Source organism: Algoriphagus taiwanensis (assembly GCF_036245645.1).
Taxonomy (GTDB): Bacteria; Bacteroidota; Bacteroidia; order Cytophagales; family Cyclobacteriaceae; genus Algoriphagus; species Algoriphagus taiwanensis.
In genome coordinates this window covers 346,029-396,779 of the sequence record NZ_BTPE01000004.1, presented here as the reverse complement: position 1 = coordinate 396,779, position 50,751 = coordinate 346,029, and the positions used below count along the sequence as shown (strand labels likewise).

Annotated in this window: 47 protein-coding genes and 1 tRNA gene (1 of these 48 cut by a window edge); 23 read left to right on the top strand and 25 right to left on the bottom strand. The window is 43.2% G+C overall.

The genetic code is table 11. The annotated features are described in order from the left end of the window. Positions 1-350: 350 nt before the first annotated feature. The 7 genes from AAA938_RS08085 to AAA938_RS08055 form a co-directional block, all read right to left on the bottom strand. Positions 351-1,373, bottom strand: coding sequence for a PorP/SprF family type IX secretion system membrane protein (locus tag AAA938_RS08085; RefSeq protein WP_338228130.1), 1,023 nt, complete (start codon positions 1,371-1,373; stop codon positions 351-353). Further along, a complete protein-coding gene (locus AAA938_RS08080) occupies positions 1,370-3,709 on the bottom strand; it encodes a PKD domain-containing protein (RefSeq protein ID WP_338228129.1) in 2,340 nt (779 codons plus the stop codon). Before AAA938_RS08080 ends, AAA938_RS08085 begins: the two co-directional genes overlap by 4 nt. Positions 3,710-3,807: 98 nt before the next feature. Continuing rightward, positions 3,808-5,079: an adenylosuccinate synthase gene (locus tag AAA938_RS08075; RefSeq protein WP_338228128.1), complete on the bottom strand. Its 1,272-nt coding sequence runs from the start codon at positions 5,077-5,079 to the stop codon at positions 3,808-3,810. A gap of 85 nt (positions 5,080-5,164) precedes the next feature. Further along, positions 5,165-6,295, bottom strand: coding sequence for a DUF4221 family protein (locus AAA938_RS08070; RefSeq protein ID WP_338228127.1), 1,131 nt, complete (start codon positions 6,293-6,295; stop codon positions 5,165-5,167). A 7-nt stretch (positions 6,296-6,302) separates the two neighbouring features. Next, a complete protein-coding gene (locus AAA938_RS08065; protein ID WP_338228126.1) occupies positions 6,303-6,644 on the bottom strand; it encodes an STAS domain-containing protein in 342 nt (113 codons plus the stop codon). Then, the gene (locus AAA938_RS08060) at positions 6,644-7,111 is read right to left on the bottom strand and encodes a Fur family transcriptional regulator (RefSeq protein ID WP_338221956.1); all 468 of its coding nucleotides are present in this window, start codon (positions 7,109-7,111) and stop codon (positions 6,644-6,646) included. Before AAA938_RS08060 ends, AAA938_RS08065 begins: the two co-directional genes overlap by 1 nt. 53 nt (positions 7,112-7,164) lie before the next feature. Continuing rightward, the gene (locus AAA938_RS08055) at positions 7,165-9,381 is read right to left on the bottom strand and encodes a RelA/SpoT family protein (RefSeq protein ID WP_338228125.1); all 2,217 of its coding nucleotides are present in this window, start codon (positions 9,379-9,381) and stop codon (positions 7,165-7,167) included. A 166-nt stretch (positions 9,382-9,547) separates the two neighbouring features. On the opposite strand from AAA938_RS08055, the gene AAA938_RS08050 reads away from it, so the two are divergent. The 4 genes from AAA938_RS08050 to clpX all read left to right on the top strand — a co-directional run bounded on the left by AAA938_RS08050 (position 9,548) and on the right by clpX (position 13,023). Continuing rightward, positions 9,548-9,629, top strand: a tRNA-Leu gene (locus tag AAA938_RS08050). Positions 9,630-9,719: 90 nt separating this feature from the next. Then, on the top strand, positions 9,720-11,048 hold the full coding sequence (gene tig, locus AAA938_RS08045; RefSeq protein WP_338228124.1) for a trigger factor: 1,329 nt from the start codon (positions 9,720-9,722) through the stop codon (positions 11,046-11,048). A 77-nt stretch (positions 11,049-11,125) separates the two neighbouring features. Beyond that, positions 11,126-11,800: a ClpP family protease gene (locus tag AAA938_RS08040; RefSeq protein WP_338221953.1), complete on the top strand. Its 675-nt coding sequence runs from the start codon at positions 11,126-11,128 to the stop codon at positions 11,798-11,800. Continuing rightward, complete coding sequence (gene clpX / locus AAA938_RS08035; protein ID WP_338228123.1) at positions 11,800-13,023, top strand: ATP-dependent Clp protease ATP-binding subunit ClpX; 1,224 nt, start codon at positions 11,800-11,802, stop codon at positions 13,021-13,023. Before AAA938_RS08040 ends, clpX begins: the two co-directional genes overlap by 1 nt. A 137-nt stretch (positions 13,024-13,160) precedes the next feature. Here clpX and lpxB read toward each other — a convergent pair whose 3' ends face one another. The 10 genes from lpxB to AAA938_RS07985 all read right to left on the bottom strand — a co-directional run bounded on the left by lpxB (position 13,161) and on the right by AAA938_RS07985 (position 26,064). After that, positions 13,161-14,267 carry a lipid-A-disaccharide synthase gene (gene lpxB / locus AAA938_RS08030; protein ID WP_338228121.1) on the bottom strand — a complete coding sequence of 369 codons (1,107 nt, stop codon included), beginning with the start codon at positions 14,265-14,267 and terminating at the stop codon, positions 13,161-13,163. Positions 14,268-14,343: 76 nt separating this feature from the next. Then, positions 14,344-14,769 carry a 6-pyruvoyl trahydropterin synthase family protein gene (locus tag AAA938_RS08025; RefSeq protein WP_338221950.1) on the bottom strand — a complete coding sequence of 142 codons (426 nt, stop codon included), beginning with the start codon at positions 14,767-14,769 and terminating at the stop codon, positions 14,344-14,346. A 69-nt stretch (positions 14,770-14,838) separates the two neighbouring features. After that, positions 14,839-15,396 carry a hypothetical protein gene (locus AAA938_RS08020; protein ID WP_338228120.1) on the bottom strand — a complete coding sequence of 186 codons (558 nt, stop codon included), beginning with the start codon at positions 15,394-15,396 and terminating at the stop codon, positions 14,839-14,841. A gap of 158 nt (positions 15,397-15,554) precedes the next feature. Further along, a complete protein-coding gene (locus tag AAA938_RS08015) occupies positions 15,555-16,040 on the bottom strand; it encodes a DUF4843 domain-containing protein (RefSeq protein ID WP_338228119.1) in 486 nt (161 codons plus the stop codon). Between the two features lie 11 nt (positions 16,041-16,051). Then, positions 16,052-17,557, bottom strand: a complete 1,506-nt coding sequence (locus tag AAA938_RS08010) for a RagB/SusD family nutrient uptake outer membrane protein (protein ID WP_338228117.1) — start codon at positions 17,555-17,557, stop codon at positions 16,052-16,054. 21 nt (positions 17,558-17,578) lie between these two features. Next, entirely contained in the window at positions 17,579-20,623 is a 3,045-nt protein-coding gene (locus tag AAA938_RS08005; RefSeq protein ID WP_338228116.1) for a SusC/RagA family TonB-linked outer membrane protein, read from the bottom strand. 472 nt (positions 20,624-21,095) lie between these two features. Next, the gene (locus tag AAA938_RS08000) at positions 21,096-23,024 is read right to left on the bottom strand and encodes an OmpA family protein (RefSeq protein ID WP_338228115.1); all 1,929 of its coding nucleotides are present in this window, start codon (positions 23,022-23,024) and stop codon (positions 21,096-21,098) included. Between the two features lie 4 nt (positions 23,025-23,028). Beyond that, complete coding sequence (locus AAA938_RS07995; protein WP_338228114.1) at positions 23,029-23,679, bottom strand: 7-carboxy-7-deazaguanine synthase QueE; 651 nt, start codon at positions 23,677-23,679, stop codon at positions 23,029-23,031. Positions 23,680-23,872: 193 nt separating this feature from the next. After that, positions 23,873-24,325, bottom strand: a complete 453-nt coding sequence (locus tag AAA938_RS07990; RefSeq protein ID WP_338228113.1) for a GNAT family N-acetyltransferase — start codon at positions 24,323-24,325, stop codon at positions 23,873-23,875. Between the two features lie 155 nt (positions 24,326-24,480). Continuing rightward, on the bottom strand, positions 24,481-26,064 hold the full coding sequence (locus tag AAA938_RS07985; RefSeq protein WP_338228112.1) for an amidohydrolase: 1,584 nt from the start codon (positions 26,062-26,064) through the stop codon (positions 24,481-24,483). 171 nt (positions 26,065-26,235) lie between these two features. On the opposite strand from AAA938_RS07985, the gene leuS reads away from it, so the two are divergent. The 5 genes from leuS (at position 26,236) to AAA938_RS07965 (ending at position 31,190) form a co-directional block, all read left to right on the top strand. Then, a complete protein-coding gene (gene leuS / locus AAA938_RS07980; RefSeq protein WP_338228111.1) occupies positions 26,236-29,010 on the top strand; it encodes a leucine--tRNA ligase in 2,775 nt (924 codons plus the stop codon). A 68-nt stretch (positions 29,011-29,078) separates the two neighbouring features. Then, complete coding sequence (locus AAA938_RS20275; RefSeq protein ID WP_420915731.1) at positions 29,079-29,480, top strand: HEPN domain-containing protein; 402 nt, start codon at positions 29,079-29,081, stop codon at positions 29,478-29,480. Continuing rightward, positions 29,459-29,764: a nucleotidyltransferase domain-containing protein gene (locus tag AAA938_RS07975; RefSeq protein ID WP_338228110.1), complete on the top strand. Its 306-nt coding sequence runs from the start codon at positions 29,459-29,461 to the stop codon at positions 29,762-29,764. Before AAA938_RS20275 ends, AAA938_RS07975 begins: the two co-directional genes overlap by 22 nt. Positions 29,765-29,829: 65 nt before the next feature. Then, the gene (locus AAA938_RS07970; protein WP_338228109.1) at positions 29,830-30,150 is read left to right on the top strand and encodes a nucleotidyltransferase family protein; all 321 of its coding nucleotides are present in this window, start codon (positions 29,830-29,832) and stop codon (positions 30,148-30,150) included. Next, positions 30,147-31,190, top strand: a complete 1,044-nt coding sequence (locus tag AAA938_RS07965; protein ID WP_338228108.1) for a glycosyltransferase family 4 protein — start codon at positions 30,147-30,149, stop codon at positions 31,188-31,190. The genes AAA938_RS07970 and AAA938_RS07965 overlap by 4 nt, the downstream gene beginning before the upstream one ends. Here the strand turns inward: AAA938_RS07965 and AAA938_RS07960 are convergent. Continuing rightward, a complete protein-coding gene (locus tag AAA938_RS07960) occupies positions 31,183-31,821 on the bottom strand; it encodes a Crp/Fnr family transcriptional regulator (RefSeq protein WP_338228106.1) in 639 nt (212 codons plus the stop codon). The two genes, AAA938_RS07965 and AAA938_RS07960, sit on opposite strands and share 8 nt — an antisense overlap. A gap of 99 nt (positions 31,822-31,920) precedes the next feature. On the opposite strand from AAA938_RS07960, the gene AAA938_RS07955 reads away from it, so the two are divergent. The 6 genes from AAA938_RS07955 to AAA938_RS07930 all read left to right on the top strand — a co-directional run bounded on the left by AAA938_RS07955 (position 31,921) and on the right by AAA938_RS07930 (position 36,483). Next, entirely contained in the window at positions 31,921-32,121 is a 201-nt protein-coding gene (locus tag AAA938_RS07955) for a hypothetical protein (protein ID WP_338228105.1), read from the top strand. Then, the gene (locus AAA938_RS07950; RefSeq protein WP_338228104.1) at positions 32,118-33,512 is read left to right on the top strand and encodes a cytochrome ubiquinol oxidase subunit I; all 1,395 of its coding nucleotides are present in this window, start codon (positions 32,118-32,120) and stop codon (positions 33,510-33,512) included. The genes AAA938_RS07955 and AAA938_RS07950 overlap by 4 nt, the downstream gene beginning before the upstream one ends. A 3-nt stretch (positions 33,513-33,515) precedes the next feature. After that, positions 33,516-34,592 (top strand): cytochrome d ubiquinol oxidase subunit II, encoded by a 1,077-nt coding sequence (gene cydB, locus AAA938_RS07945; protein ID WP_338228103.1) that lies wholly within the window; start codon positions 33,516-33,518, stop codon positions 34,590-34,592. A 76-nt stretch (positions 34,593-34,668) separates the two neighbouring features. Beyond that, positions 34,669-35,283, top strand: a complete 615-nt coding sequence (locus tag AAA938_RS07940) for a DUF2202 domain-containing protein (RefSeq protein WP_338228101.1) — start codon at positions 34,669-34,671, stop codon at positions 35,281-35,283. A 6-nt stretch (positions 35,284-35,289) separates the two neighbouring features. Next, positions 35,290-35,754 (top strand): c-type cytochrome, encoded by a 465-nt coding sequence (locus tag AAA938_RS07935; RefSeq protein WP_338228099.1) that lies wholly within the window; start codon positions 35,290-35,292, stop codon positions 35,752-35,754. 75 nt (positions 35,755-35,829) lie between these two features. After that, positions 35,830-36,483 (top strand): peroxiredoxin, encoded by a 654-nt coding sequence (locus AAA938_RS07930; RefSeq protein WP_338228098.1) that lies wholly within the window; start codon positions 35,830-35,832, stop codon positions 36,481-36,483. A gap of 393 nt (positions 36,484-36,876) precedes the next feature. On the opposite strand, the gene AAA938_RS07925 is transcribed toward AAA938_RS07930, so the two are convergent. Continuing rightward, positions 36,877-37,797, bottom strand: a complete 921-nt coding sequence (locus AAA938_RS07925) for a helix-turn-helix domain-containing protein (protein ID WP_338228097.1) — start codon at positions 37,795-37,797, stop codon at positions 36,877-36,879. A gap of 167 nt (positions 37,798-37,964) precedes the next feature. Here AAA938_RS07925 and AAA938_RS07920 point away from each other — a divergent pair, with 167 nt between their 5' ends. The 5 genes from AAA938_RS07920 to AAA938_RS07900 all read left to right on the top strand — a co-directional run bounded on the left by AAA938_RS07920 (position 37,965) and on the right by AAA938_RS07900 (position 42,660). Continuing rightward, on the top strand, positions 37,965-39,491 hold the full coding sequence (locus tag AAA938_RS07920; RefSeq protein ID WP_338228096.1) for an aldehyde dehydrogenase family protein: 1,527 nt from the start codon (positions 37,965-37,967) through the stop codon (positions 39,489-39,491). 63 nt (positions 39,492-39,554) lie between these two features. After that, entirely contained in the window at positions 39,555-39,941 is a 387-nt protein-coding gene (locus AAA938_RS07915) for a DUF779 domain-containing protein (protein WP_338228095.1), read from the top strand. Between the two features lie 64 nt (positions 39,942-40,005). After that, positions 40,006-41,169, top strand: coding sequence for a dipeptidase (locus AAA938_RS07910; protein WP_338228094.1), 1,164 nt, complete (start codon positions 40,006-40,008; stop codon positions 41,167-41,169). Positions 41,170-41,172: 3 nt separating this feature from the next. After that, positions 41,173-41,892: a VIT1/CCC1 transporter family protein gene (locus AAA938_RS07905; RefSeq protein ID WP_338228093.1), complete on the top strand. Its 720-nt coding sequence runs from the start codon at positions 41,173-41,175 to the stop codon at positions 41,890-41,892. Between the two features lie 3 nt (positions 41,893-41,895). Next, positions 41,896-42,660: a DUF5995 family protein gene (locus AAA938_RS07900; protein ID WP_338228091.1), complete on the top strand. Its 765-nt coding sequence runs from the start codon at positions 41,896-41,898 to the stop codon at positions 42,658-42,660. A gap of 20 nt (positions 42,661-42,680) precedes the next feature. On the opposite strand, the gene AAA938_RS07895 is transcribed toward AAA938_RS07900, so the two are convergent. The 3 genes from AAA938_RS07895 to AAA938_RS07885 form a co-directional block, all read right to left on the bottom strand. Continuing rightward, positions 42,681-43,097: a type II toxin-antitoxin system VapC family toxin gene (locus AAA938_RS07895; RefSeq protein WP_338228090.1), complete on the bottom strand. Its 417-nt coding sequence runs from the start codon at positions 43,095-43,097 to the stop codon at positions 42,681-42,683. Next, complete coding sequence (locus tag AAA938_RS07890; protein WP_338228089.1) at positions 43,094-43,351, bottom strand: DUF6364 family protein; 258 nt, start codon at positions 43,349-43,351, stop codon at positions 43,094-43,096. Before AAA938_RS07890 ends, AAA938_RS07895 begins: the two co-directional genes overlap by 4 nt. Positions 43,352-43,432: 81 nt before the next feature. Beyond that, the gene (locus AAA938_RS07885; RefSeq protein ID WP_338228087.1) at positions 43,433-44,533 is read right to left on the bottom strand and encodes a DUF4407 domain-containing protein; all 1,101 of its coding nucleotides are present in this window, start codon (positions 44,531-44,533) and stop codon (positions 43,433-43,435) included. 236 nt (positions 44,534-44,769) lie between these two features. On the opposite strand from AAA938_RS07885, the gene AAA938_RS07880 reads away from it, so the two are divergent. Continuing rightward, entirely contained in the window at positions 44,770-45,426 is a 657-nt protein-coding gene (locus AAA938_RS07880) for a GDSL-type esterase/lipase family protein (protein ID WP_338228086.1), read from the top strand. A gap of 1 nt (position 45,427) precedes the next feature. On the opposite strand, the gene AAA938_RS07875 is transcribed toward AAA938_RS07880, so the two are convergent. Further along, complete coding sequence (locus AAA938_RS07875; RefSeq protein ID WP_338228085.1) at positions 45,428-45,751, bottom strand: hypothetical protein; 324 nt, start codon at positions 45,749-45,751, stop codon at positions 45,428-45,430. Between the two features lie 497 nt (positions 45,752-46,248). Further along, positions 46,249-47,328 carry a bile acid:sodium symporter family protein gene (locus AAA938_RS07870; protein ID WP_338228084.1) on the bottom strand — a complete coding sequence of 360 codons (1,080 nt, stop codon included), beginning with the start codon at positions 47,326-47,328 and terminating at the stop codon, positions 46,249-46,251. A gap of 167 nt (positions 47,329-47,495) precedes the next feature. Between AAA938_RS07870 and typA the strand changes: the two genes are divergently transcribed. Then, positions 47,496-49,301 carry a translational GTPase TypA gene (typA, locus tag AAA938_RS07865; protein ID WP_338228083.1) on the top strand — a complete coding sequence of 602 codons (1,806 nt, stop codon included), beginning with the start codon at positions 47,496-47,498 and terminating at the stop codon, positions 49,299-49,301. A 97-nt stretch (positions 49,302-49,398) separates the two neighbouring features. Here the strand turns inward: typA and AAA938_RS07860 are convergent, their stop codons facing one another. After that, positions 49,399-50,385, bottom strand: coding sequence for an aldo/keto reductase (locus AAA938_RS07860; RefSeq protein ID WP_338228081.1), 987 nt, complete (start codon positions 50,383-50,385; stop codon positions 49,399-49,401). A 133-nt stretch (positions 50,386-50,518) separates the two neighbouring features. Between AAA938_RS07860 and AAA938_RS07855 the strand changes: the two genes are divergently transcribed. Continuing rightward, on the top strand, positions 50,519-50,751 hold the 5' portion of the coding sequence (locus AAA938_RS07855; RefSeq protein WP_338228079.1) for a Dabb family protein. Its footprint extends 160 nt past the window's final position; the window shows 233 of its 393 coding nt (coding positions 1-233); the start codon lies at positions 50,519-50,521; its stop codon lies off the right edge, out of view.

Below are 50,751 nucleotides of genomic sequence, written 5' to 3'. Positions count from 1 at the left end.
ACCCGTTCCTTCCGAACAGGACTGCAAAGGTACGGGATCTTTTTTATTCGGCAAGAAGAAAATTGAATATTTTTTTCTTTCCTCTCCTTTTGAACTCCCCGTCTTTTCAAACTTCCCCCGACTTCCTCCTACATCCCCGGCGCCTTTCGCGTCGTTTGGGAGTGCAAATATCTCCCTTTTTTATTCCATAGCAAGGGCTAAATCAGAAAAAACTTTGCAAATTCTATAATACACTGAAAATGAAGTGTAAAATTTTCTTTCTTATTGCCGATGATTTTCAACCTAAAACACCTACATACGCAAGCATTTATCATCAAAAACCAAATAAAATTTTAAAAATGAAGAAAATATCAGTATCTAAATGATGGTAATGGGGCAAAGTACCTCTTCCTAGGGTCCTTAGACGAAAAAACATAGCGAACTGATATTTCATGAGCCCCACCAGAAGCATTTAATCCCAACTTAGAAATGGGAAAATCATAACTGTATCCAAGTTCCAACCCCGAATCGAAGCTAATTCCAATTAAACTGACCACAGACTCATTATTCGGAAGCTCATATTTGGTAGGTAAGCCTCGATACCAAACACCCAAAACAAGAGGCTCGAAGAAAAACTCAGCCCCAATATCCAATTGAGAGAATTGTCCTTGATGCTTATAATTGAACCCAATTGCCACAGAGCGCTCCTGGTCTACATTATTAAAATAGTCATTGATATCTCCAGGAGCTAAATTGAATCTATAGCCTCCATGCAAACTGTATTTGATTGGCAGCTGATTGGAGTTATCAACCAGATAGCTTATTTCAGGTTGAAGTAAATGGGCGGCTGCTACACCAAACCAGGCCTTTTCCCCATAATACATCAATCCTGCATGTGCGTCTGCAGACCTGATTTGACTGTCTCCTTCGAAAGCTTCTCCAGGTTGACCCAATATCACTCCCCGATCGATATCCAATTGAGTACCCAAAATCACCCGATCAAATAAAGCATCCCGGGAAACAAAACTTGCCTGAATCCCGGCTTGAATAAAATCCTTTTCTGAAAGCTGTAGACGATAGGAGTAGGCCAGCCCGATTTCAAATAGCTGAGTTTGGGTAAAAGACTCACTGGAACCTTGAATGATCAATCCAATTCCTGAATTGATTTGATCAAAATACTGATCATAATAAGCAGTGTAGGCGAGAAAGGTCTGATCCAACGAGGGCCATTGATTTCGGAAGTTTACACCTACCCTACTCATTCCTGTGCTCCCTACGCTCGCAGGATTAAGATAAATGGGATTGGCATAATACTGACTATACTGAATATCCTGCGCCCTTGCCCCGGCAATCAGAAAAAAGGAGACGGATAAAACAAAAGCGAGCCTTTTCATCTGATTAACCTGAATTTCCCACTTTCACTCACTTTTTCTCCATCAGTTGCTACTCCTGAAAACCTATATACATACACGCCTGCATCCAATAGCTTTCCTTCCAGAGTTCCATCCCATCCTTCTGTATTGAGGTCCGAAGTACTGAATATCAATTCTCCCCAAATATTAAATACCATAAGTTCTATTGAGGCCAATCCTTTCCATTTGGGCAAAAAGGTCTGGTTTTGGCCTTCATTTGGAGTGAATCCAGTGGGAATCATCACACGAAAGCTTCGGGTAATCTCCACTGTCTTGGTCACACTTTGCAAACAGCCCCATTGATCAGCAATCGTCAATGTAACCGCAAAAGCGCCTTTTTTGCCAAAAACATGAATTGGATTCTGATCTGACGATGAATCCCCATCTCCAAAATCCCAAGTCCATTCTACAGCTCGTGGATCAGATAAGTCCGTGAAGGCGATTGGATCATCTGGAAAAATCCCACCAGTAGCTTCGTCCTTGATATCCGTTCCTTCAACCACAAAATCAAAGTCCGCGCTCAATTCTTGGTCCTGAATGAACACCTCCAGTGGGACTGGATCAGAATAGCAATCCAAATTCTTGGTTTTGACCTGAAGACCATAAATGCCTGATTGGTTTACCTCACTCATTTCCTCATTCAAAAAGCTCAGATTCTCCGAAGAAAGAAGATAATCATAACGCTCTGAATCAAATCCGGGAATAAACGAAGTCACATCCACTGACTGACCGGGCTCGCAACCTACCAAAGGCTCCGGAAAAGAAAGCTCCGGCAATTCAGGAAATGAAACCACAAGCTTCTTAGAAAAGGCAGGGCAGCCTTTAAGATTAAATCCCATTACTTCATATTCCCCTTCTTCATTGGCTATATAGCTATCGGATACCTGCCCTACCAGCTCCTTCCCATCTTTCAACCATTGATAGCCTACATACTCCTCTTCTCCTTTTCCCTGGAGCAGGATACTCTCCCCCGGACATAATTCCACGCTGTCTTCAGAATCGGCACTTCCATCTACAAAAATTCCAATCGGTTCGGGCGACTCGAAAATATCCAAGGTAATGGAATTCCCATCCGAGGTCTTGCCGAAATTATCCGTAATGGTATAGTAGACCTGTACTTTTTGGCCAATAAACTCCTCATTTGGTGTGAATGTGAATCCCCCAGCATTGTCGCTTGCCCGAAACACTCCCTCAGGAAGCACCAAAAACCGATTTTGCTCCAAGCATCTCGCCTGAGTACAGATGTCACCTTCATTCTTGGTAATATCTTCTTTGGTTCGGAAAAATTGCAAGCAGCGAATGGTACTGTTTTCATTGGGAAGGGTAACGTCCTCATCTTCAATAAAAAACTGGTTTTCCCGACCTGCACAGGAAGTGAAATCAAGAATATCCACCCCATCCGGATTTTCCAATGCATCTTCATTGGACACCTCCACGATCAGATTTCTGATTTCATGAAAATTGGAAAAGCCACCTGTAGAACCGGTAAATCCGATTTTTAAATTCTTGGGTGCGGGAAAATAATAAGGCCTGTCAAATACGGTCACCATTCTAGGTTGATTGACCTGAGTAGTCACCATCATTCTCAAAGTCAAAAAATAGCCTGGTCCTGCATCATTGGGCTGAAGTTCTAAAAACACTTTCCGGTAACCAATCTGATTAGGATCTGTGACTCGACTAGTTCCTGCGCCACCTGAACTAATGGGAAATTGAGCTCCCGGATTGAATCCATCTGTCCCCGTCTCCATGGTCCTCCTTCCTACCACGAAAGGATATCCGGTTGTGCCATTTCCAGGACCTCTGAGCACGATAGCATCAGGTGCTCTAGAGTCTGGAGGAACGGACGAGAAGCCTCCATTTTTGCCCTCATTGGCCACTCCAAAATTCCCAAATTCATCAAATCCGACTCCCAAATAGGCATTTGACAATCCCAATTCTCCATTTCGCTGGGCATAACCTAAAGATCCTCCAAATCCTCCGGGACTAAAATTTGGTGAATCTCCATCGAATAGAAACATAGTCAATCCATCAGCCAAAAACTGACCCACCCCTCCGTAGCTGAAGTATTCAAACTCCACTTTGAGTCCATATGAGGAGGGAAAAGGGACATTGATATATACATACCCTCTTTGATTGAGCTGATTGGAAGTCAGACGAAGGACTCCTTCCGTAAGCCGGGCATCTCCGCCAAAAATAGTTTCACTCAGCGTATTCGGAGTTTGAAAGGTTTCGCAATAAGGAAAACCTATCTGTCCGGAAGCTGAAGACATCAGCATCAGCCAAAAAATCACAAACCCGACCAGATTTTTCCTCTTCACTTTTCTAGAAACTAATTCACCTGAAATAACTTACTTATTGCCTATAAAACAAAAGCTCCTGGAGATAATCCAAGAGCTTTACTGTAACCGGTAAAATTTTACCTGAGGATGGTCTGGGTTCGATCAGGTCCTACAGAGACCAATTTGATCGGAACTTGGAGTTCTTCTTCCAAAAAGGTCACATAATCTTTCAATTCATCAGGAAACTGATCATAGGAACTGACATTTTTTAATGAACAATTCCATCCTTTCATTTTTCTGTAGACTGGCTTGACATCCAATTCGGCAATTTCAAAGCTAAGTCGGTCAATTTTTTCCTCACTTGGCAATTCATAATGTGTGCAGACCAAGATTTCTTCGAAAATATTCAAGACATCAGCCTTCATCATAAAGAGTTGAGTCACCCCATTAATCATGATGGAGTATTTTAGGGCAGGCAAATCCAACCATCCGCATCTTCGAGGTCGTCCGGTAGTACTTCCAAACTCATTTCCTTCTTTTCTCATCGCCTCTCCTGTCTCGTCGAAGAGTTCGGTTGGGAAAGGACCGCTTCCAACCCGGGTGCAATAGGCCTTGAAAATTCCGAAGACCTCACCGATTCGAGAAGGAGCCACACCGAGGCCTGTGCAGGCACCGGCAGTCATGGTATTGGAACTGGTAACAAAGGGATAACTTCCAAAGTCAATATCCAAAAGTGAACCCTGAGCACCTTCTGCAAGGATCTTCTTCTTTTCTGCCAAAGCCTCATTGACTACATATTCACTGTCGATTAGATTGAGGGATTTGATGAATTCTACAGCCTCAAAAAACTGTCTTTCCATCTCCGGGAGTTGATCCAAAGAGAAATCATAAAAGAAAAGCGTAGTCTTATGCTTTGCCAATAGCGTTTCATATTTCTCTTTGAAATCAGGGCTAAGGATATCTCCAATTCTCAAAGCAGACCTTCCGATCTTGTCCTGATAAGTAGGTCCGATTCCTTTGAGCGTAGAACCGATTTTTTTATCTCCTTTAGATTGCTCGTAAGCGGCATCCAGAAGTTTATGAGTAGGAATGATGATGGTAGCCTTTTTGGAGACAACCAGGTTCTTTTTGTAATCAATGGAAAATTTACCCAATCCTTCGATCTCCTTTTTGAGGATAATGGGATCCAAAACCACCCCGTTGCCGATGATGTTGAGGATTTGGGAGCGGAAAATCCCGGAAGGAATCTGATGAAGGACATGCTTGATGCCGTCAAATTCCAAAGTATGGCCCGCATTGGGACCGCCTTGGAATCGAGCAACCACCTCATACTGAGGAGCAAGAACGTCCACAATTTTACCTTTTCCTTCATCTCCCCACTGGAGACCCAGCAATACATCCATCTTCATCTGATGTGCTTTTTAGCCTGTTGATTGATTTTTTAAAAGGCGAAATTTGCGATAAGGGCAAAGAAAACCAAGGGAAAAAGGACAATTATTTGGAACGGAGAATATCAAGGTAGTAGAAATACATCACATCCTCGTCGGGTTGGTCTTTGGCGATCAAGGCGAGTCCGTGTTTGGTGAAAGCATAATTCCTTTTAATATCTTGATTGATCGAGGAAAGGTTCTTCTCAACCAATTTATTAAAGCCTTTGTCAAAAATCTCAATAAAAATATCCGCATCCTGCTGAGAATTTTCTTGTTTTGGGCCCACCACCAGTCTAAAATAGACCTCCTCCTTCTCCAAATATCCAAAAGGGCCAAACGTCACCTGGTTTTGCCAAGCAGAACTCAAATCTATAGCTTCCCTGATTTCCAATTCTTCCGAGGGGAAATCAGAAATTACTCTTTCCAAAGGAAAAAGTCCGGATTCATAGGAAAAATCACGCTGTGACTGATCTTGTAACTCAAAAACAATAAAATCACAAAAACCTGGGAAGGAAAGAATTAACTTTTGGTTGATCAAAGAAAGAGAAGGCGCATCCATCCCTGAAATCGACCCTCTTTTAATTCTAAACTTAGGACTATAATTTTTTAATTTTATAGTGTCCAACTTAATAGGAATCTTCTCGAAGAGATCATTTTGAAAATCAAATTTCCAAATCATTTGGTCCATTTGGATTTCATCAGAAATAAAAAATATTGCCTTGTCATCCTCAGAATCAAATGAAGTAAATCTATTTTCAAAAATTGAGGAAGACCGAATAGACATAAAAACATTGTCTTTAAACTCCGGATAATTTTTGATAAGCTTCTTTTTCACTTGTCCTGTCTCAAGACTTTTGAAAAAAAACTCATTTACTGTGAACAAAACAATTGTGTCCTTCCAGACAAAAAAAGAACCGATTTTACCAACTCCTGAAGGCCCTTCTACCTCCATGGGCTCACCGGTTTTGGAATAAGCGGAATCTTTCTCAAAAAAGATAGAGTCCAAAGAATGGTTCATGTAATTATAAATCAACCCTTTTTCCCAAGTATCATCTAGGTGAAATGGGGCATAGGTGGAATTGTAAAGTCCGTCCCAACCTATCAGAAATTCCTTCCTCTCGGAAAACTCCAAAAAAATATCCTGTTCGGAATCTATTTTTTTATCCGAACAGGACCACAAAAGGATTACTCCCAAAAGGGAATTAATGCTTTGCCTTAAAATCTTCCACCGAATCATAGACGGTGAAAATATTATTTAGTTTTGTGATAATCAACAGCTTTTTTACGTGCTCTGAAGGTGAGGTCAGGTAAACTTCCCCACCGGCATTTCTCATCTTGGTAAGCATGGTGATCAAGAGTCCAATCCCGCTGGAGCTGATGTATCGGACTTCACTCAGATCAATGACAAAGATTTTTGCTCCATCCTCGATGGCGTCTGAGACTACCTCTACCAATTTGGGTCCCACCTCATCTCCAATGAGATCCCCTTGGATGATCAGATAGTTGGCTTTTTCGTCTTTTTGGGTTTGATAGGTCAGTTTCATCAATTACCTGTTTTGTTTTGGCAGTTTTCTTTGGTGCAGCTTCCGTAGAGGATCAGGGAATGGTGCATCACCTGAAAGTTCAGAATCTCTCCTACGGTATTTTGGATGTTTTGGATGCGGGGATCACAAAATTCAAGCACCTGATTGCAATCCACGCAAATCAGGTGGTCATGTTGCTTGTAGCCGTAAGATTTTTCAAACTGCGCGATATTTTTCCCGAATTGATGCTTGGTCACGAGGTCACATTCCACAAGAAGGTCCAGGGTATTGTAGACCGTTGCTCTACTCACCCGGTAGTTTTTGTTTTTCATGCTGATGTAAAGCCCCTCTACATCAAAATGTCCCGATCGGGTGTAGATTTCCTCCAAAATAGCATATCGCTCAGGAGTTTTTCGGAGTTTTTGGTTTTCCAGGTAAGCAGTGAATATTTTTTTTACCTCTTCAAAATGGGTAGTTGTCGTAGGCATTTTGTCCTATTTTTTCCAAATATAACTTATGTCTCTCAGAAAAGATTCAACCGCTAATCAAAGCGTGTCACCTTGATGACTCCATCAACTTCCTGGAGATTTTTAATCAAATGGTCCAAGTGCTCGGTACTATGCACATACAATTTGATCGTCCCTTCAAAAATCCCCGCATCTGAATCCACCGTGATGGAGCGCATATTTACTTTGAGTTCATTGGAAATAACCTTGGTGACGTCATTGATGAGCCCCACACGATCTGTACCGAGAATCCTGAGTCCGGCTAAGAATGCAATTTCCTTTTGGCTGGTCCAACGGGCTTTGATCACCCGATTGCCGTGATTGGAGAGCAGTTCCAAAGCATTGGGACAGGAAGTTCGGTGGATTTTGATCCCTTCGTTTACCGTTACAAAACCAAATACATCATCACCCGGGATCGGGTTACAGCATTTGGCCAAAATGTAATCCACCACATCCATATCCTCTCCGATCAGCAATTGATCGTGATCGGGACCTTTCAGGCTCTTTATTTCTTTAGTAAAAGATGACTCATCTTTGACTTTTCCTGTGACCTTAGTTTTGGATGCTTGAGCCTCTTTAAAATCCTTGAATGATTTAATGGTCGTCGGATCAATAATACCTTTCCCTACTCTGTAATAAAATTCATTGGCTGTCTTCAATTCGTAAAACGCCCGCAGCTGCTCTACAATTTCAGAATTGAACTCCATTTTCATGGCTTTGAGCTTTCGTTGTACGATCTCTTTTCCGTCCAGAATGGAAGACCTTTTTTCTTCGCGAAGGGCATCTTTGATTTTGGCCTTGGCTCGGGAGGTAACCACATTGTTGAGCCAGTCTTCGGTCGGCTTTTGCTTATTGGATGTCAAAATCTCAACCTGATCCCCGTTTTTCAATTTGTGATTGATGGAAACCAGTTTCTGATTGACTTTGGCACCAATGCACTTTGCTCCTACCTCGGTATGAATCTCAAAGGCAAAATCCAAGGCTGTAGCTCCATGGGGAAGCACTTTCAGGTCTCCTTTGGGGGTAAAAACAAAGACCTCATCATGGAAAAGATTCCCGCGGAAATCCTCCATAAACTCGATGGCATTGCCATCATTGGACTCGAGCATACTCCTCACTTGATTGATCCAATCGTCGAGTCCCGACCCAGTTTTGCCTGAGGAATCTTTTTCCTTGTATTTCCAGTGTGCCGCATAGCCCCGCTCGGCAATTTCATCCATCCTTGTGGTCCGGATTTGGACTTCTACCCACTGACCGGTATTGCTCATGACCGTGGTATGAAGCGACTCGTAGCCATTGGATCGAGGCGTACTGATCCAGTCTCTCAAGCGATCAGGATTGGGCCGATAGAAGTCCGTCACAATGGAATACACCTGCCAACAATCCGCCTTTTCGTTTTCCAAGTCACTGTCCAGAATAATTCGGATTGCAAAAAGGTCATAGACTTCCTCGAAAGGAATCCCCTGCTTTTTCATTTTATTGAAAATAGAGTAAACCGATTTGGGTCTTCCTTTGATCGTAAAGTGAAATCCCTGTTTGGTCAGTTCTTCCTCAATGGGCTGAATGAATTGCCTGATAAACTTATTGCGATAGGACCGGGATTCGTTGATCTTTTTGACGATATCCTTGTAAGTGGAAGCGTCAGTGTATTTGAGATAAAGGTCTTCGAGTTCGGATTTGATCGCATAGAGACCCAAGCGATGGGCCAAAGGCGCATAGAGGTACATCGTCTCAGAAGCGATCTTGAGTTGCTTATGCCGAGGCATACTGGCCAGCGTCCGCATATTATTGAGACGGTCTGCCAACTTAATCAGAATAACGCGAACATCGTCTGAGAGCGTTAGGAGCATTTTCCGGAAGTTTTCCGCTTGCTGGGAACTCCCGTATTCAAAGACCCCGGATATTTTGGTTAGACCATCGATGATAGTCATAACCTTATGGCCAAACTCCCGCTCGATATCCTCCAGCTCCATATCTGTATCCTCGACCACGTCATGCAGAAGAGCGGCAATGATCGAAGTAGTCCCCAATCCGATCTCTTCCACACAGACCAAGGCTACCTCCAGAGGATGATAGATATATGGCTCACCGGACTTTCTGCGCATGTCCTTGTGCGCTTCCAGGCTGATATTGAAGGCTTTTTTGATCAGTTTGGTGTCTCCCGGTTTGAGAATGGGCTTCGCCTGACGGAGGATCTTCCTATATCTTTTGAGTATTTCTTTTCTTTCTACTTCGGTATCCGTCTGGATCATGGGTAAGGATTTGATATGAAATTATGGGGTGACTTTGAATTGATCTACTTTTTTTCAAATATTTTTTTGAACTCTTGCCAAAAATCAGATTATGTGCTTACATTTGCATCCACAATTGGAAAACGAGGTCATTTGATCAAATAATCTCAGTCTGATTGAATCCAATGCGGATGTGGCGAAATTGGTAGACGCACTAGACTTAGGATCTAGCGCCGCGAGGCATGGGGGTTCGAGTCCCTCCATCCGCACAGCACAAGCCCTCAATCACTCCACTGTTTTGATCGGACAGGAAAGCGATTGGGGGTTTTTAATTCATCATCTGTTTAATTCAATACACCTTGGAAATTACATTAGACAAGCATTCAGCAAATCAAGCTTCTATTAAAATTACACTGAACGAAGCAGATTATCAACCAAAGGTTGATGCCAAACTAAAGGATTATACCAAAAAAGCTTCTATTAGAGGCTTCAGACCTGGGAAAGCACCTATTTCCATGGTAAAAAACATGTATGGTGTATCGCTGATGGTCGATGAAATCAACAACATCCTAGGTGAATCTCTCAACAATTACCTTAAAGAGCAGTCTTTCAGAATTCTTGGCGAACCTCTACCCGTTGAAAAAGCGGATGATTCTATCGATTGGAAAACCCAGAAGGAATTTGAGTTTGAGTACAAAATTGGCTTTGTAGAAGGGGTTAACCTTTCTTTGGATAAAAAAACAAAAGCTACAAAGTTCGAAATCAAGGTTGACGACAAATTGGTCAATGAAACCATCGATAACCTAAAGTCTCAATACGGAGAAAGCACCAATCCGGAAACCTCCGAGGCTGGAGATTCTATCTATGGAGACCTTAAGTCTGTAGAAGGTGACTTCACCAAGTCTTTATCCCTTCCTACTTCCAAAATTTCCAAAAAGCTTGCCGGTAAATTCATCGGTATTGGAAAAGATGCGGAAGTATCTTTTGATGCCAAAGAGGTCAAGAAAGACGAATGGACTGAAGCTTTTGGCTTGACAGAAGAAGAATTAGAGCAGGCAAAAGGTGGATTTACTTTTACTATAAAGAACATCAACAGAACTCAGACTGCTGAACTCAATCAGGAGTTTTTCGATAAAATCTTCGGTCCAGATCAAGTAAAGTCTGAAGAAGAATTTACCACTAAAGTCAAAGAAACCCTACAGGGCAGCTATGACAAAGAATCCAAAGTATTCACTGAGGAGGAGCTTAAGAAAGTATTGGTTGAGAAAGCCAAGATTGAGCTTCCTGATGCTTTCTTGAAAGAGTGGCTTTTGAAAGCTAATGAAGGCAAGATAACCGAAGCCGACGTAGAGAAAGAGTACCCAATCTATGCCCAGCAATTGACTTGGTCTTTGATTTCCAACCAAATCGCCAAAGACAATGGAATCCAGGCAGAGCATGAGGATGTCATTGAGAAGACCAAAGAAATGATCCGCGAGCAATTTGCTTCTTCTGGATTAGGAAGTCAATTGGAAGCTAGCATGGATATGTTTGTAGACAATTACTTGAAAGGGAATGAAGGTCAAAACTACATGAACATGCTCACTTCAGTCCAAAATGATAAGGTTCTGGCATTTGTGCAGGAGCAAATTGACATGAAAGAAAAGTCAATTTCGATTGACGAATTCAAGGAACTTTTGGAGAAGTAATTCGATTAAGAGAGTTATATTGAAAAGTCCTTTTTTAAAGGACTTTTTTATTTTTGTCTACTACAACAAACTCAAAAATGATTAGCAAAGAAGAATTCAGAAAGTACGCCATTCACAATCAGGGCGTAAGCGGGACGGCATTTGATCAATATACCACCCATATCGAGAACATGACACGGTCAGTCATTGAGGAGAGACCACAGAATTTCAGAGAAATTGATGTGTTTTCCCGACTGATTATGGACCGGATTATTTTCTTGGGAACCGGAGTTGACGACCATATTGCCAATATAATCGTTGCGCAATTGCTTTTCCTCGAATCTGTAGACTCCAAAAAAGACGTGTTATTGTATATCAATAGCCCAGGAGGTTCTGTGACTGCAGGGTTGGGTATTTATGATACTATGCAGTACATCGGGCCGGATGTAGCGACCATCTGTACAGGAATTGCAGCCTCTATGGGAGCTGTATTGTTGGCAGGGGGTGCCAAAGACAAGCGATCTGCACTGCAACATTCCCGGGTGATGATTCATCAGCCTTCTGGAGGTATGCAGGGGCAGTCCAAGGACATGGAAATTTCCCTGAAGCTGATTTTGGCGATGAGGCAGGAATTGTACCAAATTCTGGCTAATCATACTGGAAAAACCTTTGAAGAAATCGAAAGAGACTCAGACCGTGATTATTGGCTCAGAGCCCCTGAGGCAAAAGAATACGGATTGATTGATGAAGTTCTCGTAAAAAAATCTAGATAATGGCTCAAGTTACCTGCTCCTTTTGCGGTAGAAATAAAAAAGACGTAGACCTGATGGTATCGGGAATCTCTGCCCATATCTGTAATTTCTGCATCGATCAGGCACATCTGATCTTGGGAGAAGAAGAAAAAACCAAGAAATCAGGTGCCAAACCCAAGTTTAAGCTGAAAAAACCCAAGGAATTGACAGCTTATCTGGATCAGTACGTGATCGGTCAAGAGGATGCAAAAAAAGTACTCACTGTAGCCGTTTATAATCACTACAAAAGACTTCAGCAGAAGGAAGACCCTGATGAAATCAAGATTGAAAAATCCAACATCATCATGGTCGGAGATACAGGAACTGGAAAAACTTATTTGGCAAAAACTTTGGCCAAAATCCTTGAAGTTCCCTTTTGTATTGCCGATGCGACTGTGCTTACCGAAGCAGGGTATGTAGGCGAAGATGTCGAAAGCATTCTTACCCGCCTGCTTCAAGCGGCCGATTACAATGTAGAAGCAGCTGAGCGTGGTATTGTCTACATCGATGAAATTGATAAAATAGCCCGGAAATCTGACAACCCCTCGATCACCCGAGATGTAAGTGGAGAAGGAGTTCAGCAAGCCATGCTTAAGTTATTGGAAGGCACCGTAGTCAATGTTCCACCACAAGGAGGAAGAAAACACCCAGATCAAAAGATGATTGCTGTCAATACAGAAAACATCCTTTTTATCTGCGGTGGTGCGTTTGACGGGATTGCCAGACATATCGGTAAGCGACTGAATACGCAGCCTATGGGCTTCAGCAAAAGTTCTGGAAATGTGGTGGCAGATCGTGAAAACCTGCTTCAATACGTTACCGCCCAGGATTTGAAAGCATTTGGATTGATTCCGGAATTGATCGGCAGACTTCCGGTTTTGACGCATTTGGACCCACTTCACAAAGATGCACTGAAGCGAATTCTGACAGAACCCAAAAATGCGCTGGTCAAGCAGTATGCTAAGCTAATGGCCATGGAAGGGGTGAATCTTAAGTTTAAAGAGGATGGATTGGATTTCATCGTGGACAAAGCAGTGGAGTACAATCTTGGTGCAAGAGGTCTTCGGTCCATTTGCGAAGCAATCATCACCGATGCCATGTACGAACTGCCTTCTGATGATACAGTCAAGGAACTGATTATCAATGCAGAATACGCAAAATCACAATTTGATAAATCAAAATTCAAGCGACTTCAAGTAGCTTGAATCAAAAACCCCGGCGAGTGTCGGGGTTTATTTTTTTCTATTTACCAAAAAAAATAAGCAAAAGCACCACGAAAAAAGCCAAGCCCACCTTGCTCATCAATCCAGCTGATTTTGCTCAAAGGCATCAATGGCCGATCTCAATTTTTGAATCTAAGGATCAAATCAGCGGCGTTCTCAGAGGCACTGCTCTCTCCTATTTTTTCCCTTATCAAATCATAGCCTTGGAGCATTTCCCCTTTATACACCACATTGGAAAAAATCTGCTGAAGTTCTCCCTTTAGGTTCTCTGTTGAAAAATCATCCTGAATCAATTCCCTTACCACTTCTCTGTTTGCAATTAAGTTAGGCAAAGAGATAAACGGAACCCGAATTAGCCTTTTGGCGATTGCATAGGTGATAGCAGAAGTTCGGTAAACCACAATCTGGGGAACTCTAAATAGGGCTGTTTCCAGAGTAGCGGTACCAGAAGTCACTACGGCTGCAGTGGCATGGGAAAGCAAATCATAAGTCTGATTAAATACAATCTTTATTCCTGCTTTTCTGGCGGGTTCATAAACCTGCTCAGGTAGGCTATCCACTCCCGCAATGACAAATTGAGCATTTGGAAACTCCTTAACTAGAGTGATCATTTTGTCCAACATTGCATGAATCTCCTGCTTTCGGCTACCAGGCAGCAAACCAATGATGGGTTGGTAGTTCAGTTCATTTTTTTGAAAAAAGAAATCGTGCGATTTAAACTTTCTGATTTCATCTAAAAGTGGGTTACCGACATAATGAACTTTCATTCCGAATTCTTGAAAAAATTCAGGCTCGAAAGGCAAAATAGAATAAATCTGATCTGTAATCTCCTTTAACTTCAAGGCTCTTTTTTGATTCCAAGCCCAGACTTTGGGAGGAATATAGTAATGCACCGTTATACCATTTTCCTTGGCAAAGGCGGCAATTTTCATATTAAACCCACCATAATCAACCAAAATCAAAGCATCGGGCTTAAAGGCAATGATATCCTTTTTGACCAAATTGAGGTATTTGAGCACTTTCCGAAAACCCAAAACCACCTCCAAAAAACCCATCAGCGCCACTTCAGAATAATCCACAGCCAAGTCTACACCCGCTTCTTTGGAATAGGATCCGCCCATTCCTCTAAATGACAGGGATGAATCCTTTGCTTTTAGGGCAAAAACGAGATTGGAAGCGTGTAAATCACCCGAACGCTCTCCTGATATCAGGTATATCCTTTTCAAAAGGTTTGATTTAGGTTAGAAAAATAAAAGTAGGTTTTTAGGCCTACTTTTCCACAGCTTTATTTCCTGGAAAGGATCAAATGCCCTCTCCAAAATATTCAACAAAATTCCTTGGAGTCTCATAAAGAGTCAGCTTGTACAATCCACCGTTTGGAGTGATTTCTTTTACAGCGGGCTCCAGAATCTTCCAAAATTCCATAACCAAAATCTCACAGGAAGCCATTTTACCCAGCATAAAATCCACGTCCATATTCAGATTTTTATGGTCCACTTTATCAATAACCAGTTTTCTGATTAGCGTGCTCAACTGCTTCAAGTCCACCACAAAGCCTGTCTCAGGATCAGGAAGCCCTTTGACAGTCACTATCAATTCAAAATTGTGCCCATGCCAGTTGACATTGGCACAGGGCCCGAAAACTTCAAAGTTCTTTTCGTCAGACCAGTTGGGATTCCAAAGTTTATGGGCAGCATTAAAGTGCTCTTTGCGGCAAACGTAAATCATCACATATCCAATAAGTCTGCAAAGCTAAAAAAAAAGTCCCTCAAGGAAAACTGAGGGACCAAACTGTCATCATTGATTTAAAGCCCGTATCAAAAGTCGAACATCATTAGTTTCCTTTAGATTAAGCTTGAGCGATTTTTCAAAAACTGGAATTTTCTCAGCATCCTCTCCGAAGATTTTCTGCAAGTCCTTTGATTTATTCTTAAAAAGGAAAATCTCTCCATCTTTAACTACAAAGAGGTCTTCCAAAGTTTGAAACACCTTCGCAGCTTGGGTTCCATAGGTAGCCCCAGGATCGTCGACCATGATTTTGTAATCATGACTATAAAGAGAATATTTCCCCTTTTCCAAGACACGAATAAATCGTTTTTTTGATTGTGTAGGAATCACAAATTCGGAGGTGTATTCCGCAAGCTCCCCTTTGCTATTCACATAGGAAAATCCAGCCAGCTTATCCGCACTATAAGCAAACAAGGATCCATTCATTTTGTATTCAATGGTGTTTTCAAACCCATTCAATGCAATTTGGAGTCCTTCAATTATTTGACCATTAGGAAGAGTAAGCGTACCAGAACGGAAATCATCAATGTACTGGCTCCCTTTCACTTCATTATAGGGATTTGACATAATAGGACTCCCCGTACCATTATCCCTTAAAACGGACAATTGGGCAAAAGAAACCCCATTAATTCCCAAAAAAAGGAGAAGACAAATTAATTTGATCGTTTTCATAATAGTTGGAAAAAAAAGACCGGGAATTCCGGTCTTTTTGGTTTTAAATTATATCAAGCTCCTTCTTCCGCAGGAGGATTAGGTCTTGTTATTCTCAATTGAACTTGATTGTAGTTTTCGCTGGAGCTAATGTTCGCATTACCATCCAACTGCAACAACAAGTCTACTGAACCACCGATAGCTCCGGTGTTTGGAATAGTTACAGTCAAAGTTCCAGTACTGGAATTTGCAGGGATTACCAATGTACCAGAGGTGGTAAAGTCGGTACCTGACACTGCCGTAGTTCCTTCTGCAACTACACTGTAGTTGATGGTCTCATCAGCAGATCTTTGAGCAGCAACTAAATTAACCTGGAGACTGACAGCTCCCACAGTATTAGCTACAGTTATTCTTGGATACTTTTGACCTGCAACAGGATTTCTGTTTACTGCATCATCAAATTCTACCAAGGCGCCTTCCCAAAGTGGGTAGTTTTGTTCAATACAAGAAGAGAAAACAAGAACTAAGGCTAGAGTTAATAAAGAAAATATCTTTTTCATGATTTCTGATTTTAGTAGCCTCTGTTTTGATTAAGATTTGGATTACCGTCTACTTCTCTTTGAGGGATTGGAGGCAAAATTCTGAAGTCGTCAAAGTCCACTCTCACATTAGGTGTGGTCTTCACAATTGATCTTCCATAACGCTTCAAGTCGAAAAATCTCTGACCCTCGAAGGCAAATTCCTTGAAACGCTCCAACAGAATTTCTTCTAAAAGCGCTTCACCAGCCAAATCAACTTCTTCGATACCTCTAAGGCCTTTGAATGCATTCAATTCGGCAAGAGCAGCTCCCTCATTTCCTAAATGGTAATTTGCCTCAGCACGGTTCAAGTGCATTTCAGACTTTCTTACCACAGGCACATTATCCCCATAGGCAAAACCGCTTTTGGACATAAATTTAGTACACTCAATTTGACGGCCAGCACCTCTTACAGTATTACCGGTAGTGTAAAGACCAGCTCTGATATCATTGTTTCGGGTAACATCCCAGTTGTTGTTATCAGAAGCAGGAGAGCCAATTTGAAGTTGAGAAAGACCAAAGAAGTCTCTTACTGTTGCGTTTGGAATGAAATCACCCCATCCGCCTTGCTGATTTTTGTTATCCAAATTCAACAATGCTGTGTAAGTTGACTGCAAGGATTCATTAACTCCGATGGACTCTTCAGCTAATGCAAATCTAACCTCAAACATAGACTCTGGATTTACAGGAGCTCTCCAACCGCTAACATAAGCTTCACCTGAGAGAACTACCCCAACACTGCTATCAAGAGCCAAAGTAGATTCAGAAACAGCCTTGGCCCAATCGCCTCTGTAAAGAGCTACTCTTGACAAAAGGGCAGATGCTGCAGCACTGGAACCGTATTGAACACCTCTTGAAGTCAATAAACGCTTAGCATCCTCCAAATCAGTATAAATCTGGTCGTAAACTGCATTTACTGAAGATCTAGCTGTCTGTCTGCTAAATGCAGCTTCAGAAGTGATGATGCCTTCAGTTTCCAATGGAATTCCACCCTCATCAATTACACCTGGCTGATATACAGCTGTAGGGATATAAGAGTAAACTTTTACCAAATCGAAGTAATAGAGGGCTCTTAGGAACTTAGCTTCTCCCTCCCATCTTGCCAACTGAGCTTCAGAAGCACCTTGTACATCGCCTAATGCATCAATGATCAAATTTGCTTCATTGATTGCAAAGTAGCTGTTTTGCCAAGTAGCAGCAGGAAAATGAACGTTAGGCTGATTGTTGTTTTCGCCAATCAATCGGCCAGAGTTACTTGTCGTTTGTCCTACGTCAGCTAAAGCATCAGCCATAGCGAACAAATTACGTCCATAATTGCTGGTAGCACGAAGCCGAGCATATACGGAATTTAGAGCCGCATCCACTGCATCAGGAGTATTTAAGGCACCATTCGCATCAATGGACTGTCTTGGATCTACCTGCAGAGCACTTTCACATGCCCCAAGCAGAAATGATCCTGCAAGTGCAATAGAGAGAACTGCTTTATTTATAAATTTCATTTTTTTCATCTTTTTGGGTGATTAGAATCCAATTTGAACCCCGACGGTGTAGTTCTTAGTCAAAGGAATTTGTCCTGTACCTGCACCAGTAAATTCAGGATCATATCCAGGATAATCGGTGTACGTCCACAAGTTCAAGCCTTGTACGTAGATTCTCGCTCTGGAAAGACCGATCTTACTAACCAATGTTGGGTTGAAGGAATATCCTACAGTCAACTGGGAAAGTCTGATGAAATCAGCCTTCAACAAGTTAGCTGAACCTGTATTTCTTGAAGCGTTTCTTGGGAAGTTACCGCCATTGGTAGTCAAGTTTCTTGGAATATCAGTGATTTGACCTGGCTCTCTCCAAGATCTTTCATTTACTTCTCTCAATGCATTAAGAGTAAGACGGGTTCCGTTTTCTCTCAAGAAGCTGTACTGACCATCAAAAATTCTTGCACCATATTCATAAACGAAGAAGGCGGTCAATTCAAATCCCTTGTAGGTGAATGTATTATTCAAACCTCCATAAGTAGTTGACAAACTAGAACCAGAATAAATTCTATCTGCAGCTAAAGGTAAGTAAGTGATGTTTCTATTGATGTCATACCACATTGGACGTCCATTGGCAGGGTTTACACCGGCATATTCCTGAGTAAATACAGCACCCTCTCCAAATCTACCTACAGGCTGGCCTACTGCGATACCTGGGTTAGCAGGAAGGAATTCCAAATCATCATACAAGCTGATTACCTGGTTGTCAAGTACACTGAAGTTGAAGCTGGAATTCCAACGGAAACCACCTTGATCAATATTCACTGTAGAGATTTCCAATTCGATACCTTTGTTCTGAAGCTCACCTACGTTGTTGGCGATATCAGAGAAGCCATTGGTCCAAAGAATTGGCTGATCCAACAAAAGATCTTTAGTTCTTCTATCAAACACGTCCAAGGAACCAGTGATTCTGTTTCCGAAGAAACCATAATCCAAACCTAGGTTGAAGGTATTGTTAGTTTCCCAGCCCAAGTTAAGGTTAGCCAATGAACTTGGTCTGATACCTGCATTTCCAGAATAGTTACCTGCTCCGCCATAAAGACCTCTTGCTGCGAAGTTTCCGATCTGGTCATTACCTGTCAAACCATAAGAAGCTCTAAGTTTCAATTCAGAAACCACAGAAGATGATTTCAAGAAATCTTCTTCAACCAAGCTCCATCCTACTCGGATTGATGGGAACAAACCATATCTGTTGTTTTCACCAAATCGAGAAGATCCGTCATATCGAGCAGTTACAGTTGCCAGATACTTCTTTTTGTAATCGTAGTTAACAGAAGCGAAGAAACCCATTCTTCTGTAACCAGTCCAGAATCCAGAAAGAGACTCTGGAGTAGCAGCAGACTGAATAGTTCTGAATTGGAAAGTAGGGAATCCGATACCTGCTCCGTCTAGACCTTCGCGAGTTTCAGAGTTGAATTCGAAACCTAACAAGGCAGAAAGATTATGAACGCCATTGTAAGATTTGTTCCAGTTCAAGGTTTGAGTGGTAATGAAACGGGTTCTCCAATCTTGCTGCTGAGAGCTTCTACCTCTTACACCAGCACCATCTGGAGTTCTTGGATCTCTGTAGCTATCACCCTGAAGTAAGCGATAATCGACACCAAAGAAAGAACGGAAAGATAGGTTGTCAAGGATTTTGTAGTTACCGGCAATGTTACCAACAACCGTGTTAGTTCTCTGAATACCGGAATTGTACTCATTCACCAATACTACGTTTTGTCCCAAGACACCACCAATATTGGTGTTGAAGGTTCCATCTTCGTTGTAGATAGCATTGTGAGGCAAAATAGCGGAGGCAGAGAATGCCGGGCTACCCAAGAAAGAACCAGATACAGCAAATGGAATATTCTGCTGGAAAGTGGAAAGGTTAATGTTGGTTTCCAAATTCAGCTTGCTGTTTGCCTGGTGAGTCAAACTCAATCTTGCAGTACCTCTTTCGAAGTCAACAGGCTGGAAAGAAGATTCCTGATAGTTGTAAGACCCGGAAAGGAAGAATGTAGTCTTTTCGTCACCGCCAGATACAGAAAGCTCATAGTTCTGAAGTCTACCTGGACCCATCACTTCTCTCTGCCAATCGTAGGTTTCAAAAGCTTGACCGATCGCATCCAGTTCCTCAGCTGTTAATTGCTGCCAGTTGGAAGGAAGACGACCCATGTTGCTAAGTGTTCTAGCTTCTGGAATCGTTTGATTGCTGTTGATGTACGCTTCTTTTCTCATGTTGTACCACTCAGCACCACCAAGTACGTCCAAGTACTTCATTGGCTGAGTTTCACCTGCAAAAGCGTTGAACTCAAACTTGGCTTTTCCTTGCTTACCCTTTTTGGTTGTAATGATTACAACACCGTTAGCAGCCTGGGATCCGTAGATAGCAGCAGAAGCCGCGTCTTTCAAGATCTCCATAGACTCGATGTCGTTAGGGTTCAAGAATGCCAATGGGTTAGACTGGGTGAAGGCAGCATTTGACTGGTTGTTCAACTGTACCCCATCCACAATGAATAGAGGTTCGTTACCAGCGTTGATCGAACCTACACCTCGGATTCGGATGTTTACAGCACCACCTGGAAGACCGTTAGATGATCTTACCTGTACACCTGCTGCACGTCCTTGAAGCGCTCGGTCAAAAGACTGCAAAGGCAAGTTTTGAATGGCTTCACCTTTCACTGAAGATACCGCACCGGTAACTTCCCTTTTTGGCTGAGTACCATACCCCGTTACGATGACTTCACTCAAGGCAGTCAAATCAGACTCCATTACCACATCGATAGTAGTTCGGTTCCCGATTGTCACCTCTTGAGTAGTCAGGCCCACAAAAGTGAACACTAATACGTTGCTTCCGGCAGGGACGCTGATTGAGTACTTGCCATCAATGTCTGTGGCAGTACCAATTGTGGTTCCCTTTACCAGAACTGTTGCACCTGGTACACCCATACCGTCTTCGGTAGAGGTTACTGTACCGGTGATCACGCGGCTTTGAGCAAATGCAACTGCACTTACTAAAAACAGCATGAGTCCTAGAAGTAAAACTTTCCTCATATTGGTTAGATTTTGGTTTAATTTAATTCCAATGATATTTGGAATAATTCACATTACAAAGGGCATTACCACGAACGGCAAGGAAAAGTTTGGCAAAAAAAATAATCGAACCGAGGTAAAAATTACCGAAAAACGGAATTTAATTTTGTTTATTTTCAGATTTATTTATCTATTCCACTTTTTCCAAATAATATCTCAATGTTAACAAAAGTTAATTTTGGAAAAAAAATCACGAAAACTTGGATTTTTTTTCGAATCGGAAACTCAGATTAAAATGATAAAAAGTGATTTTAAAAAAAAATACATTTTTTTATTATGCTTTAAGGTCCCCAAAACAAAGATTTATATAAAGTTTTTTAGAATAAAATTCTGCCCTTATTATATAATACCCTAAGTTATTTTTCTCTTTTATACAAAAGATTAAAAGTAAAAAAGCAAAGTCTACTTTTTCAAAATTAAATTCCGAAAAATCCTAAAGAACCTTGATTGTGATCCTCCGATTCAGGGCCTGATTCTGTGGAGTAGTATTGGGAACCATCGGCTGGGTGTCCCCTTTGCCTTCTACCAAAATCCTACCCGAATGCAAGCCTGCCTTTACCAGGTATTGTTGAACGCTTTTGGCCCGCTCCAGACTAAGAGTCTGATTGTAACCTGCATTACCAATGTTATCGGTATGCCCTGTGATCAAAACATTGACATTGGGATTTTCTGTAAGAAATTTAAAAAGTCGCTTCAAGGAAGAAAGAGATTCAGATTTCAGGTCATATCGATCAAAATCAAAAAATACGTTTTCAAACACAAACTCTTCGCCTGATGCAACTGGGGTAAGCTCCACCTTGAGATCTTTTACATTTTGGAGCTTATCCCGCTCGACATTGTAAATTTTTGGTAAAAATCCCTTTTTCTCTACATACAATCCTGAGACGGCCTTTTCAGGGTATAGCATCATAAAATCCCCCGTCTTGCCATCTGACTTAAACTGATACAATGTACTGTCATTGGTCAGAGAGACCAAAGAAAGTGTGGCATCTACCGGTTCTCCTGTTTTAGCGTTAAAGACCTTTCCCTCCGTTACCGTGAGGTTTTCTCCCAAATAAATCTCCTCCGGAAATTTAAACCGATACAAAAGCGAGCGGTCGTTTTCAGATTCACTTTCTGCCTTACTGAGTTCGGTGTAGTAGGCATAGTCCTTTTGGGCTGTGATGAAAAGCGCCACTTGGTCTAATTGATCATTGATGGGAAGACCGAGATTTTCGGGACTTTGAAATTGCCCATCCTTCACTCTGGAAAGAAAGATATCCATTCCTCCAAATCCTTGATGCCCATCCGAAGAGAAGAAAAGAATCTCATTGTTGAAAAACATGAAAGGAGAAATCTCATCTTTTGGAGTGTTTAGGATATTCCCAAGATTCTTTGCCTCCGCCCAGGTTCCGTCATTTTGCTGGACAGAATACCAGATATCATTCCCTCCATATCCCCCTTTCCTATTCGAAGAGAAAAACAGAAGTCTCCCATCCGCAGATAGGGAAGGCTGGGAATCCCAGGATCTGGAATTCACCTTTGGGCCCATATTACTTGGTCTTTGCCAAGCGCCATTGACCCTATAGGCAATATACAGATCACAACTTCCCTGAGAGTCCGGAGCATCGCAGGAAGTGTAGATCAGGATATTTCCATCAGCTGTAACCGAGCAGGTACCTTCATTGTATGGTGAATTGATCGTTTGAGAAATGCCTTGCGGAGGAGTCCAGCCTCCATCCTCCTTAATAAATGCAGTATAAATATCCTCTTTGTCAAAATTCCCCGTGCCATCTCTTTTGGTAAATAGGATTTGATTCCCATCTGCTGTCAAAACGGGGAAATATTGCAACTGATATTCATTTAATGGAAAGGGAAGGACTTCTTTGGTGATCTCTCCAATATCTCCAAGCTGAGTTCCCAAAAAATCCATCTGGGATTTCATCTGTGAATAATACATGGATTTCCGGAAGGCCTCATCCAAAAGCGGATCAACTTCCTGAAACTGCTGATAAGCTTCCTTGAATTTCCCCTGTTTGAGATAAAGATTGGAAAAGAGCCAACCGAAATCCGCTGCATGTTTAGGTGTGGCATTTTTCCCTGAAAGCCTTGATTTTCCGGCCAAAGCCAGTTTCTCGGCTTCTTCCAAGTCTCCCAAAGTGATTAAAAGTTGGGATGCCTTTACATAGGCTTCTAAAAAGGATCCTTCTCTGGCAATGGCTGCGCGATACTTTCCCAAGGCCTCATCATATCTCCTAGAAAGTGTCAATTCCTCCCCTTCCTGATACATTTTAATCGCCCGGCTGTCAATTATCGAATACTGCTGCGCACTCACCTGAAGCGATAGCAAAAATCCGATAAGGAAAAGATAAACAGGGCGCATGGACTTAGGGGATGTCCATAAATTTATGAGTTTGTAGGGATATTTTCCAATTTGGCCGACTTTTCACATAGTCAATGATCTCCGGAGTCATCTTCTGTGCCTTGCTCCACTCCGGCTGAAGTCGAAGCTCACAAACGGGATTCACCAACCGTGCATGCTCTTCAGCGAAAGCGAAATCACTCTTATTATATATGACTACTTTGAGTTCGTCTGCTTTTTGGTAAATGGATGGATGAGGTTTCTTGAATTTCTTGGGAGAAAAACACACCCAGTCAAAGTCTCCTGAATAGGGATGCGCTCCAGAAGTCTCAATATTGGTGGTGAAACCCTTTTCCTTCAAAAGCTGAGTCAAAGGATCCAAATTATACATTAGAGGTTCTCCCCCAGTGATGACTACTAGACGTCCCGGATTAGCCAACGCCTCCTCGACAATTTTCTCAATGGACAAAACAGGCCATTTGGCAGCTTCCCAACTTTCCTTTACATCGCACCAGACGCAACCCACATCACAGCCTCCCAGCCGGATAAAATAAGCGGGATGTCCGGTAAATCTTCCTTCTCCTTGGATAGTGTAAAACGCCTCCATGACTGGAAGCTGAAGCCCTGCGGCTACGAGTTCTGCGGTAGTCGGTGCTACCAGGTCGAGTGTATGCATGAATTTTTGGTAAAGCGGGTGATTCGACCGCTAGTTTGGATAGCAAAGTTAAGAGTAAATTACGATTTACGAAGTACGATTTACGACATCACTTAGAACCTCAACCCTTTTTTCAAAAGGCAATCTTCTGAAAATCATCATGGTAGTCCAAATTAGTGCCGTAAATCCGAAATCGTAAATCATAAATAACACCTTACAATTGTTTACTCATCACCACCCGATAATCTTCCACTCCACCCTTGGGAATAACCTCCATGATTTTGAAGCCTCGTTTCAATCCAAAGCTAATCATAGCTGGAAAGCGGTTGCGGGTTTTGAAAAAGATAGCCTTGAATCCCTTTTCCCTAGCCCAATTCTCCTGATACTCCGCTAATGCATCCGCAATTCCATGTTTTCGAAATTCGGGCCTTACTCCACCCATCCATGAGTAAAAGGAATCCGGATTATCGCTTTGGTACCCCACTTTAAAACCCAAAAGCTCTCCATCCTTTTCTGCAACCAAGGCCAAATGAAGCCGATGCTTCAATCGCTCAGTATAAAAATCCAAGGAAGCTTTCCCCGGAAACTCCGGAATTCGCTCATGCACCAAGAGGAGTTCGGAGGGAGAAGCTTCTCTGATTGTAAAAGTAAAATTTGTTGATGTCATTTATGATTTACGAAGTACGAATTACGATTTACGACCTTATTTTGAACCTCAATCATAATAACCACAGGGTAACCCTCTGGAAATTAGGACTGAAGTTCAAATTTAAGTCGTAAATCAAAAATCGTAAATCGTAATTAAACCCAGCTGATTTAACACTATTTAATGGTTGGATACTTCACTCCCAACTGCTCCAAATACGTATCGTACTTCGTTTCGTCATAGTAGAATTTCTCCAGCTGCGGGCGGAACTGCTTCATAATGCCTTCATTCAGATAAATCGGCGGCGCATCATCAGCTGTAATCATGGGCTTGTAGGTTTCTTCTTTGGTCTGCACATTTTTGAAGTAATCCCAAGCCTGATCGACCAATTCGGGCTGAAGCAGAAAGTCCAAAATGGTCATCGCTTCGGCTTTGGCACCGGCCGTCACCCCTTTGTGAGCAATCGGTGTTGCCATCGCAATCGCATTGCTCCAATGGTGGCCGGGCAATCCCGGAATGTTAGAAGGAAACCTCAAAGTCACCGTAGGCACCACCCAAGACACGTCTCCAATATCATCCGAACCACCGGAAACAGGTTCTTTTACCGGGAGTCCCAAGGTGTCAAGTTTGGTTGCCAGTCCAGTTGGTTTGGACCCCATCTCTTCCTGTACAGCCTTTGCCAATGCCTGATCGTTTTCATCCCAGGTAGGCAAGCCCACCTTGACAATGTTTTGATACATCTTTTCTGCAATCACCTTATTAAAGTGTCTCGGCCAAGCTGTACCCAAAACTTTGTATTCCATCGTCGTTCCGGTCATCAAGGCTGCTCCTTTGGCAATATCATTGGCCTGAGCATACATATCCATGATGCCGTCGTACTTCACATCACGGAAATAATACCAAATCGAAGCTTTGGAAGGCACCACATTGGGCTGATCTCCACCATCAGTAATCACCGAATGAGACCGCTTAAGTGGATGTAAGTGCTCCCGCTTATAGTTCCAGCCAATATTCATCAGCTCTGTCGCATCAGCAGCACTTTTCCCTCTCCATGGAGCACCTGCGGAATGAGCCGCATCTCCTGAGAAGGTGTATTCAACTGAAATCAAACCTGTCCCGGATGCTTGTCCATAACTTACTGCGAGATTATTAGCCACGTGCGTGAAAATGCACAAGTCGATACCATCAAATTTGCCATCCCTTACAAACCAAGCCTTGGCAGCTACCAATTCCTCGGCAATCCCCGGCCAAAGAATTAAGGTTCCTCCGATATTCTCCCGCTCCATGATCTGCTTCACAGCTAATGCAGCAGTGATATTCAAGGGAATTCCGGCATTGTGTCCTTCCCCGTGTCCAGGAGCCCCTTCTACCATAGGCTTGTGATAGGCTACACCGGGATATTGAGAGGCTTTGGGAATATTGTCCACGTCCGAACCCAAGGCGATAACGGGACCTTCTCCATTACTCCATGTTGCCCACCATGCTGTTGGAATTCCGGAAATACCCGTCTCAATGGTGAAGCCATTTTGTTCCAGCACTCCAGTGAGATACCTGGAAGACTCGATTTCCTGAAAACCCAATTCGGCAAAGCTGAAAATCTTATCCACCATCACTTGGCTTTGCTTGTGATTGGCTTGGACGATCTCAGCAACTTCGGCTTTCAAAGCCTCGATTTGCTTAGCATTGTATTTTTTCTGGGGAAAAGCCGAAAGGCAGATTCCTCCAGCTAAGGCTAGTGTGATTAGAATATTTTTTCTCATAAGGTCGGTTGGTTAGGTTTCTGAAAGTACAAAAAAGAAGGAAGTACTAAATACAAAATTGATTAATGGCGAAAATCCCGATTTGGGAGGAATTGGAAATTTGACTACCAAAGCCGCCTGAATTTTCTATTTTTGCAGGCATTTAGTCAAAAAATCAAGAAAAATTCAATCATGGCGGAGTACAACTTCAGGGAAATCGAACAGAAATGGCAGGGCTACTGGAAAGAAAAAGGAACCTTCAAGGCCGAAGTGGACACCAATCGTCCCAAGTTTTATTCTCTGGACATGTTCCCCTACCCTTCCGGTGCAGGACTTCACGTCGGCCACCCGCTGGGTTACATAGCTTCCGATATCGTCTCCCGATTCAAAATGCTCAAGGGCTTCAATGTCCTCCACCCAATGGGTTATGATTCCTTTGGATTGCCCGCCGAGCAGTATGCGATCCAAACCGGTCAGCATCCCGCTATCACTACTGAGCAAAATATAACCCGCTATACCGAACAGCTGAAAAACATCGGCTTCGCTTTCGATTGGGATCGGGAAGTTCGCACCTCGGACCCATCCTATTATAAATGGACCCAGTGGATTTTCATGCAGCTGTTCAAGAGCTATTACGACTTGGATGCGGACAAGGCACTTTCCATCGAGTCTTTGGTTTCCCGATTTGAAAAAGAAGGAAACGCAAAAGTGAAAGCGGTTTGCGATGACGACACTCCAACTTTTAGCGCAGCAGATTGGAATGCCTTTTCTGAAAAAGAAAAGCAGGAAATACTGCTCAAATACCGATTGACTTTCTTGGCAGAGACCACCGTAAACTGGTGTCCTGCTTTGGGAACTGTGCTTTCCAACGACGAAGTAAAGGACGGTTTCTCCGAAAGAGGTGGTCATCCTGTCGAGCGAAAGAAGATGATGCAGTGGTCAATGCGAATCACTGCCTATGCTGATCGATTATTACAGGGATTGGAAAAAGTGGACTGGTCCGAACCGATCAAAGAAATGCAGCGCAACTGGATCGGAAAATCGATCGGTGCGGAAGTGCTCTTTGATGTGAAGGGGTCGGATAAAAAAATCAAAGTCTTCACTACCCGAGTGGACACGATTTTCGGGGTGACCTATTTGGCTTTGGCCCCGGAGTCTGACTTGGCTGCCGAACTGGTCACTGACGACCAGCGTGAAACTGCTGAACCCTATATCCAAGTGGCCAAAAACCGTTCCGAGCGCGAGCGAATGAGCGATGTGAAGACTATTTCAGGTGCGTTTACAGGCTCCTATGCGATCAATCCATTCAACGGCGAGGAAATCCAAATCTGGGTTGCGGACTATGTACTGGCTGGATATGGAACAGGCGCCGTGATGGCCGTACCCGCTCACGATGAGCGGGACTACAACTTTGCGAAGCACTTCGGATTGGAAATCCGCCAAGTGATCGAAGGCTCCATGGAAAATGGTTCTTTCCCGGGAAAAGGCGGCTTGATCATCAACTCAGGATTTATTTCTGGCCTGTACATGCAGGACGCCATGAATAAATGCATCGAGTTTTTGGAAGAAAAAGGGATTGGAAAAGGCAAAATCCAATTCAGAATGAGGGATGCGATTTTCACCCGTCAACGCTATTGGGGCGAACCGCTTCCTGTTTATTTCAAAGATGGCTTGCCTTATTTAATCGATGAAAAAGACCTGCCTTTGGTATTGCCTGAGGTGGATAAATACTTGCCAACCGAAGACGGAGAACCTCCATTGGGACGAGCCAAAGACTGGACATACAAAACAGCCGAGGGAGAATATCCATTGGAACTTTCCACCATGCCGGGTTGGGCGGGATCGAGCTGGTACTTCTTCCGCTACATGGATCCTAAAAATGATTCAGTTTTCGCAGACAAAGGGAAAACAGACTATTGGGGAGCTGTGGATTTGTATATCGGGGGTTCCGAGCATGCCACTGGCCACTTGTTGTACTCCCGATTCTGGACCAAGTTTTTGTATGACCTGGGTGTGGTCAGCATTAATGAGCCATTCCAAAAGATGATCAATCAAGGAATGATCCAAGGGAGGTCAAATTTTGTGTATCGGATAAAAGGAAGCAACACTTTCGTCTCTTACGGACTGAAAGATCAATACGATACCTCTGCCATGCACGTGGACGTAAACATCGTCCACAACGATCAGCTGAATTTGGAAAAATTTAAGGCTTGGAGACCTGACTTGGCGGATGCTGAATTTATCCTGGAGGACGGCAAGTACCTCTGCGGATCGGAAGTGGAAAAAATGTCCAAGTCCAAGTACAACGTGGTCAATCCCGACGACATCATTGAGCGCTACGGAGCCGACACACTGAGATTGTATGAGATGTTCTTGGGGCCTTTGGAGCAGTTTAAGCCTTGGAATACCAATGGAATCGACGGTGTGTACAAGTTCCTGAGAAAGGTGTGGAACCTTTACCATACCAATACTGGAGAATTCGTTGTTTCCGATGAAAAAGCCAGCAAGGAAGAACTCAAAGCCCTTCATAAAGCCCTCAAAAAAATGGAAGAAGACATGGCCAATTATTCCTTCAATACCTCCGTATCCAGCTTTATGATCTGCGTTAATGAATTGACTGCTTTGAAGTGCAACAAGCGAGAAGTATTGGAGCCATTGGCTATCTTGATTTCTCCATATGCACCTCATATTGCTGAGGAACTCTGGTCCCTATTGGGTCAAGCTGAGTCAATCACCGACGCCACTTTCCCAGAATTCAAGGAGGAATATTTGGTAGAAAGCAATTTCGAGTATCCGGTGATGATCAATGGCAAGATGCGGGCGAAGTTGGATTTGCCGCTTTCTCTGTCTGTTCCGGAAATCGAAAAGTCCGCCTTGGCAGACGCAACCGTACAAAAATGGTTGGAAGGCAAAGCTCCTAAGAAAGTGATTATCGTGCCGGGTAAGATTGTGAATTTGGTGGTGTAACAAGCATAAACACCTAAAATTGAAGGGCCAAGAGAAAATCTTTTGGCCCTTTTCTTTTAAATTGTACTATGGATGAGAATTTAGATGATCTTGAAAAAATCGTGCAATATTGGAGGAATTCATCCGATCAGGATTTTAGAACGATGCAAAATCTTTTTACATCCAAAGATTTCAGTTGGGCACTTTTTATCGGTCATTTGGTTTTAGAAAAACTTTTAAAAGCACATTTTGTCAAAGACAATAAAAAACATGCGCTTTTCACTCATGACCTTTTGAGGCTAGCTGATCGATGCAATTTTCAAATAGATGAAACTCACAAGGATTGGTTGGATCAAGTTTCCACATTCAACCTCAATGCTCGGTATGACAGTTATAAAAGAGAATTTTATAAACTTTGTACAGAGGAATTTTCGTTCCTTTGGAAAGAACGAATCGAAATTCTAAGGCTATGGTTAATTCAGAAATTCTAAAGAACGTCAAGAGTTTCCTGACTTTAATTCCAGAAAACCTGGGGTTGAGAGAAGCCTATCTTTTTGGTTCGTATGCCAAGGGCCTCGAAAAAGAATCGAGCGATGTAGATGTGGCTTTGGTTTTTGACCGGATGGATGACTTTTTCCAAACTCAACAGGAACTTAGAAAGCTAAGAAGAAAAGTTGACCTTAGAATTGAACCTCATCCTTTAAAGTCGGAAGACTTCAATTCTCGGAATCCTTTCGCAAAGGAAATTCAGGAAACTGGGATTTTGATTGGTTAAAAAGGCTCAATTTTTAAGGAATTGAGCCTTTTTTCGTTCTTGGAGATTAAGCCTATATTTGATCTATGAACCTGCTTGAGAAAAATACAAAAGCCATTAAAACCCTTTGTGAAAAACACAAAGTGGCTAAACTCTATGCATTTGGTTCAATACTCACTTCAGCTTTTAATAATGAAAGCGATGTAGATTTTTTGGTTGAATTTCAACGAACTGATATTCCTGATTACGCAAGCAATTTTTTCGAATTACAATTTGGATTAGAAGACCTTCTCGAAAGACAAGTTGATCTAATCGAATATTCAGCAATTCGGAATCCATATTTCAAAGAAGAGGTGGAGGAAACCAAAGAATTGATTTTTAGCTCAAAGGTTATCATGTATCAATGAGGAGAAAAATGATCCTCTACACCTTCCCCGTCCGTACCGCCTTTATCGACCGTGATTTGGAGATGATCCTTCCGGTGGCTGAAATCAAACCCTTGGAGTTTACCCAAAGCCCGGTCAAACTTCCTTTTTTCTTTATTCTTCAGTTTATTCAGTTGCTTTGGTATTTACCCAAAACCAGCCAATATCTCTGCTTTTTTGGAGGGTACCACAGCGTTTTGCCGGTTTGGTTCGGGAAGGTATTTGGGAAAAAATGCACCATCCAAGCCGGAGGCGCGGATTGTATCAACATGCCTGAGATCGGCTATGGGAATTTCAGAAAGAAATGGCTTCGTAAAGCCACGGTATATTCCTTTAAAAACTGCTCGTTGATTTTGCCTGTGGCCGAAGCTTTAGTTAAGCAGGATTATTCATACGATCCACAGATAAATTCCAAACAAGGTCTTTTGAATTTGATTCCAAATCTGAAAATACCCATCCAAGTTATCCCGAATGGCTTTAATACAGATTTTTGGAAAGATCTGAAGAAAATACGCAAGCCGCTCAGCTTTATTTCCGTGGCCACAGGCACTTCCAATCCTTCCCGTGCCATAGTCAAAGGCTATGATTTAATCGAGCAATTGGCCGCACTTCATCCGGATTGGATCTTCACTTTGGTGGGGGATTCTTCCTATTCTTCATCAAATCTGAATGTGACTGTTTTGGGTAAAATGAAGCCCACAGAACTTTTGGACCTTTACAATTCCCATCAATTCTACCTTCAGCTTTCCACTTCCGAGGGCTTTCCAAATGCGCTTGGAGAAGCCATGGCTTCTGGCTGCATTCCGATTGGGTCAGCAGTCGGGGCGATTCCGGAGATTATTGGGGATTCGGGTGTGATTTTGACGAAAAAGAATTTGCATGTGCTTGATTCAGCTATTCAAGAATTTGCCGAGCAGGACTTGAATTCATTTTCACAAAACGCATCTCAACGCATCCATACCCTTTTCAATTTTGAAAAAAGAAAAAAGGCTATTTTGGAGGCTTTGGAATTGATCAGTTGATCAATTGAATTTGATTTCGGTTGACTCTTACCCTTCCTCTTTGTTCCAGTTTTTTCAACAATCGCGTTATCACTTCCCTGCTGGAATTCAGCTCCTGAGCAATCTGCTGATGGGTTTTGTGAATCAGGTTACTTTGGGTAGCCTCGGCATTTTTCTCCAAATATTCCAAAAGCCGCTCATCCATTTGGTGAAAGGCAATTCCATCTACCACTTTAAGTAACTCTTCAAATCGATCCTGATAGGTGTCCATGACAAAGTAATACCATGATTTGTACTTGGGCATCCACTCATCCAGCTTAGAAATCGGTACCGAAATGATGGTAGTTTCTTCCTCCGGAATAGCCTTGATTTTGGAATAGCCTTCCCTCGCAGAGCAGATCATCGTGATCGCACAAGCCTCTCCGGGTCCGAGGTAATACATAAACAGCTCGTGGTCATTCTCATCTTCCCTGAAAACCTTCACCTGTCCCTGTACGATGAGAGGAATAATCTCCACCTTCTGCCCGATGTCCATCATCAGCGTGTCTGCAGGTAAGACGACAAGGGTTCCGTCTTTGAGAATCTCTTCCCGAAGTCCCTTTTCAAAATCAGGAAAATTTAAATCCAAAAACTGCGCGATTTCCTTTTTCATTAGTTGATCTGTGGTTAACTTGAAAAGGTGACATTGATCACCTTTTTATTTTTTGTGATAGATAGTTTTGACCATATTTTCTCCAAAACACCTTGGAAAATGATTAAATCCAAAGCTCAGCAACTTTTCATCCTCGGTCTAGGACTTATGTTACTTTTCCGAATCATTTCCAAAATCCCTCTATTCGAAGGCGAAATTGCAGGTTTTGACGGAGGCAAACTTCTAAAAATCATTGTCGGACTCGTATTCATCGTGACGGCTTTCCTCATTTATAAGAATTCTAAAAATCAAGTATCATGACCTGGGATGTAGAGACGCTTTCACGGATACAGTTTGCCTTCACCATCATGTTTCACTACATCTTCCCTCCTTTCAGTATCGGGTTGGGATTGCTACTGGTGGTAAATGAATCCCTTTTCCTCATCACCAAAAAGAAAATCTATGAAAAAATCACCCGGTTTTGGATCAAGATTTTCGCAGCCAACTTCTCTGTGGGAGTAGCCTCCGGCATCGTCATGGAGTTTGAGTTTGGCACCAACTGGTCCACATACTCCCGATTTGTCGGAGATATTTTTGGTTCGCCACTAGCAGCAGAGGGGATTTTTGCCTTCTTCCTTGAATCGGGCTTCTTGGCGATTCTGCTTTTTGGCTGGAATCGAGTGAAGCCAGGAATGCACCTTTTTGCTACGATCATGGTGGCATTGGGGAGTATGTTATCAGGTTTCTGGATCGTGGTGGCCAATAGCTGGCAACAAACTCCGGTAGCCTATGAGATTGTGGTGGATTATGGGATTCGCCGAGCGGTGATCACCGATTTCTGGGAAATGGTCTTCAATCCTTCGTCGATGGTTCGCTTTACTCACGTGATCTTGGGAGCTTGGATTCAGGGAGCCTTTCTGGTTTTGAGCGTTTCTGCCTATTATTTGATTAAGCAGAAGCATGTAGAGTTTGCCAAAAAATCCTTTGCCATTGCACTTGGTCTTGCGGCAATCGCCTCTTTGGCACAGCCTTTCGTCGGACATGAGCATGCCAAAGTGGTCAGGGAATGGCAGCCTGCAAAACTGGCGGCTTTCGAAGGACTTTACGAAACCCAAACCAATGCCCCACTCTATCTCATCGGATGGACTAATCCAGAAACTCGCGAGACTTCCGGAATTGCCATTCCCGGCATGCTGAGCTTTTTGGTGCACGGAGATTTTGATGGAGAGGTAAAAGGATTGGAAGAGTTTCCCGAAGAAGACTGGCCAGCAGTAAATGGAGTCTTTCAAAGCTATCACCTGATGGTCGCCTTGGGGATGCTGTTTATCGGAGCTACACTTCTGAGTCTGTTTTTGCTTTGGAGGAAAAAGCTATTTACCCCAAGTTGGTCCTGGCTGATCAAACTCTACATCCCGGCCGTGGCCCTTCCTGTGATGGCTAATCAGCTAGGCTGGGTCTCAGCCGAGCGAGGTCGTCAGCCTTGGATCGTTCAGGGACTTCTACGAACAAGCGAAGGAGTCTCCAAGTCCATTTCTGCACCTGAAGTGATGATTTCCTTGATCCTCTTTGTACTGGTCTATATCCTTTTATTCTTCGTGTGGCTTTACGTCCTCGATCGGGAAATCAAACATGGGCCTGATCATCTATCCAGTGGTGTAGAAGCCGGTTTTCACAAAAAGTCCGAACGAATGGACGCCATCAAACCTCATTAAGTCATGGATTATAACGTAGTCTGGTATATTCTGGTAGGAGTTCTGTTGATCGGATATGCGATCTTGGACGGTTTTGATTTGGGTGTGGGGATCCTTCATTTGCGAAGCAAAGGAGACCATAATCGACGCATCCTGATGAATGCGATTGGGCCGGTTTGGGACGGAAATGAAGTTTGGCTCATCACGGCAGGAGGGGCACTTTTTGCGGCCTTCCCCAATGTGTATGCGACGGCATTTTCCAGTTTTTATTTGCCTTTTATGCTCCTCCTGATTGCCTTGATTTTTCGGGCAGTTTCAATCGAATTTAGAAGCAAAGAGGCCAATCCCCGCTGGAGAAGTTTTTGGGACAAGGGGTTTTCCATCGGTTCCATTGTCGCTACCCTTCTCTTTGGAATCGCCATTGGAAATGTGGTGATGGGTTTTCCGATCGGCAGCGATATGGAATATCAAGGCAATTTCTTTGACTTGCTGAATCCTTATTCGTTGATGGCCGGCTTTTTTGCTTTGACGATGTTTGCCCTTCATGGAGGGATTTACCTCAATATGAAAACCGAGGGAGAGCTTCAAAAGCAAATCCAAGGATGGATTAAAGTCAATTACTGGATTTTTGTGGTGTTCTACCTGATTTTCTCCGGATTGACACTTTATCTTAAACCGGAGATGATTGCCAATTTCTCCTTTGGCAAAATTGATCTTCCGGGAAACAAACACGAGTTGGTGGAGAATCATCAGACCCTGATTTCAGTTTTTGCCTGGACCATTGTACTCCTGAATGTTTTGGCGATTGCCAATATCCCGCGCATGCTGTCCAAAGGAAGAGAAGGTTGGGCTTTTATTTCCTCAGCCTGTATGATTGCAGCCATTGTGATGCTGTTTGCCTTGGGAATTTTCCCCAATCTAATGGTTTCCAATCTTGATCCTGGATTCAACTTGGATATCTATAATGCGGCCTCCTCGGCCTATACCCTGAAAACCATGGCCATTCTGGCAGCTTTTGGGCTTCCCTTTGTGGCTTCTTACACCATCATCATTTATTGGACTTACCGGGGAAAGGTCAAACTGGATGAAAGCAGTTATTAAGGGGCTTAAGTGAGAAAAATCACTGCTAATGCATAGGGAATGAGGCAAATTTATCTTGGTATCACTTCCTATCAAGATGAAACGAATCCTTCTACCAATCGCCCTGATGCTGATCACTTTCAGTGGTTGTCAAGATGAAGAATCCACTCTTCCACCATCAAGGCTTTCCGAACAAGAGTTAGAGACTCTGCTTTTCACCCGCGAGGAGGAGAAGCTCGCGTTTGATGTGTACAATTATGCTTTTGAAAAGCATGGTTTACCTGCCTTTCAAAATATTGCTTCCAGTGAGCAACAACACATCAATGCGGTCCTTTCCGTAATGGCATCAAATGGCATAGCTGATCCCCTGAATGGAACCACTGATAGGGGAATATTTTCAAACCCAACCCTCCAAGACCTCTACTCTTTACTTACCGCCAGAGTCAATCAGTCCCTTCAAGAGTCCATCAAGGTTGGATTGCTGATTGAGGATATGGATATCAATGATTTGAAAGCTGGCATTTTGGAAACATCGAATCCCCAACTGATTCAAGTCTATTCAAGTCTAAAATGCGGATCTGAAAATCACTTAAGATCCTTCTTCAATCAGGCTCAAATCCAAGGAGTCGATTATTCCCCTGAATTCACTTCTCAGGAAGAATACACGCAGATCGTCAACTCTCCACGTACTTCCTGTCAGACTACAAACTAAAATCACATGTTCCGGATCATACTTATTGGCTCCCTTTTGAATCTGCTTTTGACTGAAGAAAGCATCCATCCACGACCCGAATATTACATCTCATCTCAGGATGAATTACTTGCCGACGATGGAAGGGTATTGCTGGAGCGGCACTGCTACACCTGCCACAATCCCAAGTCCAAATCTCACGATGAAATCATCGCTCCTCCGCTTTGGGGTATGAAAAAGCACTACTTGGAAGCTTTTCCTGAAAAACCGGCTTTTGAAAAAGCAATGTTGGAATTTATCCAAAATCCAACCGAAGAGAAGGCATTGATGAAGGGGCCAATCAAGCGGTTTGGATTGATGCCCAAACCTCCAGTTTCCAAAGAGGATCTTCAGAAAATCGTCAGCTACATCTACTCCAACGAACTCGAAAATCCGGCATGGCACATAGAAAAAGACAATGAGAAAAAAGCCAAATCAGGCGATCTGAGGTGACCTAGGTCACGATCCGTAGAGATTGTGACTGGTAGATTTGTTCTATCAAAATAAAAAAATCATAAAAACATACACATGGAAACTACAACACCATCGATGCCCCGTATCGGAGATCTTGCCCCGGACTTTGAGTCAATGACCACTACCGGAAAAATGAAGTTTTCCGAATACATCAAAGACAGCTGGACCATTCTGTTCTCACACCCCGCAGACTTTACTCCGGTGTGTACCACTGAGATGAGTGGATTTGCCTTAGACCAAAAATTCTTTGATGAGCATCAGACCAAACTGGTTGGATTGAGCATAGACTCCATTCACGCTCACATTGCTTGGGTAAACAATGTGAAAAAGAACACGGGAGTTCTTTTTGAATTTCCCATCATCGCCGACATCGATATGAGCGTATCCAAGCTTTATGGTATGCTCCAGCCTGGAGAGAGTGAAACAGCAGCCGTGCGAGCAGTCTTTTTCATCGATCCTGCCGGAAAGATCAGATTGATCATGTACTATCCGCTCAACGTGGGTCGAAATATGGAGGAAATCAAGCGTGCGTTGATTGCACTTCAGACTGCTGATAAGCATAAGGTGGCACTCCCGCTGAATTGGACTCCGGGTGAAAAGGCCATCGTCCCTCCGCCGAAAACAGTAGAAGAAATGATCGCACGTGAAGAAAGTGATTATGAGATGGTAGATTTCTATTTAGCCAAAAAAGAACTGCCTCTGAATTAAGATTTTGGATTAAAGGGTTAATTAAATGGGAAAGCCTTCTCGAAATTTTCGGGAAGGTTTTTTTGATTTTAGGCCCAGAAACAGAATTTTCAAGAAATCGATTTCCAAAAATTCCAAAAACCTGTTTTCTCATTTTTAGCAAAAATTATTATAAAACAGGTTAATTTTTAAACCACTTTTTTGACTTTATACAAAATCATAAAAATATATAGCATAAAAAAAGGGAGCCTTTTATAAAATAGGCTCCCGGTTAGGGTTTATTGTTAATGGATTAAAACCATATAAACTTTGGCAAAGTACTGGGTTGAGCTATTTTTCTGTTTGCCAAAGTTGGATAAACCTATCAAAAGCAAATAAAAAATCAAAATTTCAGTAAAAAATTTCCTGTTTATTTTACAATGATCTCTGAAATGCCTTGGGCGTAGATTGGAATTCTCGCTTGAAAGCGCGGATGAAATAGGCAATATTATTAAAACCGGACATCAAGCAAACTTCCTGAATCTGGTAATTTCCAATAGAAAGGTAATACTTGGCTAGCTTCAATCTTTCGCTCAAAACGTACTCCATTGGAGTCATTCCCAATTCCTGCTTGAAGGTCCGGACAAAATGAGCCTTGGACATACATGCCTGTGAGGCCAATTCATCCAGCTGGAGGTTTTCCCGAATATTTGATTTAATGTAATCCACCACATGGGCTAGTCGGTTTCCTGACGACAGTTCTTTATAGGTCTTCTCCAGCATCTCTCTGGCTTGAGTCTGAGTCAGTCGGATCAGAAGCTCTTTTAGGGCAAGGGATGCGATGAGGTCTTTTTCCCTCGATCGTTCTTTGACTCCTATTCGGATAAAGCGATTGATAATTTCTGATAAATCCTGGGTATTGATCAGATGAAAATAAGACAAATCAAGCCCCCACTCTTGGGTAAGCACTTTGGCTGAAAACCGCTCATTAAGAAGATTAAAGGTGTTCTCGATCATTTCCTTTGAGATCGAAAGGGCAATGCATTGAGTCGGATTGTCCAATTCTGCCTCTGGGAAATCAATCTTCATCACCTCATTGGGAGGTACTATTACCGACTCTCCGGGGACATAATCAAAACCTGGATTTCCAAAGAGATGCATCACTTTTTTACCCTTTAGCATTGTAGTCAGCACCAAATCCCCAAAGACAAGATTGACCTTTTCTGCTGCTTGATGGGTTTCAAAAATATTGAGTTCACAGTTGTCCAGAGTATAGGTAGTCCGGTTTTCTACCAGAGTCTTGAGGTCATTAGGCCTTCTCCAAGGCACAGTATATTGAAAGGAATTTTGGGTCATGGGAATGGGCTGGAATTGAGCTGATTATCCTAATTTTTCAAAAAATAGTAAAAAGAGCGAAGTAAAATTCTGACAAAAGTCACTTTAAGCGAATAAATTGATTATTCAGTGCAATTTTTTAAAATTCCTAAAGGGGAAATTTGGTCAAAACCAAAATAACCCAACATATGGAAACGCTAACTCTTTCAAAATCCAAGCCGGTAGACCGGCCTCTGATCAAATCCCAATACGACCATTTTATCGGCGGGGAATGGGTCAAACCTGCCTCAGGAGAGTATTTCGATAATATTTCTCCTATCGACGGGAAAGTTTTCTCCAAAGCAGCAAGAGGAAACAAAGAAGACATTGAAAAGGCCTTGGACGCAGCCCATACCGCCTTTGCAACTTGGTCAAAAACTCCAGCGGCCGAAAGAAGTCGAATCCTTCTCAAAATTGCAGATATCATCGAGGACAATCTTGAACTTTTGGCAAGGGTAGAAACCATCGACAATGGAAAAGCCATCCGGGAAACCCGAGCAGCCGATTTGCCTCTATGCATCGATCATTTCAGATATTTTGCCGGTGTAATCCGGGCAGATGAGAGCACGATGTCCGAGCATGACGAGACCACAATCAGCATTAATCTACATGAGCCACTGGGTGTGGTGGGACAAATCATCCCTTGGAATTTCCCCCTTTTGATGGCCACCTGGAAAATAGCCCCTGCCCTAGCAGCAGGCTGCTGCACAGTGGTCAAGCCTGCAGAGCAAACGCCCACCAGCATCATGTTGCTGATGGAGCTCATCGCTGACGTAGTACCTCCCGGAGTGATCAATGTGGTGACTGGATTTGGAATCGAAGCAGGAAAGCCACTCGCCACTTCTACCAGAGTAGCCAAGGTTGCCTTCACCGGGGAGACGACTACGGGCAGACTGATTATGCAATACGCCTCAGAAAACCTCATCCCTGTCACCATGGAACTGGGTGGAAAGTCCCCAAATATCTTCATGAAATCCGTCGCGGATGCAGATGATGAGTTTTTTGATAAAGCGGTAGAGGGTGCCGTCATGTTTGCGCTCAATCAAGGCGAAGTTTGCACTTGCCCATCCCGAATTTTAGTACATGAGGACATCTATGATGTCTTTATGGAGCGGGTAATCGCCCGAACAAAAGCCATCAAACTCGGACACCCTTTGGCAGAAGACACCATGATGGGAGCTCAAGCTTCAAACGACCAATATGAAAAAATCCTTTCATACATCGAGATAGGAAAGCAGGAAGGAGCTTTAGTCCTAACCGGAGGTGCAAAAACAGGATTGAATTCCGGTCTGGAAAACGGGTACTACATTCAGCCTACCATTCTGAAAGACCACAATAAAATGAGAGTATTCCAAGAGGAAATCTTTGGGCCGGTTACTTGCGTGACCACCTTCAAAACTACCGAGGAGGCTATTGCCATTGCCAACGACACCCTTTATGGCTTAGGGGCGGGATTATGGTCTCGGGATGCTCATGAGTTATATCAGGTACCAAGAGCCATTCAGGCGGGTCGTGTTTGGGTCAATTGCTATCATGCCTACCCTGCACATGCTCCTTTTGGAGGATACAAAAAGTCTGGTTTTGGCCGAGAGACTCACCTGATGATGCTCAACCATTACCGTCAAACCAAAAACATGCTTATTTCTTACAGCAAGCAGAAGCTGGGATTCTTCTAATTCATAGCCAATTTCAGGAAAGGCAGGAGAATTTTCTCCTGCCTTTCCATTTAAAATGAAAACATGCCCCAAAGAATCCTCATAACCCCAAAAGCGGCAGAAATCATAGCCGTACTAAAAAAGCGATATGCCTGCGATCTGATGTTCCACCAAAGCGGTGGTTGCTGTGATGGTTCGGCTCCCATGTGTTTTGAAAAAGGAGAATTCAAACTCGGTTCCCAGGATGTATTGATCGGTGAAATCGAAGGATGCGAGTTTTTCATGACACAGGACCAATTTGAATACTGGAAACATACCGAACTGACGCTGGATGTGGTCGAAGGAAGAGGTAGTAGCTTTTCTCTTGAAATTCCACTCGGACTCCGGTTTTTGATTCGTTCCCGAGTTTTTTCCTATGAAGAGTATCTTCAGCTACCTCCGATAAGAATAGGAAAAGATCCTGCATGGTAAGAAATGAGCTAAAAATCTCTCTTTACACTCATTTTAGCTATATTCATCGGCAAAACCCCAGCCGATGAAAAAAATAATTCTCTTTCTCGCCATTCTCTTTGTGGTTTATCTGATTGGGATCAATACTGTTCCCTCCTACATAGAAAGCCAGCGAAACCCTGTAAAAAGTCCCGCACCCTACTCAGTCTCAGCCGAGGCCCAAGCGCTCTACGAACGATTGGATTTCATCAGTGACTTGCACTGTGATGCTTTGCTTTGGGGAAGAAATCTAAATGAACGCGGGGATCGAGGCCATGTAGACTTTCCCAGAATGCGGGAAGCCAATGTGGCTTTGGAGATGTTTACTATTGTTTCCAAGTCCCCTGCAGGACAGAATATGCAAAGCAATTCCGAAGATGCCTTTGATAATATCACCCCTCTTACCATTGCCAAAGGGGAAAGTCCATGGAACTGGTTTAGTCTGATCAACAGGACCCTTGGCCAAAGTGAAGCGCTTGCTCAGTTTGTGGAGAAGGAGGAAGGAAAAGCTTTCTTCATCCGATCCAAGGCCGATCTCGAGGAGCTTCTAGACGCAAGAAAAAGCGATAAAAGCACGATCGGAGCCATGCTGGGAATTGAGGGCGGGCATGCCCTAGAAGGATCTATGGAAAACCTGGACAAGGTCTATGCCGCAGGGGTACGAATGATTGGCCCCACTCACTTTTTTGACAATGAATTTGGAGGCTCAGCACATGGGGAAAACGGGGCAGGACTTTCTGATTTTGGAAAGGCTGCGGTCAAGCGTATGAATGAATTGGGGATTTTTATTGATTTGGCGCATGCCTCCCCAGCCATTGTAGAAGATGTATTGAACCTTACTTCCGAACCAGTCATCGTTTCTCATACCGGAGTCAGGGCTGTCTTGGATTCTCAGAGAAATCTGAGTGACGAACAGATTCAAAAAATCGCCGCCAACGGGGGAATCATCGGAATTGCCTTTTTTGACATGGCTGTCGGAGAACCCGAGTTGCCTAATATCATCGCCTCGATCAAGCATGTTCGCGATTTGGTTGGAATTGATTATGTGGCTTTAGGTTCTGACTACGATGGATCCGTGGCTGTTCCATTTGATATTACAGGTTTGCCCTTGATCGTAGAAGGGTTGATTAACGCCGGTTTTACCGAAGAAGAAATTCGGGCTGTAATGGGGGAAAATGTCAAGCGGTTTTTTCTACAAAACCTTCGGTAGTTCATGGAAAAAACCCTTCACAATCCATCCACTAATTTTGGAAAACTTCAGGAATACCTCCGGGAATTTGTCTACGGAGGCATTGACGGAGCCGTGACCACCTTTGCTGTAGTCGCAGGTGGCTATGGGGCCAATTTGGATGCTGGCATTTTGATCATTCTGGGCTTTGCCAACCTTCTTGCAGATGGTTTTTCCATGTCCGTTGGAGCCTACCTTTCAGCCAAAAGTGAGCGGGATAATTTTGACAAGCACGAAAGTATCGAGTATTGGGAAGTAGAAAACCTCCCGGAGACTGAGCGTGAAGAAATCGCCGAAATCTATCGGGAAAAAGGATTCAAGGGCGAATTACTTGACAAAATCGTAGATCACATCTGCTCGGATAAAGAACTATGGGTTGCCGAAATGATGAAGGATGAGCTGGGCATGATGCGGGACAGCAAAAGCCCTTTCAAAATCGGTCTAGCCACCTTGGTTTCCTTTATTTTGGTCGGCTTGATTCCCCTTTTGGTGTACCTCTGGAATTTCTTTTTCCCTTCCGAGATCAACACCTTCTTTTGGACCAGTGTATTGACTGGTTTAGCTTTTTTGATCGTAGGATGGCTGAAAGGTATCGTCAATCAGACCTCCACATTTCGCAGTATTTTGGAGACCGTTGCTTTGGGATTACTGGCAGCTGTGGTCGCCTATTATGTAGGAGATGTTTTAGAAAGTTTTTTCAAATAACGCATGCAAACAATTGAAGAAGTATTGATCCGAATGGATCAGATCGTCGACGAATGCCGCAACTCAGAGAGCCGAATGGGGTATTTTGCGATTTTATACCGTCAGGTGACAAGAAGAGTCCGAGATGGGATTCTCGCAGGGGAATTTGAGGACAATCCCAGAATGGAAGTCTTGGATGTACTTTTTGCCAAGCGATTTATCGATGCTTATGAGCTTTGGATAAAAGGTCAAAAGCCAACCGAAAGCTGGAGATTAGCTTTCGAAGCGAGTAAAACCTCAGGTCATCTCGTTTTGCAGCACCTTTTCCTCGGTATTAATGCGCATATCAATTTGGACTTGGGAATCGCTGCCTCAGAAACCATGGAAGGCAAAGATTTGAATGGCATTAAAGGGGATTTTGACAAAATCAATTCAGTGCTAGCCGAACTGGTCGATGGAGTCAAGTCCAATATCAGCAAGGTATCTCCAGTTTTCGGCCTATTGATTCCTTTGGCAAAAGGTCGGGACGAAATGCTACTCAACTTCTCTATCCAACTTGCCCGCGATGGTGCCTGGAAATATGCCGGCGAATACCATGCAGACCCAGACAAGGCTTTCCAAATTCAGGATCGGGACAAAAACATTTCCGCCTTGGCCAAAAAACTGATCAACCCCGGAAAGTTTCTGGGCTTTTTGATAAAAATCGTCGGATTTGCCGAGTGGAAATCAGTTAGCCAAACTATGGATCAATTGGACCAGGTGGCAAACAAAACCCTTCAAGGGTTTTGAACCCTTGGAGGGCTTCAACTTCAAAAAACCACCTGTTCCAAAAACTTCCGGCAATCATAAACTGGAATTTTAGAAAAATAAAACCCCTCCGAATCCTCTGTGATAATAGCCTTGCAGTCATGCTGCAAGGCGGAATAATACTCCAAACCATCTTCAAAGTCTAACACACTGGGATTTGAAACAGCGTCTTTAACGGTCTGCCCATCCACGGAGGCAATGTGGAGTCTGGAAGAAAGAACCTGCATTTTTTGCTTCGCTAGCGCTGTTCCTGATTTTTTCTCTGCAAAATAAAAAGCAATAGCCAGACAAATCGGTGTAGTGTAGAGTTGGAACCTTAGCTGATCCGCCAAACTCAAAATCCTTGCAGAGTGGGGAAAAAGTGGGTATTCCTTATTCAACACGGACACCAGGACATTCGCATCCAGAAACACCCTCATTTTTTAGAATCGAAGAATTCATCCTTCATTGCCTTACGACTGGAAGGCATGCGCTTATATTCAACCTCTCCTTCGGAAACCATACTCACCCAATCAGCAATCGGCAGCTCATCCAAAGACTTGTAATTTTTGGAAGTCATCTGGGCATAAAGAAACTCTGTCAGCCTGGAAAGGCTGATGTTATTTTGGTCGGCAAAATCCTTGGCTCGGTCAATGATGTCTTTATTGAAAGACAATGTGATTTTTGTGTCCATAGCTTAGTCCTTTAAATAATTGCCGTAAAGAAAAAAATATTTACACGTATTTCAAAACAACTCCCTGATTTTCTTTCCTTTTCAATCCCAATTGGTCAATTCCCGATCGGTTTCCGCCCGGTTTTTCCTGTTGGTTCTTTCCTTCTTCAAGTCTGTCGCATAGAAATGAGTATCCTGAAAATAGCCCACTCTGGCCTCTGATTCTCCTTTCGCGATGGTCCATTTTTCCCCTTTGAAGAGCTTCACTTTATCCTCATGAAGCTCAAGGAGTTCATCATAAGGTCCACGACTGGAAATCAGTTTGACAAAAATCGGAGCAGTCTCAATCGCGATGAAGAGCAGCATGATAAACACATTGGCAAGAGCCATCGCAGAGCTTTCAGAAGTCAACACTGCTAGCGCATCCATCCGCGCCGCCAAGCCGTCAAATCCCTCAATTCCGGGTTGCTGCTTTTCAAACTCCGCCTGACGAAGAGCCATAAACTCCCGAATTTGGGCTTCCAAAGTGTCGATTCGGATTTGATTTCGGCTTCTCAAGCCTTCCAAAGCCAACTGAGCAGCATCGAGTTGTTGCTCCTTTTTCTTGGCGTTGGTACCCAATCCGACGATGCCACTGGTTCCGGATGTTTTTTCCCCAAACCGCTCCGCATCGTATTCCTTTTGGAGTTGATCCCGAAAAGCTTCCGCTTGGCCGATTTCCGACTTCAGCGTATCAATTTTGGCTTCCAGTTCCTGAATTTCAGGAAAGCCTTTGGCCAGATTGGCTTTGGATTGGGCGATAAACTCGGTCTTTTTCTCATCCAGCTTCCGATTGATCTCCCGCTCAAACATCTTCAATTCCAAAGGCTTAGAAATCACCAAAGCCAGCAAAACTGCCAAAACCAGACGGGGAATCGCCAGCTTCCATTCTACCCAAGCGTTTTCCTTTTTTCGCATACTTGATACGATAAACCGATCCAGATTGAAGATCATCATCCCCCAAAGCAGCCCAAAAAAGATGGCCGGAAGGAGACTTTGGAACACGGTAAACAAGGCATATCCAGCTGCCAAGGCCGCCAAAACTCCTGTGAAAAAGACGGTGGCACCGATTCCTACATACTTATTTGACTCGGTAGGGGTTCTTTTCAAAATGGCAAAATTGGCTCCGCTGCAAAACCAAAAGAATTGGGTGATTCGGCTCATGTTATGGAAGATTGTTGATTGGGATATGGGTATCAACGCTAAAATCTTTCCAAAAGCTTAGGCTGGGTTCCTTACAACCGGCTTGAGGGATGAAAACACGCAATTCAGGGATAGAAAGGCATTTTTTAAAAAATTGACTGCTGACTGAACAGAACTCCAAATTGTACGGTCTGTACGTTTTCGATCAAGGGATGAACGGTTTTGGTTCAGGGGAATTTTGGTTTAAGTTTGATTCGATGAAAAGAATAATACTTCCATTTCTATGCCTTTTGGCGATTTGGGCAAGGAGTATCCAAGCCCAAGAAGTTCCTTTTGAAAACGAAGTAAAGCGAATTTCTGCTAAATACGATAGCCTGGGCTGGAGTCCGGGAGGCACAGTTTTTACAGGAAGTTCCACAATCCGCATGTGGAGTAGCCTTGAAGAGACTTTTGCCGAAGAAAATCTGATCAATACCGGGTTTGGGGGCTCAAAAGCTTCGGATTTGGAGCGTCATCTTTTTCCTTTGGTTATCAAATTTGAGCCTTCGAGAGTGTTTATCTACGAAGGAGACAATGACCTCTGGGCAAATGTGGAGGTGGCATCCATCCTGACCAGCCTGGACAACATCGTGACCCGGATTCATCTGATCAATCCCAATACGGAGATTTTCCTGATCGGCGCCAAACCCAGTCCTTCCCGCTGGGAGAAAAAAGCCAACTACCGGATTTTTAACCAAAAGCTGAGCGAATACTGCCGAGCCAAGGAAAACGTGTCATTTGTGGATGTCTGGGATGCGCTGACCAATCCTGATGGCAGTCCAAGGCCCGAACTGTATCTAGAAGATCAATTGCATTTGAATGCAGAAGGATATAAGATTTGGGCGGGGGTTTTTAAGGAGTACTTCAAAGAATAGTCTATTCTTTCTTTCCAAACTTAGCCTCAAACACACTTAAAGGAAGTATTCCTCCAACAGACCAAGTGAGTCCTTCCCAACTCCGATCAAACTGACCTGCAGGAGCATCTCCAAATTGAACTTGGTATTCCCTATTGGTATCCAAGGAGAAAAAGGTACCTAATTCAAAATTCAAGAAAGCCGTATTCAAAACCCTTAACCGAGAGTGGATACCGGTCTTGAAGAAAAAGGGGCTTTTCGCTGATGAAATGATGGAATACGATGTTTGATTTTCCCCGTCTTGGATAATTCCAGATCGGGTATCATCATCTTTGAGCGAAATCATTGACCAATTTGCATTAAAAAAAGCTCCAAATCTGAAATTTTCCCTTTCTCCTGTAGGAATATCATACCTGAATGTTAGTGGGAGCACTAAAAAAGCCAAATCTGAATTCATCAAATATTCTCTTCTCTCCCATATCGGGAAATAAATGGAACTGGAAGAGTGGTGGACAACAGATAAGCCCGATTCGAGAGAGAGGTTTTCGATCCTATAACCTAATCCAAGTCCATAAATAAGACTAAGATCTTCTATTCCTGTTTGTAAATAATCAGGAGCGTTCCCATACCTCATTCCAAAATGAGGAAATAAATAATAACCCGAATCATCACTTAAAGACCTATAATTTTCCTTGCTTAAAATTTGGGATGCTTTTTTGGCAGCATTAGTTTGAACTTGAGCCACAGATGAGCTAAAAAATAAAATTGCAAAGAATTGGAGAAGACAGCTTTTCATTTGATTTTAATTTCACTAATAACTACGCCTTATGGAAAAAATTATATCTAGGTCAAACTATTTTTTTTGACATTCTTTTTACTCCAAAAAGTAGCCAGAATCGACCCGGTCACATTCTGCAAGGGGCCAAAAACAGCAGGAGCCAAACCCACTGTAGCGATCTTTCCCAGAATATTGGAAAGGCCTGAAGCCAAACCTGCATTCTGCATTCCTACCTCTATCGCGAGTGTTCGGGCATCTTGCTCTTTCATTCCGATCATTCGGGAAAAACCATACCCAATCCCATATCCAAGCAGATTGTGCAGCAAAACCAGCAAGATCAAAACACCTCCAATCTCCAGCAGACTATCCCTTCCGGCTGCGGTAATCACTAAAATAATCAAGGCAATCCCGAGCATAGAGACCAGCGGTAAGAGTTTTTCAATCCAAGAAGATTTTGAGCCCAAAACCTGATTTACCAGTAGCCCCGCTCCTACCGGTAGCAAAATGATTTTAAAAATATCCCACATCATCTTGAGGAGATCAATCTCGATAAACTGCCCTGCCAAAAGTTTCATCAAAATCGGAGTCATCAGTGGAGCCATAAGTGTGGTGATTGAGGTCAAAGTCACCGAAAGTGCCACATTCGCCCGGGCCAGAAAAGCCATGACATTCGAAGCCGTCCCACTTGGAGATGAACCAACCAAAATCAGCCCTGCGGCGACCTCTGGCTCCAACCCACTGATTTTGGCCAAGCCAAAACCGATCAGTGGCATAATACTAAACTGAGCCAAAATTCCGATCCCCACAGATTTGGGACTTTTGGCCACAGCCCCAAAATCCCTCCAACTCAGAGTTGCTCCCATCCCAAACATGATGATCTGAATCAGAGGATTGATCAATCCAGTCAATTTGAAGCCTTGGATTTCCTGAAAATACTGAGGGAAAAACATCCCCAAAGCGACTACTCCCAAAATAGAAACCGGAAAACTGAAGGCCTTCCATGCTGGTTTTGATTGCAACCCAAAAGCCAAGGCAAACCAAAAAAGCACAAACGCATACCCGGATTCTTCCAATCCCACGATCAAAAACGACCCTAACCAAATCAAAAAAAACAGGATGGGAACCAAAAAAGAAAGTCGAGCCATGGATGAAGAGTTTGAGCCCTTAAAAAAGCATCATTTTTGGAATTTGGACAAGTAGCAAATCAGGTAAGTCTCTGTCAATTGCACTTTTGGGAATTCAGAAACTTCATGGGGCGATAACCTTACTCCCAAATTAAATTCTTACTTTTGCGCCTTCAATTAGGCAAACCATGCAGAATATTCGGAATATCGCGATCATCGCTCACGTTGACCACGGTAAAACAACCCTCGTGGATAAGATCATCCACGCTTCAAAAATCTTCAGAGAAAATCAGCAATTCGACGACCTGATTCTCGACAACAACGACCTGGAACGTGAACGCGGCATCACCATTCTTTCCAAAAACGTATCTGTACGCTACAAAGACCACAAAATCAACATCATCGACACTCCAGGTCACGCCGACTTTGGCGGTGAAGTGGAACGGGTATTGAAAATGGCCGATGGGGTAATCCTTTTGGTGGATGCCTTCGAAGGACCTATGCCGCAGACCCGATTTGTATTGGGCAAAGCGCTTGCTCTTGGCCTTACCCCTATCGTGGTAGTAAATAAAGTAGACAAAGAAAACTGTCGCCCTGATGAAGTTCATGAGGCAGTTTTTGAGTTGATGTTCAACTTGGATGCTACTGAAGAACAATTGGAATTCCACACCCTCTATGGTTCTGCCAAGCAAAACTGGATGGGACCGGATTGGAAAAACCCAACGGACTCCATCCTACCGCTTTTGGATGCGATCTTGGAATATATCCCTGCTCCAAAAATCTCCGAAGGAACTCTTCAAATGCAAATCACCTCCTTGGATTACTCCAGCTTCGTGGGCCGGATTGCCATCGGTAGAGTAGCAAGAGGCACCATCTCAGAAAACCAGCAAATCGCCCTTTGCAAAGCGGATGGATCCATCAAGAAAATGAGAGTAAAAGAGCTTCATACCTTTGAAGGTCTTGGGAAAAACAAAGTACAGACCGTAACTGCCGGGGACATCTGTGCAGTGACCGGCATCGAAGACTTTGAAATCGGAGACACCATCGCAGACGTGGAAAATCCTGAGCCGCTTCCTCGTATTGCCATCGATGAACCTACGATGAACATGCTCTTCACGATCAACAACTCTCCTTTCTTCGGAAAAGAAGGAAAGTTTGTGACTTCCCGTCACCTGAGAGACCGATTGATGAAGGAAACTGAGAAAAACCTTGCGCTACGGGTAGAGCCTACGGATTCTGAAGACCGATTCTTGGTCTATGGCCGAGGCATTCTTCACTTGTCTGTCTTGATCGAGACCATGAGAAGAGAAGGATACGAGCTTCAGGTAGGTCAGCCACAGGTAATCTTCAAGGAAATCGACGGAGTAAAATGCGAGCCGATCGAAACCTTGGTAGTAGACGTACCGCAGGAAACAGCCGGAAAAGTGATCGAATTGGCTACACAACGAAAAGGTGAACTTTTGATCATGGAGCCAAAAGGTGATCTTCAGCACTTGGAGTTCAAGATTCCTTCCAGAGGTCTGATCGGTTTGAGAAATAACGTGCTTACCGCCACACAGGGTGAAGCGATTATGAATCACAGATTCACTGCTTATGAGCCTTTCAAAGGTCCTATCCCAGGCCGAATCAACGGTTCATTGATCTCCATGGAAGGCGGTCAATGTACTGCTTATGCGATTGACAAGCTTCAGGACCGTGGAATCTTTTTTATCGAGCCGGGAGACGAACTCTATACCGGTCAGGTAATCGGTGAGCACTCTAGAGATAATGACTTGGTAGTGAATGTGCAGAAAGGAAAGAAACTGACTAACATGCGTGCTTCCGGGTCAGATGACAACGTAAGAATTGCTCCTCCTAAGAGATTCTCTCTGGAAGAATCCATGGAATACATCCAAAAGGATGAATACCTGGAAATCACTCCAAAATCTATCCGAATGAGAAAAATCTATTTGGATGAGAACGAAAGAGCAAGAATGGCTAAAAAAGAAGCTTAATATTAGAAAACAAGAAACCTCCGATTTGGAGGTTTCTTGTTTTTAGGGCCTATTCAATTTTGTTTATTTAGCGGGTAAAATTAGCTCACCTGGCAACTCACCAATTGCCATGAACTTCCTCTTTGATGTATTTCTCGTAGACTGTTTGAGCCGATTTCATTTGACTTTCTGAGAGTAATGGAAGATTGGCAGCTTGCACATTATTGACTACCTGCTCCGGGGAAGAAGCACCGGGGATTACTGTACCCACTTCTTCAAACATCAGTATCCATCGAAGGGCTTGCAGGGCTAATTCCTCATTTCCAGAAAACTTCCCTTTCAATTCTTCCAAAGCGGGAAATGCCTTATCCAAAGGAACACCGGAGAAGGTCTCTCCCTTGTCAAATGCCTTCCCCTCCCGATTGAAATACCGGTGATCATCCCTGGAGAAATGAGTGTCTCTTGTGATTTTTCCTGTCAATAAACCGCTTGCCAAAGGTACCCGGATTATCAATCCCACATTGTTTACTTTGGCATGTCGGAAAAAGACCTCGGCTGGCCGCTGACGAAAAAGGTTGAAAATGATCTGAACTGTCGAAACAATATCGTACTTCATCGCAGTCATGGCTTCATTGATCCGCTCCACAGACACTCCCATTGCGGCAATTTTCCCCTCTCTTTTCAAATCTTCAAAAAGCGAGAAAATTTCACTTCTTAAATAAACCGGTCCAGGCGGGCAATGAAGTTGAATCAAATCGATTTGTTCTACCCCAAGATTCCGTAGGCTATCCTCCACATGCTTCCTCAGTCGCTCCGGAGTATAGCCTTCATTGACATGAGGCTGAATTCTCCGTCCACACTTAGTGGCAATGAAGATTTTCTCCCCCCTTTCACGGACAGCCTTTCCTACAGCAGCTTCACTCAAGCCACCATCATACACATCTGCGGTATCCACAAAGTTGACTCCCAAGTCAAAGGCAGTATGCAAAATTTGGTTCGCTTTTTTGGGCTCAAAAGCACTTCCCCAGCCACCTCCAACCTGCCAGGTACCGAGGCCTACTTCTGAGACTTGCCAATCTGTTTTTCCAAGAACTCGATAGTTCATAATTATATTTTATAAAAACAGCTCAATTGAAAAAGCTAAAACGGTCCAATAAGAGAATAGCAATTTAAATTTTTATCTTTAAAATCGCTTCCGATATACCTATTCAAAAAGCTAATATCAATCATCAAAATACATGACTTCTAGAAGAAAAGTCTTACAGTCTTTGGGAATGGCAGGTGCTGGTTCCTTATTTCCAATTCATTTTACCTATTCCAAATCCATGGCTCAACCACTTATTCACCAGGTTTACTTCTGGCTACACAAAGAATCCGATTTAAAAGAATTTATGACAGATGCTGCCCCTATGCTCGGACGATGTAAGGACGTCTCTAAATTTATCATGGGTACGCCTGCACCCACGGAAAA

Bases quoted from the DNA above. Each gene is read 5' to 3' on its own strand.
- AAA938_RS08085 (WP_338228130.1), bottom strand. From the start codon at position 1,373: ATGAAAAGGCTCGCTTTTGTTTTATCCGTCTCCTTTTTTCTGATTGCC.
- AAA938_RS08075 (WP_338228128.1), bottom strand. From the start codon at position 5,079: ATGAAGATGGATGTATTGCTGGGTCTCCAGTGGGGAGATGAAGGAAAA.
- AAA938_RS08065 (WP_338228126.1), bottom strand. From the start codon at position 6,644: ATGAAACTGACCTATCAAACCCAAAAAGACGAAAAAGCCAACTATCTG.
- AAA938_RS08060 (WP_338221956.1), bottom strand. From the start codon at position 7,111: ATGCCTACGACAACTACCCATTTTGAAGAGGTAAAAAAAATATTCACT.
- AAA938_RS08055 (WP_338228125.1), bottom strand. From the start codon at position 9,381: ATGATCCAGACGGATACCGAAGTAGAAAGAAAAGAAATACTCAAAAGA.
- AAA938_RS08040 (WP_338221953.1), top strand. From the start codon at position 11,126: ATGATTAGCAAAGAAGAATTCAGAAAGTACGCCATTCACAATCAGGGC.
- clpX (WP_338228123.1), top strand. From the start codon at position 11,800: ATGGCTCAAGTTACCTGCTCCTTTTGCGGTAGAAATAAAAAAGACGTA.
- AAA938_RS08025 (WP_338221950.1), bottom strand. From the start codon at position 14,769: ATGATTTACGTTTGCCGCAAAGAGCACTTTAATGCTGCCCATAAACTT.
- AAA938_RS08020 (WP_338228120.1), bottom strand. From the start codon at position 15,396: ATGTCAAATCCCTATAATGAAGTGAAAGGGAGCCAGTACATTGATGAT.
- AAA938_RS08015 (WP_338228119.1), bottom strand. From the start codon at position 16,040: ATGAAAAAGATATTTTCTTTATTAACTCTAGCCTTAGTTCTTGTTTTC.
- AAA938_RS08010 (WP_338228117.1), bottom strand. From the start codon at position 17,557: ATGAAATTTATAAATAAAGCAGTTCTCTCTATTGCACTTGCAGGATCA.
- AAA938_RS08005 (WP_338228116.1), bottom strand. From the start codon at position 20,623: ATGAGGAAAGTTTTACTTCTAGGACTCATGCTGTTTTTAGTAAGTGCA.
- AAA938_RS08000 (WP_338228115.1), bottom strand. From the start codon at position 23,024: ATGCGCCCTGTTTATCTTTTCCTTATCGGATTTTTGCTATCGCTTCAG.
- AAA938_RS07995 (WP_338228114.1), bottom strand. From the start codon at position 23,679: ATGCATACACTCGACCTGGTAGCACCGACTACCGCAGAACTCGTAGCC.
- AAA938_RS07990 (WP_338228113.1), bottom strand. From the start codon at position 24,325: ATGACATCAACAAATTTTACTTTTACAATCAGAGAAGCTTCTCCCTCC.
- AAA938_RS07985 (WP_338228112.1), bottom strand. From the start codon at position 26,064: ATGAGAAAAAATATTCTAATCACACTAGCCTTAGCTGGAGGAATCTGC.
- leuS (WP_338228111.1), top strand. From the start codon at position 26,236: ATGGCGGAGTACAACTTCAGGGAAATCGAACAGAAATGGCAGGGCTAC.
- AAA938_RS20275 (WP_420915731.1), top strand. From the start codon at position 29,079: ATGGATGAGAATTTAGATGATCTTGAAAAAATCGTGCAATATTGGAGG.
- AAA938_RS07975 (WP_338228110.1), top strand. From the start codon at position 29,459: ATGGTTAATTCAGAAATTCTAAAGAACGTCAAGAGTTTCCTGACTTTA.
- AAA938_RS07970 (WP_338228109.1), top strand. From the start codon at position 29,830: ATGAACCTGCTTGAGAAAAATACAAAAGCCATTAAAACCCTTTGTGAA.
- AAA938_RS07965 (WP_338228108.1), top strand. From the start codon at position 30,147: ATGAGGAGAAAAATGATCCTCTACACCTTCCCCGTCCGTACCGCCTTT.
- AAA938_RS07960 (WP_338228106.1), bottom strand. From the start codon at position 31,821: ATGAAAAAGGAAATCGCGCAGTTTTTGGATTTAAATTTTCCTGATTTT.
- AAA938_RS07955 (WP_338228105.1), top strand. From the start codon at position 31,921: ATGATTAAATCCAAAGCTCAGCAACTTTTCATCCTCGGTCTAGGACTT.
- AAA938_RS07950 (WP_338228104.1), top strand. From the start codon at position 32,118: ATGACCTGGGATGTAGAGACGCTTTCACGGATACAGTTTGCCTTCACC.
- cydB (WP_338228103.1), top strand. From the start codon at position 33,516: ATGGATTATAACGTAGTCTGGTATATTCTGGTAGGAGTTCTGTTGATC.
- AAA938_RS07940 (WP_338228101.1), top strand. From the start codon at position 34,669: ATGAAACGAATCCTTCTACCAATCGCCCTGATGCTGATCACTTTCAGT.
- AAA938_RS07935 (WP_338228099.1), top strand. From the start codon at position 35,290: ATGTTCCGGATCATACTTATTGGCTCCCTTTTGAATCTGCTTTTGACT.
- AAA938_RS07930 (WP_338228098.1), top strand. From the start codon at position 35,830: ATGGAAACTACAACACCATCGATGCCCCGTATCGGAGATCTTGCCCCG.
- AAA938_RS07925 (WP_338228097.1), bottom strand. From the start codon at position 37,797: ATGACCCAAAATTCCTTTCAATATACTGTGCCTTGGAGAAGGCCTAAT.
- AAA938_RS07920 (WP_338228096.1), top strand. From the start codon at position 37,965: ATGGAAACGCTAACTCTTTCAAAATCCAAGCCGGTAGACCGGCCTCTG.
- AAA938_RS07915 (WP_338228095.1), top strand. From the start codon at position 39,555: ATGCCCCAAAGAATCCTCATAACCCCAAAAGCGGCAGAAATCATAGCC.
- AAA938_RS07910 (WP_338228094.1), top strand. From the start codon at position 40,006: ATGAAAAAAATAATTCTCTTTCTCGCCATTCTCTTTGTGGTTTATCTG.
- AAA938_RS07905 (WP_338228093.1), top strand. From the start codon at position 41,173: ATGGAAAAAACCCTTCACAATCCATCCACTAATTTTGGAAAACTTCAG.
- AAA938_RS07900 (WP_338228091.1), top strand. From the start codon at position 41,896: ATGCAAACAATTGAAGAAGTATTGATCCGAATGGATCAGATCGTCGAC.
- AAA938_RS07895 (WP_338228090.1), bottom strand. From the start codon at position 43,097: ATGAGGGTGTTTCTGGATGCGAATGTCCTGGTGTCCGTGTTGAATAAG.
- AAA938_RS07890 (WP_338228089.1), bottom strand. From the start codon at position 43,351: ATGGACACAAAAATCACATTGTCTTTCAATAAAGACATCATTGACCGA.
- AAA938_RS07885 (WP_338228087.1), bottom strand. From the start codon at position 44,533: ATGAGCCGAATCACCCAATTCTTTTGGTTTTGCAGCGGAGCCAATTTT.
- AAA938_RS07880 (WP_338228086.1), top strand. From the start codon at position 44,770: ATGAAAAGAATAATACTTCCATTTCTATGCCTTTTGGCGATTTGGGCA.
- AAA938_RS07875 (WP_338228085.1), bottom strand. From the start codon at position 45,751: ATGATTTCGCTCAAAGATGATGATACCCGATCTGGAATTATCCAAGAC.
- AAA938_RS07870 (WP_338228084.1), bottom strand. From the start codon at position 47,328: ATGGCTCGACTTTCTTTTTTGGTTCCCATCCTGTTTTTTTTGATTTGG.
- typA (WP_338228083.1), top strand. From the start codon at position 47,496: ATGCAGAATATTCGGAATATCGCGATCATCGCTCACGTTGACCACGGT.
- AAA938_RS07860 (WP_338228081.1), bottom strand. From the start codon at position 50,385: ATGAACTATCGAGTTCTTGGAAAAACAGATTGGCAAGTCTCAGAAGTA.